Raw genomic sequence first — 56,848 nt, 5'->3', positions numbered from 1 at the left:
TCGCAGGTCTTCCTGCAGGAGGCCATGGAAGCCGGCTGGCAGGGCGACCAGTTCGCCGGCGGCTTCCCGGGCGGCAACCTGACCGCGGCCCCGCTGGCGGCCACCTACCTGAACTACCGCAAGACCACCATCTACGGCGGCTCCAACGAAGTGCAGCGCAACATCGTGGCGCAGACCCTGCTGGGCTGACCCGCCACCAACGAGGCAAGACACCATGGATTTCGATTTCACTTCTGATCAGGAACAGCTGCGCGATGTGGTGCGCCGCTGGGTGGACAAGGACTACGACATCGAGCACCGCCGCGCGCTGGTCAAGGCCGGCGGGCATGCTGGTGCCGATGCGAGCGGTGCGTGGCAATCGCTGGCCGAGCTGGGCCTGCTGGGCCTGGCCGTGACCGGCGAGCACGGCGGCATGGACATGGGCCCCGTGGAGGCCATGGTCGTGATGGAAGAGCTGGGCCGCGGCCTGGTGATCTCGCCCTACGCCGGCGCCGCGCTGATGGGCGCTGGCGTGCTGCGCGACCATGCTCCTTCAGAGCTGCAGGCTGCCTGGCTGCCGCGTGTTGCTGAAGGCACGGCCCGTGTCATCCCGGCGCTGCAGGAGCGCGGTGCGCGTTATCGCTTGAGCCACGTCAGCGCTACCGCGCAGAAGGGTGCCGATGGTGCCTGGCGCGTGAGCGGCGTGAAGAACCTGGTGGCCATCGGCGGTGACGACGGTGTGGCCGAGGCCTATGTGGTGCCAGCCCGCGTGAGCGGTGCCGTGGACGCGCCTGAAGGCATCGCCCTGTTCCTGGTGGAGCGTGGCGCCTCGGGCCTCAAGGCCCAGCCCTATGCGCTGCTCGATGGCTCGCGCGCTGCCGAACTGACCTTCGACAGCGCACCCGCGGCTCTGATCGCCGAGCAAGGCTTCGCCCCGCTGGAGCACATGGTCGACATCGGCATCGCTGCGCTGTGCGCCGAGGGCGTGGGCGCGATGGAAAGCCTGCTGGCGCTGACGGTGGATTACATGAACACCCGCAAGCAGTTCAACGTGCTGATCAGCAGCTTCCAGGCCCTGCGCCACCGCGCATCCGACATGAAGATGCAGTTGGAGCTGGCCCGCTCGATGAGCTATTACGCCACGCTCAAGCTCACGGCCCCGGCCGATGAGCGCCGCCGCGCGCTGGCACAGGCCAAGGTGCAGCTGGGCCAATCCATGCGCTTCGTGGCGCAGCAGGCCGTGCAGCTGCATGGTGGCATCGGCGTGACCGAAGAGTACGCCGCTGGCCACTTCTTCAAGCGCCTGACGGTGATGGAGCTGAGCCTGGGCGACACGATGCACCACCTGGGCGAGGTGTCGGCCCGCATGCAGGACAGCGCGGGCGTGTTCGCCTGATCCTCGCGGTCCGGCGGCCTGAGCGTCAGGCCGCTACCGCGGTTTCGGCGGCCGTCAAGGGCCTGTCGACCATCGCCAGCAACTCCACCGGGTCGTGCGCGCAGAACAGCGTCACCTCCCGGCCATGGTCGCGCTTGAGCTCTCGCAGGCGGCGCTGGTTGGCCAGGCGTTGGGTGCTGTCCATCTGCACCAGCGACTGGAAGATCCGCAGGCCCGCCGGGCAGTGCGGATCTTCGTCCATCTCTCCGCGGAAGAAGTAGGCGTCGCCACAGTGCAGCAGCCAGCCGTCACCGGTGCGCACCGCCACGCCCGTGTGGCCGCGTGTGTGGCCGGTCAGTGGCACCAGCAGCACCTCTTCATCCGTATCGGGCAGGGCACGCACCGCGTCGAAGCCCATCCAGGTGTCGCCGTTCACGTTGTGGGAGGCCCACTGCGGGCCGTGCGCCCATTGCGCCGGGATGTAGCGGCTCTTCTCATGCAGGGTGGGGCGCTCCAGCGCGGCCTGCAGTTCGGGCGCGTGCACGTGCACCTGGGCCAGCGGGAAATCGCCCAGGCCGCCCGCGTGGTCCAGGTCCAGGTGAGTGGGCACCAGGTGCCGCACATCGCCCGGGTCCAGGCCCAGCGCGCGGATCTGATGCAGCGCGGTCTCTTCCATCAGCAGGCGGGGGCGCACCACGGCGTTGAACGCCGCGCCCAGCCGGGCAGGGTTGGCCACATCGCCCGTGCCCAGGCCTGTGTCCACCAGGATCAGGCTGTTGCGCCCCTCGATCAGCAGGCAGTGGCAGCACAGGGTGGCCGGTGCCAGCCACCCCCCTTCCCCATGGATCAGGCGGCGGCCCAGCGGGCACATCGACCCGCAATCGAGGTGGTGGACTTTCAACATGCGCTCCGCGCTGTCAGGGAAAGCCCATCATCGCAGCACAATGGCGTTTTTGCCAGAAAGTCCCAGGCCTGCCCATGCCGCCACGCTCCAGACTGCCCGCCGGGCATGCCCCCCTGTCCCAGATCCTCTTCGCCCAGGGCTTCGGCGCCCGCCGCGAGTGCGATGGCCTCATCCTCAATGGCCTGGTCAAGGTCGACGGCGCGGTGGTGGACGACCCTGATGCCGCCTTCCCGGAAGACCGGCTGGCGCTGGAGATCGAAGGCCAGCCCTGGGTGACGCATGTCAAGGCGCTGGTGATGCTGCACAAGCCGGCCGGCTACGAATGCTCGCTCAAGCCCGGCGCCTGGCCCGGCGTGCACAACCTGCTGCCCGTGGCGCTGCGCCGCCGCGGCCTCCAGCCTGTGGGCCGGCTGGACCAGGACACCACCGGCCTGCTGCTGATGACCGACGACGGCCCCCTGCTGCACAAGCTGACCTCGCCCAAGCACCATGTGCCCAAGGTGTATGAGGTGACCTGCAAGCACCCGGTGAGTGACGGGCAGTTGCAGCAGTTGATGGCGGGGGTTGTGCTGGACGACGACCCATCGCCTGTGAAGGCCGATGCGGCCGAGCGGGTGGACGCGATCGGCGAAACCCACTTGCGCCTGACCCTGGTGCAGGGCAAGTACCACCAGGTCAAGCGCATGGTGGCGGCGGTGAGCAACCGGGTGGAGGCACTGCACCGCAGCAGTGTCGGCCAGCTCGAACTGCCGGCCGATCTGGCCCCGGGGCAGTGGCGCTGGGTGGAGGATCCCGCTGTGGTGTTGCCTCCCAAGCCGTGAGGCTTGGACCTTGGAAGCCTCCCCATGCAAATCGAAAAACGTTGCATAAATTGCAAGTTACAAGGTAAATCGTGATTTTTGTCACGCAGAACCGCTGAAACGGTTTGATGGATGACATCAAGCCCGCTGAGGTCTTGTCGATGATTCGATTGGCGTGTCCTTACACGCCATAACCACATCGCAAGGAGTCATCGTGAGCAGATTCAGTTCTCGTTTCTTCAAGCCCCTGTTGAGGGCACTTGCCTCGGTTTCCGCCTTGTGGCTTGGGGCGTCTGCCTCGGTCCACGCACAAACCACCGTGCAGGTGGCGCAAGGCTGGCTGGCTGGCCAGCAAGCATCGGGGGTGAGGCAGTTCCTCGGCATTCCCTACGGCCAGGCGCCCACGGGCGCCCTGCGCTGGAAAGCACCCCAGCCCGCACCTGCCTGGACCGGCACGCGCAACGCCACGCAGTTCGGCTCGGCCTGCCCGCAGTACCCAGGCTTGTTCGCCGAGGCGTCGGTCAACGAGGACTGTCTCAGCCTGAATGTCTATGCGCCGCCCGCATCGGCCCAAGGGCCGCGCCCGGTGATCGTCTGGGTGCACGGAGGTGCCTTCCAGGTGGGCACGGGCGCCCAGTACGACGCCAGCATCATGGCGCTCAAGACCGACGCCGTGGTCGTCACCATCAACTACCGGCTGGGTGCTTTCGGCTTTCTGACCACTTCCGGCATGGCCGGGGAGGGCCCAGGCGTCAACTTCGGCTTGCAGGACCAGTGGCTGGCGCTGCGCTGGGTCAAGCAGAACATTGCGGCGTTCGGCGGTGATGCCTCGCGGGTGACGCTGGCCGGGCAGTCGTCCGGCGGCACCTCGGGTTGCCTGGCACTGGCCTCGCCCAAGGCGCGCGGCCTTTTCCACCGGGTGATCATGCAGAGCGCCTCGTGCGGCATCGCGTCCAAGCCGCTGGCCACCGCGCGCACTTATGGCGATGCGCTGGCCGACCGCCTGGGCTGCGCCGCGGGCGGGGGGCAGATGGCCTGCCTGCGCGCCAAATCAGTGGAGGACATCCTGGCCGTGTCGCCCCTGTACGAAGACTCGGTCACCAAGTTCGACATCTGGTCGGCCACCGACGACGGCGTGACTCTGCCGATGGCACCGCTCAAGGCCATGGCCCTTGGCCGAGTCAACCGCGTGCCGGTGATGGTGGGTGCCAACCGTGATGAAGGCCGTGGTTTCATCCTGCCCTTGTTCCATCTGGGGTATGGCCGCGAGCTGACACAGGCCGACTACGACAGCGTGGCCGGCTACCTGCTGGGCAGCGCGGCGCCGGTCTACACCAGCCTGTACAGCGCCGCCAACTACGGCAGCGTGGACGTGGCGGCCTCATCGCTGATCACCGACAAGGTGTTCAGCTGCGTGGCCAACCGCATGGCGCACTCGCTGTCGAAGGTGACACCCACCTACGCCTTCGAGTTCGCCGACCGCACGGCACCGCAGTTCGCGCCTGATCCGTTCATCGACTGGCTGGCCTTCCATGGTGGCGATCTGCAGTACGTGTTCCAGTCCACCGTGGCGGGCATCCCGCAGGATCCCCTGAACGCACAGCAGCAGGCCCTGGGCGACCAGATGCTGCGCTACTGGAAGGCGTTCATCGCGACCGGCAACCCGAACAACACGGTGGGCCCGGCCCCGCTGCCAGCCAGCCCCTGGCCGGCCTTCAATGTGCTGAGTTCGCCTTACCAGCGCCTCGAAGCGACGGGCATCAGCACGAAGAGCTTCGGTGTCTTCCAGGCCGAGCACCGTTGCCTGGCATGGTCGCTGGAAGGGCTTTTCTGATCAGCGGCTGATCCGATCGGGCCATGCTTGCGTGGTCTGATCGGGTTCTCGGGCGTGAAACCTGCTTTGAAGATGGCCTGATCCGGATGGCGCTTCGGCGCACACCGGCGGCCCTGGGCAGTATTGGTGTGGGTCTGCCGGCACATGTCCGGCGTTGTCCCTCAGCCATGCCCCAGGAGCCACCATGTCCCTCTGGAACAAGACCGCCGCCCGTCTGCGGGTGCTCACCCTCGTACTCATCGTTGCCACCATCGCCCCGACACTGGCCAGTGCGGGAGGCTTCTTCAAGGACGAGCGATTCTTCGGCCCGCCCACGCCTGCGCCCAAGGTCCTGATCATCTCGATGTTCGCGCCGGAAGGCCAGGTCTGGCTCGACAAGCTCGGCCCGTGGCGCGAGCACAAGGTGCCTGGCCTTTCACCCGACTACCCCGTGGTGCGCTGCAACCGCGCCGAGGTCTGCGTGATGACCACCGGCATGGGCCACACCAACGCCGCCGCGTCCACCATGGCGCTGGTGCTCTCGCGCAGCTTCGATCTGTCGCGCACCTACTTCCTGATCGCGGGCATCGCTGGCATCAACCCCGAGTACGGCACCGTGGGCTCTGTGGCCTGGGCGCGCTACCTGGTCGACTTCGGGATCCAGTGGGAGATCGATGCGCGCGAGATCCCGGCCGAGTGGCCCGGCGGCTACCTGGGCATCAACACCAGGCATCCCAAGGACAAACCGCCGCTGGACTACAAGACCGAGGTCTTCCAGCTCGATGAGGCCCTGCTGCAGAAGGCGTATGCCCTGTCCAGGGGCGTGACGCTGAGCGATGGCGCGCAGGCCCAGGCCGCGCGTGCCAAGTTCCCGGCCGCGCCTGCCAACCAGCCGCCCACCGTGCTTCAGTGCGACACGCTGGCCGGCGACACCTGGTTCTCCGGCACGGCCCTGGGTGAGCGCGCCACCGAGTGGACGAAGATCGTGACGGATGGCAAGGGCGTGTACTGCACCACCCAGCAGGAAGACAACGCCACGTACGAGGCCCTCAAGCGCGGCGCAGCCCTTAAGCTGCTGGACCTCAAGCGCGTGGCTGTGCTGCGCGGTGGTTCGGATTTCGACCGGCCCTATCCCGGGCAGAGCAGTGCCGACAACCTGGTCAACTACGCCGACCAGGGCGGTTTCGTGATCACGCTCAACAACCTGTTCCTGGCTGGCAACCCGCTGGTGCAGGCCATTTCGAAGAACTGGGCGGCTTGGCGCAACGGCGTGCCACGCTGAGTGATGCAAGCTAGATCAGGCGCTGCAGCACCATCCGGTTGCGGCCACCGTGCTTGGCGCGGTAGAGGGCCTGGTCGGCCGCTTCGATCACGGTGCGGCTGTCGCGTGCGGGTGTGGCGATGCAACTGGCCACCCCCACGCTCACGGTGACCACTGGCGATGTCTCCGACGCGCCATGGGGCAGGCGCAGGTTCTCGATCGCCAGCCGCACACGTTCGGCCGCCTGGCTGGCCTGGACTGCGTCTGCCTGCGGCAGCACCGCGATGAACTCCTCGCCCCCGAAGCGCGCGACCACGTCGACAGGGCGGCGAAGGCTGTCCTTGAGTGCCTGGGCCACCTGTTGCAGGCAGGTGTCTCCGGCCTGGTGCCCATAAAAATCGTTGTATTTCTTGAAGTGGTCCACATCGAGCAGGATCACGGCGAATTCGTCACCCTGGTGGGCCGAGCGGCGCCACGCCTGTTCCAAATACTCCTGAACATGGTGCCGGTTGAAGACCCCTGTCAGGCCGTCCACACGAGAGATGCGCTGCAGTTGTTCGTGGGCATTGTCGAGTTGCTGGAGCAGGTGCCGGCGCCGCAGCGACAGCAGGAAGCGTCGGCGTTCATCACGCTCCAGCGCGTAGTTGGCCATCAGGGTGAAGAAGGCCGCGAACAGCAAAAGGGCCGCGATGGCGGGCATCAGCCTGGGTTCTGGCGTGGGGATCATCACGGCACACCACAGGTGCATGGCCATGATGGCGATGGAGGCGGTCACTGCATACCAAAAGCGCAGGCGTTGCACCACATTGCCGTAGGCCAGCACCACCAGAAAGCCCACGTGGTAGTAGGCGCTGCCCACACTCTGGGTGATGGACAGGATGTAGGCCACGCTGGCCGCGGCACTCACGCTGCTGACCAGCACGATGCTCTCGATCACGGCCTGCGGGAACCGGCGCAGCACCAATTCAGACCACAGCGCGCCGAACCCCAGGACCAGCAAGGCCATGGGGGTGAACAATCCCAGGCGCACCTGCACGGCTTGCTGCAACACGTCGGGGGCCACCAGCCAGTCGGCCAGCAAGAAGCCATTGAAGACGAGCAAGGAGAGCATCCCGCTGATCAGCAGGTGGCGCAGACGCTTCTGCGCGCCATGCTGTTGGAACTCGCTCTCCAGCCCCCGGGTGAACCTCATCCAGCGAAAGCCCCTGGTCAGCAACTGCCCGGCCAGGGTGGCCTGGGGGTGCTCCTGGGGATCGGCATGGTCGGGCAGTGACGGAATGCTTTGGGGAGCCTCGGGCATGGGCAGGTCCAGGCGCGCGGTGGTCATGGTGCCTCCGCCACGGCAGGGCATGCCGTCGAGGGCACCACCTGGTTGCGCCCTTGCGATTTGGCCTGGTAGAGGGCCGCATCCGACGCAGCAATCAGTGCGGGAGGCCCCTCATCGCATGTCTGTGGCTGGAAGGATGCCACCCCGATGCTGATGGTGACCTGTGCCGCCGTGGATGAGGCTGCATGGGGCAAGCCCAGTTGTTGAACGCCCGCGCGGACGCGCTCTGCGGCGGCCACGGCCTGAGGCAGGGCCGTGTCGTGCAGCACCGCGACGAACTCCTCACCACCGAAACGGGCCACCAGATCCCCTGGGCGCCTCAGTTGCCTTTTCAGCAAGGCGGCGATCTGCTGCAGGCAGGTGTCTCCCCGGGGGTGGCCATAGTGGTCGTTGTAGGCCTTGAAGTGGTCCACATCCATCATCAGGAGCGCGATCGCCTGGCCGCCTCGTCGTGCACGCTGCCACAGCTGTGCCAGGAACTCGTCGAAGTGGCGGCGGTTGGCCAGATCGGTCAGCGCGTCGAAGCGCGACATGCGCTCAAGCCGGCGATTGGCCTTGCCCAGCGCCTCCAGCAGGTGGTGCTCCTGGCCTTGCATCAACCAGTTGGTGCGGTCTTCATGCTCTAGCCAGTAGCTGCTGTAGAGCGTGAACACGGCTGTTGACACCAGCACCAGCATCAGCGCCGACATGATGTGCCAGTCGGGTTGTGGCATCAGCATGAGGCTGACCACAAAAATGCCCAGCACCATGGCGTCGATCAGCAGGGCTTTCCAGAAGGGCGTGCGGATCACGCTGCCATTGAACAGCACCACCATGACCAGCGCGACGAGGTAGGGGGCGGCCAGCCGGTCATGGCTCTGCAGGCAGAGCACGGCAGTGATGATGGCGGCCAGCACGCTCATGCCAACCACGGTCCATTCTCTGCTGCGGGGGGTGAACCGATCGGTCAGCAGCAGGCCGACCCCGTTGATGGTGGAGAAGAAGAACACGCGCAGCCCCACGGCCAGGGCGAACTGGTCCGGCACGATCATCCAGTCCGTCACCAGCATGAGGTTGAACAGCACCAGCAGCCAGAGGCCGCCTCGCTCCAGGGTGCGACGTCGTTCGGGCGCCTTGTCGCGCTGGTAGGCCGCTTCCAGGGCAGGCGGGAAGCTCAGCCAGGCGTGGCCCTGCGCCAGTGTCTTGTCCAGCGAGGCTTTGAAAGGATCCTCTGCCTCGCCCGTCCCCCAGAACACGGAATCGCCGTCCGACATCGGCGCGGACGGCGTGGTGAGGGGCGCAGCAAAGGGCTTGGACGTTGGAGATTCCACCGACTCAGTATCGGTTGTCTCCGTGTGCGATGTAGGGTTGGGAGGCGTTCAGAGGTGGTCAGTCGGCTTAAAAATTCGCTTCAGGCGACTTTGCGTGAGGAATGTCTCAACCGGCCGGCCGCGCTTGTGCTGGTGTGCGTGGTGCCTTGGCCTCGATCAGCAGGTAGCCGCCCGTGGCCAGCAGCAAGGGCAGGAGGTAATACAGAGCCCGGTACACCAGAACGGCGGCCAGCACCGTCGCCTCCGGCAGGCGTGAGGCCAGCACCGTGACGAAGACCGCCTCCACCACCCCCAAGCCGGCGGGCAAGCGGGCCACCACCCCGGCCACCGCCGCCACCAGCGAGGTGCCCAGCACCACGCCATAGGGCACGGCCCCACGGAACAGCAGGTAGAGCACGACCGAGATGGCCAGCCAGTTGGCGCACGACAGCGCCAGTTGCACGCCGGCCATGCCCAGGCTGGGCAGGTGCACCTTGTGGCCCCGGACCGTGAAGCTGCGGCGTGTGGACCAACCGCACAGTGCCAGATACCCCGCCACCAGCAGCCACAAGGCGGCACCGAGGCCTTGAAGGGCCAGACCGCTCACATGCCAGTCGGCCGGCACAGGCAGCAGGCGGAACAGGAACACCCCGCCCGCCAGCACGCCATAGCCCAGCCAGTTGGTGAAGATGCTCATGGTCAGCACGCGGCCGATCTGTCCACCCCGCAGACCCAGGCGCGCGTACAGCCGGTAGCGGATGCCCAGGCCGCCGACCAACATGCCCAGGTTGAGGTTGAAGGCGTAGCTCACGGCGGTGACGCTCAACACGCGCCACCAGGCGAGCTTGTGACCGATCCAGGCACGGCCGATCAGGTCGTAGCTGGCATACAGCAGGTAGCTCAGGGCTGAGAAGCCTGCTGCGGCGGCCACGACGTCCAGGGGCATGGAGCGCAAGGCCACCAGCACGGCTTGCCAGTCCACGCGGCGTGCGGCCCATGCCAGCAGCCCCACCACCGCGAGGGCGAAGACGATGCCCAGCCATCGGGTCCACCGTTTGGCGGGAGTGCTGTCCTGTTGATCCTCGGACGCTCCATCGTCGTCCAGACCATCTGCAGGCACCGGGTCGGGTCGGTGTGCTGGCACCGCGTGTGGAGCGGCCGCGGCACTGGGCAGAGGGCGGGCCATCATTGCGCTGCTCCACGCGAGGCCAGGCGAGTGGGCGCCAAGCGCCGCCATGACCAGGCGCGCGCGTCCGCATCCGCAGGCGCGCTGGTGATCACTGCTGTTTCTGCTGCGGGCACCACCGATGGGCGGTGAGCGGGTAGCTGAGCCATCCAGCGTGGAAAGTGCCGCACGATGTGAAAGACCAGGGCGCCCACGCCCAGACGCCACCACCAGCGCTGCGCCACCGTGTGCTCTTTGCTCACGTGCACACAGCTGTTGTGCAGCAGCGGCATCAGCTTGTCGCGCAACTGGGCATTGAAGTGCTGGTCACGGATCACCAGGTTGGCTTCGAGGTTCAGCGACAGACTCAGCGGATCCAGGTTGCTGGAGCCGATGGTCGACCATTCGTCGTCTACCAGTGCCACCTTGCCGTGCATGGGCCGGTCGCAGTACTCGTGGATCTGCACGCCCGCGTCGATCAGGCGGCCATAGACCATGCGGGCTGCCCAGGTGGCTGCGGCCACGTCAGGCTGTCCTTGCAGGATCAGGTGCACGCGCACACCGCGTTGGGCAGCACGCTGGAGGCTTTTGAGCAGGCGATAGCCCGGGAAGAAATACGCGTTGGCGATGATCACCTCGCGCTGGGCGCTCTGCAGTGCCATGCGGTAGTGGCGTTCGATGTCGTCGCGGTGCTTCTGATTGTCTCGCGTCACCAGCCGGGCCTGTGCGTGGCCTGCGCTGTCGCAAGGCCTGGGGGCCAGAGCCTGCAGCGGCTTGTCAGGCCACTGCTCCTTGGCGGCCTGGGCGATGGTGCGTTGGGCCTCCAGGCGCAACTGTTCGACAATGGGGCCGCGGGCTTCCACCGAATAATCCTGCTTGGCCTCGGCACCGAAGTCCGCGAGGTGATCGGCCGAGTAATTGATGCCGCCGATGAAACCGACCTCGCCATCGACCACCACGATCTTGCGGTGCAGACGGCGGAACAGCTTGAGGCGGCGTGACAGCTTGGGCGGGGGGTCGAAGACGTGCAGGCGGGCGCCGGCTTCGGTCAGCGTGTTCACGAACTGAGCCGACAAGGTCGGTGAACCGAAACCATCCACGGTCACATCGACGCGGACACCGCGCTGCGCGGCGCGCAGCAGCACGTCGTGCAAGGCCAGCCCTACCTTGTCCTCAAAGAGGATGAAGGTCTCGATCAACACCTCATGCCTGGCGCTTTCGATGGCGGCGAACACAGCGGGGAAGAATTCTTCACCGTTCTCCAGCAGGCGCAACTGGTTGCCGCTGGTCCAGCCCTCGTCCAGACGGCGTGCCAGGTGGTTGCCGCGTACCGCGGGGGTTTTTCGTGGCGCAGAAGCGTCTTTGGTTGGTGGTGTAGTGTTCACAGCGATACCTCCGCGGCCAAGGGGGCGTGGTCAGAAAGATGGGCCCAGGGCGTGCGCGGCAGCACCACGGGATGGTGGACGCGCGCGCCCCGCACGTAGATGCGGTCCAGCCGCAGCAGGGGCCAGCGTGCGGGAAAGGTGCGTGCGGCGCGGCCATGGGCTTGAACGAAGACCTCGCGCAGGCCGGCACACCCGCTGAGCTGGCGGTGTGCGCGTTGTTCCCAGTCGTTGAAATCTCCGGCCACCACGACCGGATCCTGCGGCGGCAAGCCATTGACGAGGCGGCACAGGCCGTCCACCTGCTGGCGCCGCTGCGCCGCACGCAGGCCCAGGTGCACGCAGATGGCGTGCAGTGCCCGCCCACCCGGCAGACTCAGCACGCAGTGCAGCAGGCCGCGCTTTTCTTCGGGGCCAGCGGTGGAGACATCATGGTTGTGATGCTGCGAGATGATGAATTTCGACAGCAGGGCATTGCCGTGGTGGCCTTGGGGATAGACCGCGTTGCGGCCGTAGGCGAAATCGTTCCACAGCGTGTCGGCCAGGAACTCGTAGTGGGGTGTCTGTGGCCAGTTTGGAATGCGCGCCGCATGGAGTTCATGCTCACCCAGCACCTCCTGCAGGAAGACGACGTCGGCGGACACGCTGCGCACAGCCTCGCGCAACTCCGGCAGGACGAACCGGCGGTTGAACACGCCGAAACCCTTGTGCAGGTTGATGGTCAGAATTTTGAGGTTCATACCTCAGATCGGCAATCGGTGTGCCGTATGGGCGAGGCGGAAAGGGCGTGTCAGGTGGCCCCCACGCGCTGTCGGCACTTGCCTTGCCAGGTGGGTGCTGAGCACGAGAAATGCCTTGAAATCGGACAGGCATGCGCTTTGCCGGTGCAATCTTCGACCATTCGCTTTTTCTGGGAGCGCCAACATGACCGACACCTTTGCCACGGCTGATCGATTGCCAGGCGCCGATGACATGGTCGGCAACCAGGGATTGCAGCGTTTCATCGATGCCCAGGCCCCTGTGATCGACGCGGCCCTGGCCGAACTGCGAGCGGGCCACAAACGCGGCCACTGGATGTGGTTCGTGTTCCCGCAGTTGCGCGGGCTGGGCCGAAGCGACATGGCGCGCCGCTATGGCATTGCCGATCTGTCGGAGGCCCGCGCCTATCTCCAGCACCCGGTGCTTGGTGCCCGCCTGCGCGACGCGGCCACCAGCTTGCTCCTGCTGCACGATGACCAATCGGCGCACGACATTCTGGGATCGCCCGATGACCTCAAGTTGCGTTCGAGCATGACCTTGTTCGAGCTGGCCGACGCAGGCAGTCCCGCGCCCACGGTGTTTGCCGAGGTGCTGCGGCGCTTCTACAGCGATGTGCGTGATGACATGACACTGCAGTTGCTGACGAAGCAACGCGGGGCGGGCTGAGATCCTGCATCGCCCACCCGACGCCGTTCGGGTGGCTAGACTGTCGGCATGCCGTCCATTCCTGCCTATCTGTCCTTGGCACTTGCGATCCTCTGCGAGGTGATCGCCACCAGCCTTCTCAAGCAATCGGACACCTTCACCCGCCTGTGGCCCAGTGTATTCACGGTCGTGTTCTATGTGGTGTCCTTTGCGTTTCTGTCGCTCACCCTGCGCACCATGCCCACCGGCATCGCCTATGCAATCTGGTCGGGCGTGGGCATCGTGCTGATTTCGCTGGTCAGCTGGTTGTGGTTCGGTCAACGCCTGGACGTTCCGGCACTGGCAGGCATGGGCTTGATCATTGCGGGGGTGGTCGTGATCAATGTCTTCTCGAGATCCGTGAGTCACTGAGCATCAAACCCGCCCCCCGATCACGGGGGCACCCCCGTGCACGGTCCCTCAGGCAAATTGCCTGCTCTCTACAATTTCCGGACGGGCCAAGGCCTGGGTTGTCACGGCATATCGCAGAGAGGTGAGCATGGCGCGGGTCCGCAGGTGGTTGAAGGCGCTGTGCCTGGGTGGGGTGTTGGCCGTGGGGGGCTGTGGCGGGGGCGGTGACCACACCACCATCAACCTTGTCTACAAGCGATGGCAGGGAACGGAACTGGCCGACCGCGCGATCGCCGTGGTGCCCGGTGGTGGCTATGCGCTGGTGGGAGATGTGCCCGAGGTGGACTGGCTCGCGTTCCAGACGGACAACGGGGACGTGGACGTGTACCAGGCGCGTTACAACAGCGGTGTCTGGCAGGCGGGCGCGACACCGCGTGCAACCGAGGTGCACGGCCTAGTCTTCGGAGACAACGGCTTGATGGCGCGTTCAGGCGACTGGACCGTGTTTGTCGGCCGTGACGAAAAACAGATATGGGCCCAATTCAAGGGGCCGGGCGGTGTGTCTTCAACGTACTGGCCCCTGTCCTCGAATGCCGATCCCTTGGTTCACGCCGTGGTGGATGCCAGTGGCCTAGCCCGGATCTACTGGTCTGAAACCACTGGCTCGGTGGCCGTGGTACGCGCGATGCATTTCAATGGCGTCAACGCCGTCGACGATGGACAGGTCAGCGGCATGTCGATGGATGTGCAGCAGGTGGTGGCCGGGCCCGATGGGCGAGGCTGGCTGTTCTATCGGCATGGTGGTGCTCAGTACGTGCGCACGGTCGATGCGCTTGTCGGCCTGGGCGCCCCCATCCGGCTCGACGAAGCGGTGCATGGCACGGCCGGGCCGGCGCGATGGGCCGCGGCCGAAAGTACCGGGGTGCTCACGACGCTGGCCCTGCAGAACATCGGCACGGCCAGCCCCTGCGTGGGGGTGCGACGCCTGCAGGCTTCTGCCTGGGCATCGACCGAGTGCATCAACACCGACACCGCGCAGGTGGTGGGCGGTCAGGTCGCCGATCTGGCCGTGGAGCCGGGCGGGCGCGCCATGGCAGTCTGGAGTGGAGGTCTGGCCAACCGAACGTTGTATGCAGCGTCACGCCGTGCAGACGGGGGCTGGTCGGCGCCTAGTGCGGTGGCGACGCTGGCCACGGGGGGACGCTTCTTGTCCGTGCAGGCCAGGATTCACACCGATGGCGCGGCCGTGGTGGCCTACCGCCAGGCCTTCACCGCCCAGGAGGCCACGCCCCATGCGGTGGTGCTCGACGCCGTCACGCAGGCGTGGAGCACGCCCGAACGCTTCGATGCGGCAGATGGCGGCGCCTCGGCACGGCTGAGCGTGGCTTTCAACTCGCGGGGTGAGCCCGGGGTGCTGAACTTCGCCAGCGCCGCCAACGGTCGTTACACGGTGCGGTTTGCAACGCGTGTGAGGGGCCAGTGGACGGCGGCAAGCCTGCAGAACGACGCCAATCTCGCAAGGGACAGCCTGGGCATCGAACTGGCCTCCATGCAGCGGCTGATGCCGCTGGGCGATGGCGGCTGGGCCGCCTTCTGGGAGCTGACCTCGAACCTGGTGCCTGGCTATGGCCGCCGGGTGGTGGCCGCTTCTTACCAGTGAAGTCACGGCCTCGGTGGTGAGGCGGGGGCTCACGGCTGAGAGTTGGCAATCCAGGCCGGTTCGCGTTACAACTGCAGCTGTGCACCCTGATCTGCTGGTCGGGCCGGGTGCGCTGCCAGTCCTCGGCATCCAGGGGACGGTTCATTGTCGTCCGCGCCCCCGGGGAGTCCCATGAAGCTGCAACTTCTGCACGTCACCTGCGCGCAATGTGGGCGAGATTCCCACGTCGGCGTCATGCCCGAAGGCATCCACGGTCAGTTTGTGCTGCGCAGCACCGATTCGCTGGACGAGGCCTTCCTGGATACCGCCACGGATCCCACCTACGAGGAGGTCGATGCCTTGCTCAACCGGAGCCGCCGCATGATCGGCAAGGATGACTGGTTTCGCGCGCATGCCTTGCAGCGCACCTATGGGGAGACCGCCTGCGACCCTGACAGCACCGGCAGTTTTTTCCGCATCGGAAAACTGCCCAACTGTCCGCTGTGCGGCCATGCATCTCTGCATTCCTGGAAAGCCTTGAGCCCACCTGCGTTCATAGACCGTGAAATCGCGCCTGTCAGTCACAGGGCGTGGTTGGCCCTGTCCGAGGCACAGAAGGAATTCCGCGTAGACGATGTGCTGGAGGACAACGGTTTCTGAACGACGGGCCTGCGCGAGAGGCTTTGACGGGAACGTCGATTGCTGATGAAAGTCATCGGCAATCCCGCCGATGCTTTCAACAGATCCTGGAGAAGCACCATGACTCAGCAGAACCAAAACCCGAGCAAGCAGAACCAGCAGCAACAGCAGGACAACCCGTCCAAGCAGCAGCAAGGCAGCAACACCGACCGCCAGAACCAGCAGGAGCAGGCCGGTCGCCAGAGCGGCCAGCAAGGCAGCAACCAGAACCAGGGCAGCAACCAGAGCGGCCAGCAAGGCAGCAACCAGCAGCCCGGCAGCAACCAGGGCAAGTCCGATCAGCAGCGTTGATGCGCGGCTGATCGAGGCCTTGGCCTGATTGATCGGGCCTGCCCCGCAAGGGGCAGGCCCTTGTCATGTCTGAAGGGGCTCAGTGGTGCAGGATGCGGGCCAGGAACTGCTGAGCGCGCTCGGACGCGGGGTGATCGAAGAAATCCTGCTTGGGACGGTCTTCCACGATGCGGCCTGCGTCCATGAAGATCACACGGTCTGCCACGCGGCGTGCAAAGCCCATCTCGTGCGTGACACACATCATGGTCATGCCTTCCTGGGCCAGCTCGGTCATCACGTCGAGCACTTCGCCGACCATTTCCGGATCCAATGCTGACGTCGGCTCATCGAAGAGCATCACGATGGGGTCCATGCACAGCGCCCGGGCGATGGCCACACGCTGCTGCTGGCCGCCTGAGAGCTGGCCGGGCGATTTGGCCGCCTGGGCCGTCAGGCCGACACGCTCCAGCAGCTTCATGCCCTTGTCCACTGCTTCTGCCGTGCTTCGCTTGAGCACATGCTTCTGGGCCAGGGTGAGGTTGTCGATGATGCTCAGGTGAGGGAACAGCTCGAAGTGCTGGAACACCATGCCCACCTGGCTGCGCAGCTTGGGCAGGGACGAGCCGGCATCGCCCACCGAAGTGCCGTTGACCAGGATGCGGCCAGCCTGGAAGGGCTCCAGCCCGTTGACGCACTTGATCAGCGTGGACTTGCCCGAGCCGGAGGGGCCGCAGACCACGACCACCTCACCCTTGCTGACCGTGGTGCTGCAGTCGGTCAGCACCTGGAAGGCGCCGTAGTGCTTGGAGATGTGGTCGATCTGGATCATGTGTGGTGAGGTTTCAGCCATTGGCGGGGTCCGGGCGCAGCCGCTGCACCAGGCGCGACAGCGCGAAGCACAGCACGAAGTAGACGGCGCCTGCAAAGAGCAGCAGCTCCACCAGGCGGCCATCGCGGTCGCCCACCTTGTAGGCCGAGCCGAAGAAATCGGCCAGGGCCGATACATACACCAGCGAGGTGTCCTGGAACAGCACGATGGCCTGTGTGAGCAGCAGAGGGACCATGTTGCGCAGGGCCTGAGGCAGGATCACCAGGCGCATGCCCTGCAGGGGCGTGAGGCCCAGCGCCGTGGCCGCGGCCAGCTGGCCCTTGGGCACGCTCTGGATGCCCGCACGGATGATCTCGGCGTAATAGGCCGATTCGAACAAGGCGAAGCCCACCATGGCCGACACCATGCGCACGTCGGTGCCGGGCTGCAGGTTGAACAGGCCCGTGAGCACCTGTGGCACGATCAGGAAGAACCACAGCAGCACCATCACCAGGGGCACGGCGCGGAACAGGTTCACGTAACCCGCGGCCAGCCAGCGCAGCGGTGCGTGGCGCGACAGCCGCATCACGGCCAGCACGGTTCCCCACACCAGGCCCACCGCCAGTGCGATGGCCGTGATCTCCAGCGACACCAGCAGCCCCTGGCCCAGGATGGGCAGGGCGCCGGGGATGGAGGACCAATCGAAGTCGTAAGCCATGTCGTGTCCTTTCAGCCCATGTAGCCCGGCACCTTGGTCTTGCGTTCCAGCAAGCTCATCAGGCCCATCACGACGACGTTGATGACGACGTACATCACGGTCACCGCGATGAACGACTCATAGGGCTGGGCGGTGTAGTCCACCAGCTGGCGCCCTTGCGCGGCCAGCTCCAGCAGGCCGATGGTCGAGCACACGGCCGAGTTCTTGAAGATGTTGAGGAACTCCGAGGTCAGGGGCGGCACGACCAGGCGAAAGGCCATGGGCAGCAGCACCAGCCGGTAGGCCTGCGGCAGTGTGAGCCCCAGCGCCAGGGCCGCACGGGTCTGCCCCACCGGCAGGCTCTGGATGCCCGCACGAACCTGCTCGGCCACCCGCGCGCTGGTGAACAGCCCCAGGCACAGCACGGCCGCGCCGATCTGCTGCCACTCCGGCGGCATTTGCTTGATGGCGTTGCCCCACGAGGCAGGCAACAGTTCCGGCACGATGAAATACCAGATGAACAGCTGCACCAGCAGCGGGATGTTGCGCAGCACCTCGACATAGGCGCTGGCCAGGCGCTGCAGGCCCTTGGAGGGCACGGTGCGCAGCACGCCCACCAGGGCGCCCAGCACCAGGGCGAGCACCCAGGCGCTCAAGGACACCGTCAGTGTCATCTTGAACCCTGCGATCATCCAGCCCCAGTAGGTGCTGTCATCGCCCATCGCGGTGGGCTGCGAGAAGATGGACCAGTTCCATTGGTAGCTCATCAAAGGCTCCTGGGTTTGCTCAGTAGTCCATGAAGATGCGCTGGATGACCTGGGCATCGTTCGTCTTTGTCAGTGCGAGCGCCGCCAGGATGCGGGCCTTCTGGGGATTCAGGTCGTGCGCCACGATCCAGTCGTACTGGTCGTCGGGTTGCTCGGCGTTGCGGATCACGAAGCCGCCGCCCACCACGCGCGAGGATCGGATGATGTGGATCCCTTTGGCGCGCAGTTCCCGCAGGGCCGGCACCACGGCGCTGGACACCGACCCATTGCCCGTGCCGGCATGGATCAGCGCCTTGGCGCCTGACGCCGCGAAGGCCTGGTAGGCCGTGGGCGAGGCGTTGCCGTAACCGTAGGCGATCTCCACCTGCGGCAGGTGGTCGATGTGGTCGATGTCGAACTCGCTGTGGACCGTGTGGCGCTTGACGGGTGCGCGGAACCAGTAGGTCTGGCCTTCGACGGCCATGCCCAGGGCGCCCCAGGGGCTCTTGAACGCCTCGGTGCGCACGTTGATGGACTTGCTCACATCGCGCCCGGTGTGGATCTCGTCGTTCATCACCACCAGCACGCCCTTGCCGCCCGCGGTGGGCGAGGCGGCCGTCGCCACGGCGTTGTAGAGGTTGAGCGCGCCATCGGCCGACAGGGCGGTGCCCGGGCGCATGGAGCCGACCACCACGACGGGCTTGCTGGTGTGCACCGTCAGGTTCAGGAAGTAGGCGGTTTCTTCCAGGGTGTCCGTGCCATGGGTGATGACGATGCCGTCGACATCGGCCTGCTTGCTCAGGGCCGACACGCGCTTGCCCAGTTGCAGCAGTTGCGCATCGGTGAAGCTTTCCGAGGCGATCTGGAACACCTGTTCGCCACGCACCTGGGCCACGTTGGCCAGTTCGGGCACCGAGGCCAGCAGCTTGTCCACCGGCACCTTGGCAGCCTGGTAGGTGGCGCTGTTGGCGGCCGAGGCGCCGGCCCCGGCGATGGTGCCGCCGGTGGCCAGGATCACCACGCGGGCCTTGGCCGCTGGCTGCGCCAGCGAGGCCCCGGGAGCCCTTTGTGCCGACATTTGTGCCAGCGCTTCCTGTGCAGGCGGCAAGCCCATGGCCAGGGCGCTGCCGGCGGCCATCAGCCAACGGTCCAGCGAGTTGCGGCGCGAGCGGCTCATTCGAACGGCTTGTCGTTCGGGGCCTTGAACAGGGCCTGCACTTCGGGCGACATCGGCCAGTTCAGGTTCAGGCCCTTGGGCGGGATGGGCTGCTGGAACCACTTGGCGTAGATCTTGGCGGCCTCGCCCGAGGTCATGGCTTTGGTGAGCGTGGCGTCCACGATCTTCTTGAACGCCGGATCACCCTTGCGCATCATGCAGCTGTAGGCCTCGTCGGACATGGGGGTGCCGACCACGGTCCAGTCATCGGGACGCTTGGCCTTGGCCTTCTCGCCGTAGAGCAGGGCGTCGTCCATCATGAAGGCGACCGCGCGGCTGGTTTCCAGCGTGAGGAAGGATTCGCCGTGGTCCTTGGCCGAGATGATGCGCAGGCCGGCCTTCTTCTCTTCGTTGTAGCGGCGCAGCAGGCGCTCGGAGGTGGTGCCTGCCGTGACGACGACGTTCTTGCCCTTGAGATCGGCGAAGTCCTTGATGCCCGAGTCCTTGCGGGTCATCAGGCGCGTGCCGACCACGAAGATGTTCGTGGAGAAATCCACCTGGCGGGCGCGCTCGGCATTGTTGGTGGTCGAGCCGCATTCGATGTCCACCGTGCCATTGAGCACCAGGGGAATGCGGTTCTGCGAGGTGACCGGCACGAGGCGCACGGCCAGTTTGGGCTTCTTGAGCTCGGCCTTGACGGCCTCGACCACCCTGAGCATCAGCTCGTGGGAATAGCCCACCACCTGCTGCTTGTCGTCGTAGTACGAAAAGGGGATGGAGGATTCCCGGTGGCCCAGGCTGATGGTGCCCGTGTCGGCGATCTTCTTGAGGGTGGGCGAGGCCGTCTGGGCCTGGGCGGCCGTGCCAGCCAGGGCCAGACACATCACGGCGCCGCGCAGGAGGGTGGTGTTCTTGCTCATGTGGGATCCTTGTCTCTCTGATGGGACACAGGACATCCGGACGGCATCCGGATGTCGGGTCTGTGCTTTATCGCACAGGTCGTGCCAGGGGCCTGCGGGGAGGATAATCTCCCCCATGCAAGTATTCCGAGGCGTCCACCACGCCGCCCTGGCCCCCGCCTGCGCCCTGACCATCGGCAACTTCGACGGTGTCCACCGAGGCCACCAGGCCATGCTCGCCCTGCTGCGCAGCGAGGCCCAGCACCGGGGGTTGCCCAGCACCGTGCTCACCTTCGAGCCGCATCCCCGCGACTATTTCGCGGCGTTGGCCGGCAAACCCGAGCTGGCCCCGCCGCGCATCGGCACCCTGCGCGACAAGCTCTATGAGCTGGAGCGCTGCGGCATCGACCAGGTGGTGGTGCTGCCCTTCGACCAGGCCCTGGCCAGCCTGAGCCCGCAGGCCTTCGTGGACCAGGTGCTGGTGCAGGGCCTGCATGCCCGCTATGTGCTGGTGGGCGATGACTTCCGCTTCGGCGCCAGGCGCGCGGGGGATTACGCCCTGCTCGACAGCCTGGGGACCGAGCGGGGTTTCGACGTGGCCCGCATGCTCAGCTACGAGGTGCATGGCGTGCGGGTGTCCTCGTCCGTGGTGCGCGAGGCGCTGGCGGCGGGTGACATGGACCGCGTCGGCCGCCTGCTGGGGCGCCCCTACAGCATCAGCGGGCATGTGGTGCACGGCCGCAAGCTGGGCCGAACGCTCGATTGCCCGACCATGAATGTGCGCTTCGGCCATGAAAAACCCGCCACGCAGGGCATCTTCGCCGTGCGCACCCATGGCCTGGCGCCCGAGCCGCTGGAGGGGGTCGCCAGCCTGGGCGTGCGCCCCACGGTGGAAGAGGCCGGGCGCGTGCTGCTGGAGGTCTATTGCCTGGATTGGCCCCCTGAACTGGGCAGCGAGGGGGGCTACGGTAAAATCGTGCGCGTGGAACTCCTGCACAAACTTCGCGATGAAGCCCGTTATGACGGGCTGGAGGCCTTGCAGGCCGCCATCCACAAGGACATTGCCGACGCCAAGGCCTTTTTCCAGGCCCAGGGCCGCCAGACCACCCGCGACCGAATTTGACGCGGGCTGACCGATCCGCCGGCCTTGCGCCAGCGGACAGCCCGCACCCTGTCGCCCCTGCACGCGCCGAGTCGGTCGGCGATGCCCCCCAGATGCCCCACAGACCCACCACACCAGCGCACGAACGCCGGGTGGGTCTGTTTTGACCGAGATCGACATGAGCCAAGACAAGCCCGCCAAGCCAGACGGCCAGAACCAGAGTGCCTACCGCGCGACGCTGAACATGCCCGACACGCCCTTCCCGATGCGGGGCGACCTGCCCAAGCGCGAGCCGGGGTGGGCCAAGGCCTGGGAAGACCAGGGCATCTACAAGAAGCTGCGCGATGCCCGCTGCGGCGCGCCCAAGTTCGTGCTGCACGACGGCCCGCCCTACGCCAACGGCCAGATCCACATGGGCCACGCCGTCAACAAGATCCTCAAGGACATGATCGTGAAGGCGCGCCAGCTCAAGGGCCTGGACGCCATCTACGTGCCCGGCTGGGATTGCCATGGCCTGCCCATCGAGAACCAGATCGAGAAGACCTTCGGCCGCAACCTCAGCCGTGACGACGTGCAGGCCAAGGCCCGTGCCTATGCCGGCGAGCAGGTCGACCTGCAGCGCACCGATTTCAAGCGCCTGGGCGTGCTGGCCGACTGGGACAAGCCCTACCGCACGATGGATTTCGGCAACGAGGCCGGCGAGATCCGTGCGCTCAAGAAGATCATCGAGCGCGGTTTCGTCTACCGCGGCCTCAAGCCCGTGTACTGGTGCTTCGACTGCGGTTCGTCGCTGGCCGAGTTCGAGATCGAGTACGCAGACAAGAAGTCGCAGACGCTGGACGTGGCCTTCTTGAGCGCGGAGCCGGCCAGGCTGGCCGCGGCCTTCGGCCTGCCTTCGCTGAACGGCAAGGAAGCATTCGCCGTCATCTGGACGACGACCGCCTGGACGATCCCGGCCAACCAGGCCTTGAACGTGCACCCCGAGCTGACCTACGCCCTGGTGGACACGCCCAAGGGCCTGCTGGTGCTGGCCGAAGCCCTGGTCGAGAAGGCCACCGCCCGCTACGGCTTCACGCCCGAGCAGGTCAAGGTGCTGGCCACCACGCCGGGCGCCAAGCTGGAGAACCTCAAGTTCAAGCACCCGCTGGCCCATGTGGACAAGGGCTATGACCGCGAATCGCCCGTCTACCTGGCCGACTACGTCAGCGCCGAAGATGGCACCGGCATCGTGCATTCGGCCCCCGCCTACGGTGTGGACGACTTCAACAGCTGCGTGGCCCATGGCCTGAAGTTCGACGACATCCTCAACCCTGTGCAGGGCCATGGTGTCTACGAGGCCGAGCTGCCCCTGTTCGGCGGCCAGCACATCTGGAAGGCCGCCCCTGTGGTGCTGGAGACGCTGCGCGAGCACGGCCGCCTGCTGGCCTCCAGCGAGATCACCCACAGCTACCCGCACTGCTGGCGCCACAAGAAGCCGGTGATCTTCCGCGCCGCCGCGCAGTGGTTCGTGCGGATGGACGAAGGCCAGGGCGTGTTCACCACGAACAAGGCCGACAAGACCCTGCGCCAGCTGGCGCTGGACGCCATCGACCAGACCAGCTTCTACCCAGAGAACGGTCGCGCCCGCCTGCGCGACATGATCGCCAACCGCCCTGACTGGTGCATCAGCCGCCAGCGCAACTGGGGCGTGCCGCTGCCGTTCTTCCTGCACAAGATCACGGGCGAGCTGCACCCTGACACGCTGGCCTTCATCGACCGCGCCGCTGACCTGGTGCAGCAGGGCGGTGTCGAGGCCTGGTCCAAGCTGGATCCGGCCGAGTGGCTGGGCGATGAAGCTGAAAACTACAGCAAGTCCACTGACATCCTGGACGTGTGGTTCGACTCAGGCTCCACCTTCTTCCACGTGCTCAACCCCGAGCAGGGCAGCCACCCCACGGCCGGCCACGCGCACGGCCCCGAGGCCGATCTCTACCTGGAAGGCCATGACCAGCACCGAGGCTGGTTCCACAGCTCGCTGCTGGTGGCCTGCGCCATCTACGGCCGTGCCCCGTACAAGGGCCTGCTGACCCACGGCTTCACGGTGGACAGCCAGGGCCGCAAGATGAGCAAGTCGCTGGGCAACGGCGTCGACCCGCAAGAGACCAGCAAGAAGCTGGGCGCCGAGATCATCCGCCTGTGGGTGGCCTCCAGCGATTATTCGGGCGACATCGCCGGCGACGACAAGATCCTGGCCCGCGTGGTCGATGGCTACCGCCGCATCCGCAACACCCTGCGCTTCCTGCTGGCCAACACGGTCGATTTCGATCCGGCCGTGGACACGGTGGCCGCTGCCGACCTGTTGGAGATCGACCGCCATGCCCTGGCGCGTGCCGCCGAGCTGCAGGCCGACATCCTGGCCCACTACGAGCGCTACGAGTTCCACCCTGTGGTCGGCAAGCTGCAGGTGTACTGCTCCGAAGACCTGGGCGCGTTCTACCTGGATGTGCTCAAGGACCGCCTCTACACCACCGGCGCCAAGAGCCTGGCGCGCCGCAGCGCGCAGACCGCGCTGTGGCAGATCACCCAGGCCATGCTGCGCTGGATGGCGCCTTTCCTGAGCTTCACGGCCGAAGAGGCCTGGCAGGTGCTGGGGCTGGGCGAGACCATCTTCACCGAAACGTACTGCGATTTCGCGGGCGCCGAGCAGCAGACCGAGCTGCTGGCCAAGTGGGCCCGCGTGCGCGAGATCCGCGAGCTGGTCAACAAGGAGATCGAAACCGTGCGCACCGCCGGCCAGGTCGGCGCCTCGCTGCAGGCCGAGATCGAGTTGACGGCATCAGAGCAAGACCACGCTTTGCTGGCCTCGCTGGGCGATGACCTCAAGTTCGTGCTGATCGTCTCGAAGGTGACGCTGATCGAAGGCGAAGCGCTGGGCGTGAAGGTGACGCCATCGAGCGCCACCAAGTGCGAGCGCTGCTGGCACTACCGCGACGACGTGGGCAGCGACCCGCGCTACGTGGGCGTGTGCGGCCGCTGTGCGCTGAACCTGGGTGGCGCGGGCGAAACCCGCGTGGTGGCCTGATGGCGGCGCGGGGCAAGGCCGGCACCGGCTCTGGATCACTGTGGCCCTGGCTGGGGCTGGCCGCCATCATCATCCTCCTGGACCAGATCACCAAAGTCGTGGTGATCAGGGTCTTCGAGTACGGGGATTCGCGCCACGTCACCAGCTTCTTCAACCTGGTGCGGGTGCACAACGAGGGCGCGGCTTTCTCGTTCCTGGCACAGGCGGGTGGCTGGCAACGCTGGTTCTTCGTCGGCCTGGGTGTCGTGGCCGTGAGCTTCATGGTCTACATGCTCAAGCAGCATGGCGGGCAGCGCCTGTTCTCGCTGGCGCTGGCGCTGATCATGGGCGGGGCCATCGGCAATGTGATTGACCGGTTGATCCACGGCTACGTGGTCGATTTCCTGGATTTCCACTGGCGCTTCCTGGAGCCGGTGTTCCATGGCGGCCACTTTCCGGCCTTCAACATCGCCGATTGCGGCATCAGCATCGGAGCGGTGCTGCTGATCGTGGACGAGCTGCGGCGCGTGCGGCGCGGCAGCTGAAAAAACAAACCAGGGAACCGACAGGCAACATCTCGACACGAACGCGTCTGTTTTACGATGCGGGTGCCTCCGCTCGGGCGTTCTTGCCCGGTGCGGACAGGCATGCAGCGAAGAGGTGGTCTTGATGGTTTCCAGACGATGGGTGTGGACGGGCTTGGCGGTATCGGCCGGGCTGATGGCCTGGTTGAGCACGGCCCTGTCGCCCAAGTTGCAGGCCGCCGACCCGCCCAAGGCGTCCCCCGCGGTACCGGTCCGCGTCATCCAGGCCAGCCTGCAGGACCTGCCCAGCACGCTCAGCGCCGTGGGCCAGGTGCAGGCCTTGCAGCAGGTGCTGGTGCGCCCGCAGATCGAAGGCGTGCTCACCGAGGTGCTGTTCAAGGAAGGCCAGCCCGTCACCCGCGGCCAGGTGCTGGCCCGGCTGGACGACCGCTCCCTGCGCGCCCAGGTGGACCAGGCCCAGGCCGATGTGAATCGCCTGAAGGCCCAACTGCAGATCGCCCAGCTCGACCTGAAGCGCTATGAGGGCCTGGCCGCCCAGGCTGCGGTGTCCACCCAGCAGCTTGACCAGCAGGTGGCCCTGGTGGCCGAACTGCGGGCGCAGGTGCAGTCACAGGAGGCCGCGGCGAACGCGGCGCGCGTGCAGCTGTCCTACGCCACCATCACGTCGCCGGTGGCAGGCCGCGCGGGCTTGCGGCAGGTCGATGTCGGCAACCTGGTGCGCCCCACCGATGCCAACGGCCTGGTCAGCGTCGTGCAGACCCAGCCGGTGGCGGTGATCTTCTCGGTGCCGCAAGGCCGCCTGGGCGAGGTGCGCCAGGCCGTCAAGCAATCGGCCCCCGCCCGCGTGCAGATCGCCGACCAGGAGCAGGGCACCCTCTTGGCCGAAGGCCGCCTGACCACGGTGGACAACCGGGTCGACCCGGCCAGCGGCTCGCTCAAGCTCAAGGCCGAGGTGCCCAACGTAAAGGAAGAGCTCTGGCCCGGCCAGTTCGTGGCCGTCACGCTGCGCACCGGCACGCTGGACCAGGCCCTGGTCGTGCCCACGCAGGCCCTGCAGCGGGGCCTGAAAGACGCCACCTTCGTCTGGCGCGTGCGCGACAACGTGGCCGAGATGGTGCCCGTGAAGGTGCGCTGGCAGGATGACCAGCGCGCCGTGATCGCCTCCGGCATCGCGGCGGGCGACGCCGTGGTGGTCGATGGCCAGTCCCGCCTCAAGCCCAAGGCCACTGTCAAGGTGCTGCCGGCCGCGGCAGCCAAGGGCTGACCGATGAGCATGCCGCCCCCCGTGCCGCCCACTGGCGCTGTCGCCTCCGAGCCTGCCCGCCGCAACGTTTCCGCCTGGTTCATTGCCCACCCCGTGGCCACCACGCTGCTCACGCTGGCGCTGGTGCTGCTGGGCCTGCTGGCGTTTCCGCGCCTGCCGGTGGCCCCGTTGCCGCAGGCCGAGTTCCCCACCATCCAGATCTCGGCGCGCCTGCCGGGCGCCAGCCCCGACACCATGGCCGCCGCCGTGGCCACGCCGCTGGAGGTCGAGCTCAGCGGCATCGCCGGCATCACCGAGATGACCTCGTCCAGCGCGCTGGGCACCACGAACATCACGCTGCAGTTCGTGCTCGACAAGGACATCAACACCGCCGCGCAGGAGGTGCAGTCCGCCATCAATGCCGTGTCCGGGCGCCTGCCCTCGGACATGCCCTCGCTGCCCACCTGGCGCAAGGTCAACCCGGCCGACAGCCCGATCCTGGTGCTGGTGGTGCAGTCCGATGTGCTGTCGATGCCGGAGCTGAGCGACCTGACCGACACGGTGCTGGCCCGCCAGATCAGCCAGATCGAGGGCGTGTCCGATGTGGGCATCACCGGCCAGCGCAAACCGGCCATCCGCATCCAGGCCTCGCCCGCCAAGCTGGCGGCCCATGGCCTGACCCTGGCCGACATCCGCGAGGCGGTGCAAAAGGCCAGCGTCAACCAGCCCAAGGGCTCGCTGGTGGGCGCCGACCGCAACGCCACGCTGGCCACCAACGACCAGCTCTTCAAGCCGGCCGAGTACGCTGACCTGGTCATCACCGACCACGAGGGCGTGCCCGTGCGCGTGGGCGACGTGGCGCGCATCACCGAAGGAGCCGAGAACGACTATGTCGCGGCCTGGCAGAACGGCCGCGAGGGCGTGAACATCATCATCCGCCGCCAGCCCGAAGCCAACATCGTGGCCACGGTGGACCGCATCATGGCCGCGCTGCCGCGCTTGTCCGAGCGCCTGCCCGCCAGCGTCGAGGTGGGCGTGCTCAACGACCGCACGCGCACCATCCGCGCCTCGCTGCACGAGGTCGAGATCACGCTGGCGCTCACGGTGGTGCTGGTGGTGGCCGTGATGGGCTTCTTCCTGCGCCAGATCTCGGCCACGGTGATCGTGACCGCGGTGCTGGGTGTGGCCATGATCGCCACCGTCGCGGCCATGGATGCGCTGGGATTCAGCCTGAACAACCTCACGCTGGTGGCGCTGATCATCGCGGTGGGCTTCGTGGTCGATGACGCCATCGTGGTGGTCGAGAACATCCACCGCCATCTGGAGCATGGCGAATCCATGCGCGAAGCCGCGTTGAAAGGCTCGGCCGAGATCGGCTTCACCGTGGTGTCGATCAGCGTGTCGCTGATCGCGGCCTTCATCCCGCTGCTGTTCATGGACGGGGTGGTGGGCCGCCTGTTCCGCGAGTTCGCGGTCACCGTCACGGTGGCCATCCTGATCTCGGTGGTGGCCTCGCTCACGCTGGCACCCATGATGGCCTCGCGCTGGATGCGCTCGGCGCCTGCCCATCAGGAAGGCGGCCTGGTGCAGCGCCTGATCGACGGCTACGGCCGCAGCCTGGACTGGTCGCTCAGGCACCAGGGCCGCATGCTGCTGGTGTTCTTCGTGACCCTGGGCGTGGCCGTGGCCGGCTACGTGTTCGTGCCCAAGGGCTTCTTCCCGCTGCAGGACACGGCCTTCGTGCTGGGCACGAGCCAAGGGCCGCAGGATGCATCGTTCGACCAGATGGTGGCCAAGCACAAGGCGCTGGAAGCCATCGTGGCCAAGGACCCGGCCGTGCTGAGCTTCGCCCATTCGGTGGGCGCCACCGGCGGCAGCCAGAACATGTCCAGCGGGCGCTTCTGGATCGTGCTGAAGGACCGGGGAGATCGTGACGTGTCGGCCCAGGGCTTCATCGACCGCCTGCGCCCGCAGCTGGCCCAGGTGCCCGGCGTGATGCTCTACATGCGCGCCGCGCAGGACATCAACCTGGGCACGGGCCCGGCGCGCACGCAGTACCAGTACGCCCTGCAGGGCGATGACAACGTGGCATTGGCCGAGTGGGCCGACAAACTGACGGAGCGGCTGTCGTCCATGCCCCAGTTCCGCGATGTCTCGAATGATCTGCAGATGGGCGCGGGTGTGGCCCGCCTGACCATCGACCGCACGGCCGCCTCGCGCTATGGCCTGAGCGTGGACGACATCAACCAGCTGCTCTACAACGCCTACGGCCAGCGCCAGATCAGCGAGATGCAGACCGAGGTGAACCAGTACCAGGTGGTGCTGGAGATCGATCCGGCGATGCGTGGCCGCACCGACAGCCTGGACTGGCTGTTCCTGCGTTCGACCAAGACGCAGCAGATGGTGCCGCTGTCGGCCGTGGCGCGGCTGGAGGCGCCGCAGACCGGCCCGCTGGCCATCAACCACTACGGCATGTCGCCGGCGGTGAACCTGTCGTTCAACCTGGCGCCCGGCGTGGCCCTGGGCGATGCCGTCAAGCTGCTGGACCAAGCGCGTGCCGACCTGCAGATGCCCGACAACCTGCCCGGGCGCTTCCAGGGCGCGGCCCAGGCCTTCCAGCAATCGCTGGCCTCGCAGCCGCTTCTGATCCTGGCGGCGGTGCTGGCGGTCTACATCATCCTGGGCGTGCTGTACGAGAGCTTCGTGCACCCGCTGACCATCCTGTCCACCTTGCCCTCGGCGGGGGTGGGCGCCGTGGCTCTGTTGTGGCTGGGCGGTTTCGACTTCTCGGTGATGGCGCTGATCGGGGTGGTGCTGCTGATCGGCATCGTCAAGAAGAACGGCATCCTGCTGGTGGACTTTGCGGTGCAGGCCCAGCGCGAGCGCGGCCTGAGCCCGCACGAGGCCATCCGCGAGGCCTGTCTGGCGCGCTTTCGCCCGATCATGATGACGACGATCGCCGCGCTGCTGGCCGCCATTCCGCTGATGCTGGGCTTTGGCACGGGTGCTGAACTGCGCCAGCCGCTGGGCTTCGCGGTGGTGGGCGGGCTGCTGGTCAGCCAGGCGCTCACGCTGTATTCCACGCCGGTGGTCTACCTGGCGCTGGACCGCCTGTTCCACCGTCAACGCCAGCCCATTGGCCCTGCAGAAAAAGCGGATTTGAATCCAATGTGAATTCCGTCACGTAACTGAAGGCGGCCCAGGGCGTTTCCAAGCCCGGGTCAGCCCTTCATTCAACGTTTCCAGGAGTTCACCATGAAATTGAGCCACGTGGCCTTGGCCGCCGCCTGCCTGTCATCCCTGCTCGCTTCTCAAATCGCCCGGGCCGAAGCCCTGGTGGCGCTCACCACCGACCAGAAGCTTTTGAGCTTCGACTCGGCCGCGCCCTCGCAGGGCAGCCTGCTGACCATCACCGGCCTGGGCACCGACCGCCTGCGCGCCATCGACCTGCGCCCCAGCACGGGGCAGGTCTATGCGCTGGGCATCAACAACAACCTGTACACGCTCAACACCAGCACGGGCGCGGCCACCTTGGTCGTGGCCCTGTCGGCCGATCCCACGGACACCAGCGACACCTTCACCGGCCTGCGCGGCACGGCTTTCGGCTTCGACTTCAACCCCGTGGCCGATCTGAGCGGCGCGCCTTCGCTGCGCGTGGTCAGCAATGCCAGCGAGAACCTGCGCATCGCCGTGAGCGGCCCGAACGCGGGCAAGGTGATCACCGACAACACGGTGCGTGGCGGCACGCTGACCATCGTGGCCTCGGCCTACACCAACAACGACACCAACCCCGCCACGGGCACGGCGCTCTACGGCATCGATGCCGCCTCTGACAGCCTCTACCAGCAAGGCCTGCCCACCAGTGGCGTGCAGACCCTGATCGGCTCGCTGGGCGTGAACACCAGTGCGGTGGCGGGCTTCGACATCTCGGCTGCAGGCAATGCCTACGCGGCCCTGACCGATGGCGACACGGGTGAGACCGGGCTGTACAGCATCTCGCTGACACCGGGCGGCAACCTGGCCACGTACATCGGCGCCTTCGGTGTGGGCGGCGCGCCTGTCAGCTCCATCATCGGTCTGACGGCGCTGGCGCCCGTGCCCGAGCCCGCCACCTGGGCCATGGTGATCGGTGGCCTGGCCCTGGTGCCGCTGATGCGTCGTCGCCGCCAGGCAGCGGCCTGATGCACGGGGCCGCATGGCGGCCCCTGCTCATGACGAGGCGCTCGGATGTCCGGACATGGGCATCCGATCCGGTGGCCTAATGGCGGCTCCGCCTGATCCGTGGTCCCGCCGTTGAAACCGACACTTGACGCCCGCACGCTGTTCTTCCTGACCCTGCCGCCGATGATGTGGGCCGGCAATGCCGTGGTCGGCCGCCTGGTCGTGGGGCACATGCCTCCGGTGATGGCCAATGCCGTGCGCTGGGCCCTGGTGGCGGTGCTGATGGCCCCCTGGGCCTGGCAGGTGCTGCGCCAGCACGAGGCCTTGCGCCGGCGGGCCGGCTACCTGATGCTGATCGGCGCCCTGGGCGTGGGCAGCTACAACTCGCTGCAGTACATGGCGCTGCGCACCTCTTCACCGCTGAACGTCACCTTGATCGGCGCCAGCATGCCCATGTGGATGATGCTGGTGGGCGTGATCGGCTTTGGCCAGCGGGCCACGCCGCGCCAGCTGGGCGGGGCGCTGTTGTCATGCGCTGGCGTGGTGCTGGTGATGTCGCAAGGCAGTTGGGCGCACCTGCGCGAGGTGCGCCTGGTGCCGGGCGATCTGCTGATGCTGCTGGCAGCATTGACCTGGTCGATCTACAGCTGGCTGCTGGTGCGCAAGCCCGCCAGCATGCAGGGCGAGCCGGCCTGGAACTGGGCCGAGTTCCTGTGGCTGCAGGTGCTGTTCGGCACGCTGTGGGCCACGGCCAGCGCAGGGGTTGAATCCGCCGTGGTGGGGCACAGCCACCCCTGGCCGGCCGATGCGCAGGCCTTGGGCACCCTGGTCTTCGGGCTGCTCTTCATCGCGATCGGCCCGTCGATACTGGCCTATTGGGGCTGGGGGCAGGGCGTGCGGGCGGTGGGCCCCACGGTGGCCGCGTTCTTCAGCAACCTCACGCCGGTGTTCGCCGCCGTGTGGGCCTGGGCCTTGCTGGGCACCGCGCCACAGTGGTATCACCCCTGCGCGCTGGTGCTGATCGGGGCGGGCATCGTGCTGTCGTCGTCGACACCGGCCGCCCGGCCCACATCGACGTCAGAACCGGCCGCGTGACCCGAGCTTGCGGGGCGGGAAGGGCGGCTTGCCTGCCCAGTAGCGCAGCATCAGCCAGCCGCCCAGCATGCCGCCCAGATGGGCGAAATGCGCCACGCCCGATTGCGTGCCGGCCACGCCCTGGTACAGCTCGAAGGCGCCGTAGATCATCACCAGGTACTTGGCCTTGATGGGGATGGGCGGGATCAGCAGCAGGATGGTGCGGTCCGGGAATGTCATGCCGAAGGCCATCAGCAGCGCGAACAGCGCACCGGACGCCCCCACCATCGGGTTGCCCCAGCCGGCCACCATCGAGATGATCAACTGGCAGGCCGCCGCTGCCAGCGCGCCGGCCGCGTAGAACTGCAGGTAACGCTTCGGGCCCCACAGCCGCTCCATCTCGCCGCCGAACATCCACAGGCCCAGCATGTTGAGCAGCAGGTGGGTGATCGAGCCGTGCATGAAGGCATAGCTCACCACCTGCCAGGGCATGAAGTTGGGGCTGGTCACGGGCCACAGCTCCATCCACCAGGTCAGCATGCCCCCCAGGGCAATGTCGATGCAGAACAGCGCGACGTTGATGAGGATGATGGCCTGGGTGATGGGTGGCAGCGGTGGCATCTTCTCGGCAAGGGAGAGTCGGGACAATGGACATCATCATAGAGCCCTTGACGGTGCCGCCGCCCCATGGTGTCATCAAAGCCCGGCGCTGGCCTTGGTACGGTCCTCGCTAGGGGCTGTACATCGATTTGTTGAAAGAAGATCCCGGAGTACCTGCAGAATGCCGCTTGAATTTCCCAACCTGACCGTCGTCACCCACCCGCTGATCCAGCACAAGCTGACCTGGATCCGCGCGGAAGAGACGAACACCGACAGCTTTCGCCAGCTGCTGCGTGAGGTCAGCAAGTTGCTCGCCTACGAGGCCACCCGTGCCTTGCCCACCGAGCGCATCACCATCAAGACGCCGGTGGCGACGATGGAGTCTGCCGTCATCAGCGGCAAGAAGCTGTGCCTGGTGTCCATCCTGCGTGCCGGCAATGGCATGCTCGAAGGCTTCCTGGACATCCTGCCGCTGGCCCGCGTCGGCCACATCGGCCTGTACCGGGATCCGGCCACGCTGGAGCCGGTGGAGTACTACTTCAAGGTGCCCTCGGACATCGCCGACCGCCAGGTGCTGGTGGTCGACCCGATGCTGGCCACCGGCCATTCCGCCGCCGCCGGCATCGCCCGCCTGAAGGCGGCTGGCTGCACCCAGATCACGCTGATTTCACTGCTTTGCTCGCCTGAAGGCGTGCAGCACCTGACCGAAACCCACCCGGACGTGCCCATCTTCACGGCCTCGCTCGACAGCCACCTCAACGAACACGGCTACATCGTGCCGGGCCTGGGAGACGCGGGCGATCGCCTGTACGGAACCCGTTGATGCGGGCCTGCCCGCAAGCTATCTGAAAAATCTGAAAATTGCGGGCAGATTCCGCTGTTCCAGTTGTTTTGGCGCTTGGCGGAACCTTGCACACTCCTTTGTCGGCGGCATGCTGTCCATCTGGCTGCCCCTTTCTCCTGGAGAACAACAATGCAATGGTTCGCCAACCTGCGCCTCAAGCCCAAACTGATCCTGTCCTTCGCCGTCGTGATGGCCTTCTCCGCCATCATGGGCCTGCTGGCTGAGCGAAGACTGACCGGCCTGAACGACGCGATGCACGACATCGCGGACAACTGGATGCCCAGCACCCGCCTGGTCTCCGAGATGAACGCCAAAATGGGGCAGTTGCGCGTGGCCGAGCTGCAGCATGTGCTGTCCACCGACGAGAGCTTCATGCAGCGGTATGAAGGCGCCATGAACGAGGCGCTCAAGGCCATCGACGACAACAAGGCCCAGTACGCCAAGCTCATCAACAGCCCCGAAGAAAAAGCGCAATGGGACGCTTTCAACCAGCAGTGGGACGCCTACCTGGCCGAGCACGCCAAGGTGGTGCAGCTGTCGAAGCAGAACCTCAACGACGAAGCGCGCAATTTGGCCAGCCGTGAAGCCCAGCAGCGCTTCCAGCAGGCCAGCGCCCTGCTCGACACCATCGTCAAGCTCAATGTGAAGGGCGGCGACGCCTCTCGCGACAGTGCTCAGAGCACCTATCAGAACGCCCGCTGGGCCATCGTGCTGTCGGTGCTCATCATCGTGGGCCTGGGCATGGCCGTGGCCCTGTACATCAGCCGCCTGATCGCAGCGCCCGTGCAGGACGCCGTGGGCGTGCTCAAGGCCGTGGCCAGTGGTGACCTCACCCGCTCCGTGCGCCATGATCGCCATGACGAGATCGGCGAGATGCAGCAGGCCCTGGCCCAGATGATGGACAGCCTGTCGACCATGGTGCAGCAGGTGCGCATGGGTGCCGATTCGGTGGCCACCGCCTCCACACAGATCGCCCAGGGCAACACCGACCTGAGCGGCCGCACCGAAGAGCAGGCCTCCAGCCTGGAAGAAACCGCTGCCGCGGTCGAGCAGATGGCCGGCACCGTGCGCACCAACGCCGACAACGCCCAGCAGGCCAACCAACTGGCCAGCGCCGCATCGAGCGTGGCCGCCCGTGGTGGCGAGGTCGTGAACCAGGTCGTGCAGACCATGAATGGCATCCAGTCGTCCAGCCAGAAGATCGCCGACATCATCGGCGTGATCGATGGCATCGCGTTTCAGACCAACATCCTGGCCTTGAACGCCGCGGTGGAAGCCGCTCGTGCCGGTGAGCAGGGCCGTGGCTTCGCCGTGGTGGCCGGCGAGGTGCGTTCGCTGGCCCAGCGCAGCGCCCAGGCAGCCCGCGAGATCAAGACCCTGATCAGCGACAGCGTCGAGAAGGTCAACTCCGGCAGCGAACTGGTCGGCACAGCCGGTGTCACCATGAACGACGTGGTGATGCAGGTGCGCAAGGTCACCGACCTGGTCGGCGAGATCGCGCATGCCAGCACCGAGCAGAGCCAGGGCATCGGCCAGATCAACCAGGCCGTGACGCAGCTCGACCAGATGACGCAGCAGAACGCCGCGCTGGTGGAAGAAAGCATGGCCGCTGCCGAAAGCCTGCGCCAGCAGGCCCAGCGCCTGACCGAAGCCGTGGGCGTGTTCAAGACCCGCCAGGTGCAGGCCGAACAGCACACCCAGCAGATCATCCGCCAGGCCAGGGCGCCGATCGGTGCCGCGCGCCTGGAGCCGCGCCCCGTGACGCCGGCGCCGAAGGTGGCCGCGAAAGCGCAGCTCCGTCCGCCGGCCGTGGGCACGACGGCCAAGGCCCGTGCCGAGGCTTCGCCGCAGTTGCCTTCACCACCGCCAGCCCGCACGGCCAAGGCGGGTGCCNAGAACGCCGCGCTGGTGGAAGAAAGCATGGCCGCTGCCGAAAGCCTGCGCCAGCAGGCCCAGCGCCTGACCGAAGCCGTGGGCGTGTTCAAGACCCGCCAGGTGCAGGCCGAACAGCACACCCAGCAGATCATCCGCCAGGCCAGGGCGCCGATCGGTGCCGCGCGCCTGGAGCCGCGCCCCGTGACGCCGGCGCCGAAGGTGGCCGCGAAAGCGCAGCTCCGTCCGCCGGCCGTGGGCACGACGGCCAAGGCCCGTGCCGAGGCTTCGCCGCAGTTGCCTTCACCACCGCCAGCCCGCACGGCCAAGGCGGGTGCCGACGACGATTGGGAAACCTTCTGATCCAGCCCTGATCCGGCCGCCATGGCCTGATCCCTGCTAGGCTCCTGGCATCCTTTGCCCGGAGCCTTTTTCGTGTTCGAGCTGATCCTTCGCCACTGCACCTTGCCCGATGGGCGCCAGGACCAGGACATCGCCATCGCGCAGGGCCGCATCGATGCCGTCCAGCCGCGGTTGGCTGCCACGGCCGCGCGCGAGATCGATGCCGCAGGCCAGTTGGTCACCGCGCCCTTTGTCGATGCGCACTTCCACATGGACTCGACGCTCAGCTATGGCCAGCCGCGCGTCAACCAGTCGGGCACCTTGCTCGAAGGCATCTCGCTGTGGGGCGAGCTCAAGCCGCTGTTGTCGCAGGAGGCGCTGGTCGAGCGGGCCATGGCCTATTGCGACTGGGCGGCTGCGCGCGGCCTGCTGGCCATCCGCTCGCACGTCGATGTGTGCGATCACCGTCTGCTGGCCGTCGAGGCGCTGCTGCACGTCAAGGCCAGGGTCAAGCCCTACATCGATCTGCAGCTGGTGGCCTTCCCGCAGGACGGCATCCTGCGCAGCCCTGGTGCACTCGACAACCTGCGCCGCGCGCTCGACATGGGCGTCGATGTGGTCGGCGGCATCCCCCACTTCGAGCGCACCATGGCCGATGGCGCCGAATCCGTGAGGGTGCTGTGCGAACTGGCGGCCGAGCGCGGCCTGCGCGTCGACATGCACTGCGACGAGACCGACGATCCGATGTCGCGCCACATCGAGACCCTGGCCTTCCATGCGCAGCGCCTGGGCCTGCAGGGCAGGGTGGCCGGCTCGCACCTCACGTCCATGCACAGCATGGACAACTACTACGTCAGCAAGCTGTTGCCGCTGATCAAGGAATCAGGTGTAGCCGCCATCGCCAACCCCTTGATCAACATCACGCTGCAGGGCCGGCACGACACCTACCCCAAGCGCCGCGGCATGACCCGCGTGCCCGAGATGCTGGCGCAGGGCATCGATGTGGCCTTCGGCCACGACTGCGTGATGGACCCCTGGTATGGCCTGGGCAGTGGCGACATGCTGGAGGTGGCCCACATGGGCCTGCACGTGGCGCAGATGACGGGCCAGCAGGCCATGCGCCAGTGCTTCGAAGCCATCACGACCACGCCGGCGCGCATCCTGGGGCTCGAAGGCCATGGGGTCGATGTCGGCTGCAAGGCCGATCTGGTGCTGCTGCAGGCGCGCGATCCGGTCGAGGCGATCCGGCTGCGCGCCACGCGCCTGGCCGTGATCCGTGGCGGGCAGGTCATCGCGACCGCGCCGCCGCAGATCAGCCAGCTGCAGTTGCCGGGGCGGCCGGGCGCCGTGTCATTCCAGGCGGGCTGAACGGCGCGCGGTGTTGGGCCGCCGCGGCGCCACTCAGGCCGACAAGTTCAGGTTGGCGTCGTTGGTCTGGGTGGTGGACCCGGCGCTTGCCACCGACAGGTACTCCGCGCTGCCCATCTGCTGCAGGCGCGAGAACAGCGTCTTCATCTTCTCTTCGAACGCGCTGACATCGTCGGCGCTCAGGTCGCCGCTGCTGTCGATGTCCATGGTCATGTTCGACCAGTTCGTCATGCTTGTTCCTTCGTCTCTCTGCGTCCATGTGGACACCCGCACCCACCATGGGAGCCGATGGTGATTCTCGGTCCGTTGTGTATACGGCGTGTGTCGTGTTTGTATCGGCTCCTGCGCATGGCTTCACACGGTGCTTCACGCGGATTTCGCCAGGTGCATCAGGTGTGGCAAAGGCCACCAATTCAGCCCATTCAGAAGCAGGAGCCGCGCCTAAGCTTGATCCCTGATGCGGCGTGGGCCGCGCAGGAGCGGTTGATGAATGGGGCGACGTCGGTGTGGTGGCTGGACCAACGGCCTGGATGCGATGTCCAGGATCGGCAGGCCATGCTCGACTACTTGCGCAACTTCAACCTGGCGCCACGCCCTGTGCACGATCTGGCGTCGCTCGACCTGCCGATGATGCGCCGCGCCGGCCTCGACGGCGTGCTGCTGCTCTTCGCGTTCGATGCCGACCAGCCCGAACTGCACTACTGCCTGCGACAGGCGCGCCAGCATGGTCTGCCCGCCATCGCGTTGCTGCCTGCCGTGTCCGCCATCGAACGTGCCGACCTGCTTGAGCGCGGTGCCGACGACTGCATGAGCGAGCCCATCGAACGCCGCGAACTGGCCGCTCGCATCCATGCCTTGCGGCGCCGCCGCGTCATCCAGCAGCAGCCCTCCCAACACAGACCGGATCGCCCCCTGGCAGCCGACAACATCCGTTTCGGCCACTGGCAGCTCGATACCCGCCGCCAGAGCCTGAGCAGCCCGGAGGCCGATGTGGTGCTGTCCAACGCCGAATACCGCCTGCTGCTCACCTTCCTCAACCAGCCGCACCAGGTCTTCACGCGCGACCGCCTGATGGACGAGGCGCGCGGGCGCGGTGTCGACGCCTTCGAGCGCAGCATCGACCTGCTGGTCTCGCGCCTGCGCCACAAACTGGGCGACGATCCACGCCAGCCGGCGCTGATCCAGACGGTGCGTGGCAAGGGCTACCTGTTCGCCGCTGCGCCTGCCTGAGGCCAGACCCGGCAGGTGGTCGGCAGGCAGGGCGCCGCCCCTGTGCTAACATTTCCGTCTTTCCAGACCAGTGCCCTGGTGGTGAAATTGGTAGACGCGCCGGATTCAAAATCCGGTTCCGCAAGGAGTGCCGGTTCGAGTCCGGCCCGGGGCACCAGCCACACATGCGTGGCCTCCGCCATGGCGGACAACAAGGTGGGCTTTCGGCCCTGAACGCCTTGCGCGGCTCTTGGCCGCTGCCCCGCACCGGGTTTCAACGCCTGACACAATAGCGGGATGATGAATTACCCAACGCTCGAAGACGTCATCGGCAAGACGCCCCTGGTGCGCCTGCAGCGCCTGCCCGGGGCCGACAACGCCGAGCGCGGCAATGTGCTGCTCGCCAAGCTGGAAGGCAACAACCCGGCCGGCTCCGTCAAGGACCGCCCCGCCGCCAGCATGATCCGCCGCGCCGAAGAGCGCGGCGACATCAAGCCCGGCGACACCCTCATCGAAGCCACCTCCGGCAACACCGGCATCGCCCTGGCCATGGCCGCCGCCATCCGCGGCTACCGCATGGTGCTGATCATGCCGGAAGATCTCAGTATCGAGCGCGCCCAGACCATGAAGGCCTTCGGCGCCGAGCTGATCCTCACGCCCAAGAGCGGCGGCATGGAGTACGCGCGGGATCTGTCCGACCAGATGGTGCGCGAAGGCAAGGGCGTGGTGCTCGACCAGTTCGCCAACCCCGACAACCCGCGCATCCATTACGAGACCACCGGCCCCGAGATCTGGACGGACACTGGTGGCGAGGTGACCCATTTCGTCAGCGCCATGGGCACCACCGGCACCATCACCGGCACATCCCGCTACCTGAAAGAGCGCAACCCGGCGGTGCGCATCGTGGGCGCCCAGCCGTCAGAGGGCTCGCGCATCCCAGGCATCCGCAAGTGGCCCGAGGCCTACCTGCCCAAGATCTACGACCCGAGCACGGTGGATGAGCTGATCCTGGTCGGGCAGGCGGATGCCGAAGACATGGCCCGCCGCCTGGCGCGCGAAGAAGGGCTGTTCTGCGGCATTTCTGCAGCCGGCGCCTGCTGGGCCGCCTTGCAGCTGGCCCGCACGCTCAGCAACGCGACCATCGTCTTCGTGGTGTGCGACCGGGGTGACCGCTACCTGTCCACCGGCGTGTTCCCGGCCTGAGGCCGCCGCTACAATCAGCCCCAAGAAGCAAGGGACACCACATGGACGCTCAAACGGAACTCGACACCCGGGGCCTGACCTGCCCGCTGCCCATCCTCAAGGCCAAGAAGGCCCTGTCAGGCATGCAGAGCGGCGAGTTGCTGCGCGTGATCGCGACCGATCCGGGATCCGTGCGTGATTTCCAGGCCTTTGCCCGCCAGACCGGCAATGACCTGGTCGACCAGCAGGCCAGCCAGATCGGTGGGCAGGACGAGTTCATCCACGTGCTGCGCCGCCGCTGAGCCGCCTCAGCCCGCCGCCGCGATGCACGTGAAAAAAAGAGGCCCCTCGGGGCCTCTTTGCATGTCTATATATAGAGTGGGTTCAGATCAGCCCGCCCTGGACGTTGTCCGACGGGGGCGTCAGCCCGAAATGACGGAACGCCTGCGCCGTGGCGATGCGCCCACGCGGCGTGCGTTGCAAAAAGCCCTGCTGGATCAGATAGGGCTCGATCACGTCCTCGATGGTGTCCCGCTCTTCGCCGATGGCGGCGGCCACGTTGTCCAGGCCCACCGGGCCGCCATCGAAACGGTGGATGATCGCGTCCAGCAGCTTGCGGTCCATCACGTCGAAGCCCAGCGGGTCGACATCCAGCATGGCCAGGGCCAGGTCGGCCATCTCGCGCGTGATGCGCCCCGAGCCTTTCACCTCGGCATAGTCCCGAACGCGGCGCAACAAGCGATTGGCAATCCGAGGCGTACCCCGTGACCTGCGGGCCACCTCCAGCGCGCCCTCGGCGTCGATCGGGGCGCCCAGCAGGCCCGCCGAGCGCGTGACGATGCGCGTCAGCTCTTCGGATGTGTAGAACTCCAGCCGGGCGACGATGCCGAAACGGTCGCGCAACGGGTTGGTGAGCATGCCGGCGCGGGTGGTGGCGCCCACCAGCGTGAAGGGCTGCAGATCCAGCTTGATGGAGCGCGCGGCCGGCCCCTCACCGATCATGATGTCGATCTGGTAATCCTCCAGGGCAGGGTAGAGGATCTCTTCGACCACCGGGCTCAGGCGGTGGATCTCATCAATGAAGAGCACATCGTTGCGCTCCAGGTTGGTCAGAATGGCGGCCAGGTCCTTGGGCTTCTCCAGAACCGGTCCGGAGGTCTGCCGAAGGTTCACGCCCAGTTCATTGGCCACGATGTGGCTGAGCGTGGTTTTGCCCAGCCCGGGCGGGCCGAACAGCAGCACGTGGTCCAGCGCCTCGGAGCGATTTTTGGCCGCCCTGATGAAGATCTCTAGCTGCTCGCGTGCCTTGGTCTGCCCGACGTAAGTGTCCAGATCCTTGGGGCGCAGGGCCCTTTCCAGCACATCTTCCTGTGGAGAAGCCACGCTTCCACCGATCACGCGCTCTACCTCCGCCGGGGCTCGGGCAGGACTTGAGCGCCGGGGCGACAGGTCATCGGTCTGGATACTCATACAGTGATTATCACAGGTCTTATCCTGTTGTCAGAAGGCAACAATAATCCAGGAGGACCATAGCATCCGGCAGGGTTGTCACAAAAGAAATCGCGAAAGCCTGTTGCAATCCACCTCTGTCAGCAGCCGGTTCCAGGCGGTTCATAGGACAGGTTTGTGATTTTTCCGGACTTCGGTATGCGCAAACCTTCTTTGGACACCCGTCGGGGGCCTGCTGATACTCACGTCAGACGCCGAGGGCTCGCGGCCCGAAGCGCACTGAACTTGCAATGATTTTGGAGAAATTCAATGAAAAAGACCGTTCTGGCTCTGGCTGCTCTGGCTGCCGTGTCGACTTCCGCTTTGGCTCAATCGTCCGTGACCATCTACGGCGTGGTGGATGCTTCGCTGGAAAACATCAAGGGCACGGATTCCGTGACCCGCGTCTCTTCCGACAACCTGGCCACTTCGCGTGTGGGCTTCCGTGGCATTGAAGACCTGGGCGGCGGCCTGAAGGGTAAGTTCACCCTCGAAGCCGGTCTGAAGACCGACACCGGTGCTCAAGACTCGGCTTTCTGGGGTCGCTCGGCATGGTTGGGTCTGGAAGGTGGTTTCGGTGAAGTGCGCATCGGCCGTCAGGATTCCCTGATTGGTTCCATCGCTGGCAACACCAACGTCCTGGGCGCCCAGCCTTACGACGACCTGAAGATCGCTGGCACCTTCTCTGGTGACACCTATCGTCGCGTCAACAACGGCATCACTTACTTCCTGCCGAAGTTTGTGGACGGCCTGTCGCTGGCTGCTCAGTACGCCACGCGCGCCAACGGTGAAGAAGTCGCCGACAACGACGATGGCAAGGCTTGGGGCCTGAGCGCTCAATACCTGGCTGGTCCGTTTGCGATCGGCGCTGCCTACATCAACGTTGATCGTCAAACCGTGCCCGCCACGCCGGGCGTTGGTGCCAGCACTGACGAAGGCTACCTGCTGTTTGCGTCTTATGACTTTGGTGCGGCCAAGCTGACCGGTTACTACGAATCGGATGACAGCGAGATCGTCAAGGCAGCCAACCAGGCTACATACGACAAGCGCAACGTGTACGGCATCAAGGTGGGCGTGCCCATCGGTGCGAACTTCAACCTTAGCGCTGGCGTTTCCAAGGTGGACGGCGTGAACTTCACCAACGACCGTGAAGCCACCATCGTGGCCGTCAAGGGCGTCTACACCCTGTCCAAGCGTACTGCCGTGTACGGCCTGTTCACGAACGTGGACAACGACAGCCCCGCCGGTACGGCGGGCCTGAACGTGGCCAGCGTGAACGGTGCTGGCACGGGTGCTGTTCCCGTCGCTGGCGACAAGGCTGGCCGTGGCTTCGCCATCGGCGTGCGCCACTCGTTCTGATCGAAACAAGAAACAATCGTTTCTCGTTTGAAAAGGGGCCTTCTGGCCCCTTTTCTTATTTCTATGTCCGTTTCAAACATTTGAATTGTTGTGTTGTTGCGACATCGGGTGGAAACCCGGGATGGGTGTGAAACGGGGTGAGGCAACAATTTGTCCGTCCCCCATTCAAGGGGGTTGTTCACAGGAGCCCTCATGAAAAAAACCGCACTGACCAAGGCCGCGCTGCTGGCCTTGGCAACTTTCGGCGCCAGCGCTGCTTTCGCACAATCCAGCCTGACCATTTACGGCAACATCGACATTGGTGTGGACAACGTTCGCAAAGGTCAGGGCGATGCGACTGGCTTTGCGGTGAATCCGGCGCTCCCGCCTGCTGTTGGTAATGCCTTGGCAGCTGGGTTCACCACCAAGAGCAACGTGACGCGTCTGTCATCGAGTATTTCTTCGGTCAATGCCCTGGGCTTCCGCGGTGTTGAAGACCTGGGCGGCGGCTATAAGGGCAACTTCGTGCTGGAAGGCCAGTTCCAGCTCGACGTCGGCGCGCAGAGCGGTCAGGACAACCGCATGTGGGGTCGTCAAGCCTATGTGGGCCTGACCACGCCGGGCGGTGAAGTTCGCCTGGGCCGCCAGTACGCCCCCATGTTCTTCACCTTCGCTTTCACCACCATCGAAGCCTTGGGTGGTGCTGACATCCAGGGTTCGGGCCTGATCGTGAACAACCTGCAGGTTCGCCAGGACAACCAGATCAGCTACTGGCTGAAGACCGGTGGCCTGACGGCAGCTTTGTCCTACGCGACCAACGCTGGCGTAGACCGTACAGTTTCGTCTTCTCGTTTGGCCAACGGCTCTTACACATCGACCAGCGGCCAGATCCTGGGCGGGAACACTGCCGGCAACGAGGTGGCTGACTCCGGCAACCGTGGCCAGTCGCTCGGCTTGTTCGTGAACTACGCGTTCGACCCTGGCTTCCTGATCAACGGTTCGTACCACTCCAACAAGTTCGGCAATGCTCAACTGATCACGGGTCCGATCATTTGGGCTGACTTGGACAAGTATGAAGCCTATGCGCTCGGCGCCAAGTACACGATCCCTGGTGCAGGCACGATCCTGTCGGGTATCTTCCACCATGGCAAGTTCACCAATGACGACGGCAACAACGCAGGCCCGAAGATCAATACGTGGGCTCTGGGCGTGAAGCATCCGATTGGCAACTTCGCGGTTGGTGCGCAGTTCGCACAGTCGAAGTTCAGCAACTTCACAGAAGGCAAGGACACCTCGCTGATGCTGATCGGCGACTACAACTTCTCCAAGCGCACCAAGCTGTATATCCGAGCTGGTTACGCAAAGGATGATCCGGGTAACTTGGCATCAAGTGGTCGCGGTCCCGCCCAGGGTGGTGGCTTGGTCGGCGGCGGCCCGCTGCCCCTGCTGACCGGTTTCGGTTCGCTGGAAACGCCGTTCTTCTCGGGCGGCGGTGCCAACGTCGACGCTACCACCAAGGTGGTAGCTATCGGTATCCGTCACCAGTTCTGATCCCTTCTCTGATCAGTCCAACAAAACCGCCCCTCGGGGCGGTTTTTTTCATGGGCGTCCGGTGGCGGGTGGGGAGCAGGCTCCGAGCCCTCGTTCAGCCACGGGGCCCCGACTCCGGGCTCACGTCGCTTGCAGCAAACGCTCCTGCTTGAACAGATCGCTCACAGCTTCCCGCTCGCGGATCACCCACACCTGTGAGCCATCCACCATCACCTCGGCCGCACGCCCACGCGTGTTGTAGTTGCTGGCCATGGTCATGCCATAGGCGCCAGCCGACAACACGGCCAGCACATCGCCCGGCTGCGTACTCAGCGCGCGATCCCGCCCCAGCCAGTCGCCCGATTCGCACACTGGTCCCACCACATCCCATAACACGGCGGGTTCGGTGCGCTGCTGCACGTTCACGATGCCCATGTAGGCCTCGTACAGCGCCGGGCGCATCAGGTCGTTCATGGCGGCGTCCACCACGCAGAAGTTCTTGTGCTCGCCTGGCTTGAGGAACATCACCTCGGTCAGCAGCACGCCGGCGTTGCCCACCAGCGAGCGGCCCGGCTCGAACATCACCTCGCGATGGCCGTGGCCGCGTGCATCGATCTTGGCCAGCAACAGGCCGATCAGCACCTCGGCCGAGGGGGGTGTTTCGTCGGTGTAGGTGATGCCCAGGCCGCCGCCCAGGTCCAGGTGGTGGATGCGCACGCCAGCGGCTTCGATGGCCTCCACCAGGTCCAGCACCCGGTCCAGCGCATCGAGGTAGGGCGCGGTGTCGGTGATCTGCGAGCCGATGTGGCAGTCGATGCCCACCACCTCGATGCCGGGCAGCGAGGCGGCGCGCAAGTAGGTCTGCACGGCCAGTTCATGCGCGATGCCGAACTTGTTGCCTTTCAAGCCAGTGGAGATGTAGGGGTGCGTGCCGGCGTCCACGTCGGGGTTCACGCGCAGGCTGATGCGCGCTGTGAGTTTCAGGCCTGTAGCCACCTCGGACAGCACCTCCAGTTCGGCTGTGCTTTCCACGTTGAAGCACTTCACGCCGGCCTGCAGGGCCTCGGCCATCTCGGCCCGGGTCTTGCCCACACCCGAGAACACCACCTTGGCCGGATCGCCACCGGCGGCCAGCACGCGGGCCAGTTCACCCGATGAGACGATGTCGAACCCGCAACCGGCCTGGGCGAAGGTCTGCAGCACCGCGATGTTGGAATTGGCCTTGACGGCGTAGCACACCAGGTGCTGGCGGCCTTTCAGGGCGCGCTGGTAAGGCGCGAGGGCGGCCAGCATGGCCTGTCGCGAGTACACGTAGAGCGGGCTGCCGTGCGTGCGGGCCAGGGCCTGCAGAGACACGTCTTCCAGGTACAGGTCGGGGCCGCGGTAGGCCAGAAAAGGGGAGCCGGGCAGTGCGGTGGTCATGGCTGTGCGGAGGATGGATGGGTCGTGGCCGAAGAGGCTGCGGGTGTGGCTGTGGCCGGTTGCGTGGCGGATTTGGCTGCCGAGCTGCCGTGCCGTGAAGACGCAGGCGGATTGTCCGGCAGGTAGAGCCCACCCTTCTGGCCGCATGCCGCCAGCCCTGACAACAGGGCACTGACGGTCAACAATGTGGCCACCTGGCCTGTCCGACGTGCTGCCCCCTTCATCCCCCATGGGGCCGAGCGGGGTTCTCCGTGAGCGGGTGACGCAGAGGTCACTACAATTTTCGGCTGGCTGTTCATCATTCCAATTCTAAGGATTGCTTCCCATGTCCGAGACCACCACGCCGTCGGGATACCCTGATGCGCTCTACGACCAGGCGGCGAGCACGGCCCTGTCGCGCATCGAAGCCCGGATCGACCAATGGCTGGAGGACGACTTGATCGACATCGACAGCGCCCGTTCCGGCGGCATGATCACCTTGAGCATGCCCAATCGCACCCAGCTGATCATCAACACCCAGCCGCCGTTGCACGAATTGTGGCTGGCCGCCCGCAGCGGCGGCTACCACTTCCGCTTCGGCGGAGAGTCCGGGGGTGAGGGTGTCTGGCAGGACACCCGCACGGGCGAAGACTTTTTCCAGGCCTTGTCGCGTTGCGCATCTGAACAATCGGGCCAGGCCCTGCAGTTCTGAACGCTGCAGAGGCCGGGCGCCTGCAGATCAGGGTGGGGTGTGAGCGCCGCCCGCAGTGGATCCGCCGGTGCCGAACAGGTCCATGATGCTGCGTTTTTCGTCTTCGTTGGCAGGTGCAGGGGCATGCGGGTCTTCCCCGCTGAGCTCGCGCACGCCGGTTCCGGGCGTGTATTCCTCGTAATACCACTCACCGCCGATGTTGACCACGCCCTCCGGCACGGCGGGCTCTTCCACCGGCGTGCCCTTCAGGCTGGTGCGCATGTAGTCGATCCACACCGGCAGGGCCAGGCCGCCACCCGTTTCGCGGTCGCCCAGCTTGCGTGGCTGGTCGTAGCCGATCCACACCACGGCCACCGTGCGTACCGTGTAGCCGGCGAACCAGGCGTCCATGGAGTCGTTGGTGGTGCCGGTCTTGCCATACAGATCCGGGCGGCCCAACTGGGCCTGCGCCTTGGCGGCCGTGCCTGAACGGGTCACTTCCTGCAGCAGGCTGGACATCAGGAACGCGTTGCGGGCGTCGATGGCACGCATGGATTCGTCGAGCACGGCGGCCTTGTTCTGCGCCAGCACGCGGTCGCGCGAATCGGTGACGCGCGTCACCAGCATGGGGTTGACGCGGTAGCCGCCATTGGCGAACACCGCGAAGGCGTCGGCCATCTGCATGGGCGTGACGGAGCCGGCGCCCAGGGCCATCGTCAGGTAGGCCGGGTGCTTGGCCGATTCGAAGCCGAAACGGGTGACCCACTCCTGGCCGTACTGCGCGCCAATGGAACGCAGCACGCGGATCGAGATCATGTTCTTGGATTTGGCCAAGCCGCGGCGCAAGGTCATGGGCCCTTCGAACTTGCCGTCGTAGTTCTTGGGCTCCCAGGGCTGGCTGCCCGTCACGCCGGAGTCGAAGAACAGCGGACCGTCATTGACCATGGTGCTGGGCGTGAAGCCCTTCTCCAGCGCGGCCGAGTAGATGAAAGGCTTGAAGCTGGAGCCGGGCTGGCGCCAGGCCTGCGTCACGTGATTGAACTTGTTGCGGTCGAAGTCGAAGCCTCCTGCCATGGATTTGACAGCGCCGGTGTGGGTGTCCAGGGACACCAGGGCCCCTTCGACGGTGGGCAATTGGGTGATCTGCCAGCGATCCTTGGTCTGCACCACGCGCACCACGGCCCCGCGGCGGATCTGCTGCTTGGGTTGGGCTTTCTCGGACAGGGCCTGGGCCACGAACTTCAGGCTGTCGCCCTGGATGTCGATGGATTCGCCGGTCTGCAGCAGGGCCACGACGCGTTTGGGCTCGGCCGACAGCACCACGGCCGCCTTGATGTCGTCGCTGTCCGGGTGGTCTTCAAGGGCCTCGGCCACGCGCACATCGATGTGCTTGGGGTCGGAGGGCAGGTCGATGAAGGCCTCGGGGCCGCGCCAGGGCTGACGGCGATCGTAATCCAGCAGACCCTTGCGCAAGGCGCGCGTGGCGGCGATCTGCTCGTTCATCTTGACCGTGGTGTAGACCTTCAGGCCACGGGTATAGGCGTCGGCGCCGTACTGCTCATACATCAGCGAGCGTGCCGCTTCAGCCACGTATTCGGCCTCAGGGGCGATCGGCACCTTCACGTGGTAGTGGAGCTCTTCGTCCCGTGCTTCCTCATACTGTTCCTGCGTGATGAAGCCGTTCTCCAGCATGCGCTGAAGGATGTACTGCTGGCGCACGACCGCCCGCTTGGGATTGCGCAGGGGGTTGTAGGCTGAGGGGGCCTTGGGCAGGCCGGCCAGCATTGCGGCTTCGGCCAGCGTCACGTCCTTCAGCGGTTTGCCGAAGTAGGTCTCGCATGCGGCGGCGAACCCGTAGGCGCGTTGCCCCAGGTAGATCTGGTTCATGTAGAGCTCGAGGATCTGGTCCTTGCTCAGCAGGCCTTCGATCTTGAGCGCCAGCAGGATCTCGTAGATCTTGCGCGAGAAGGTTTTCTCGGTGGACAGGTAGAAATTGCGTGCCACCTGCATCGTGATGGTCGACGCCCCCTGGCTGCGCGACTCGCCGAAGTTGGCCAAGCCGGCTCGCAGCACCCCGATGTAGTCGACACCCCCGTGGCGGTAGAAGCGGGCGTCCTCGATGGCGAGCACAGACTCTTTCATCACCTTGGGCATCTGGGCGATCGGCTGGAAATTGCGCTTTTCCTCGCCGAATTCCCCAATCAGCGTGGCATCCGCCGAGTAGACCCTCAGGGGCATCTTGGGGCGGTAGTCCATCAAGCCGTTCAATGGCGGCAGGTTGGGGTAGATCACCGCCAGTCCGATACCGACCACCATGGTCATGGCCAAGGCGCCAGCCACGCCCAGCCCAACCAGCCAGACCACGGGCCGGACCAGCCACTGGATCCACCAGACATCGGCACTGAAGACCCGACTACGGGACGGCGAAGGGGGACGGGTATCAGGGGCGCTCATCAATCAGGGGATCCAAAGAGGAGCCTGATTATAAGAAAGCCATCCATCCCTTGATGGCCTCTGAAGGCCCCTTCAAGGGGGAAGCTGAACCGCTTGCACACCCTCCCGTTTACGTTTGAAACCGCTTGTAATACGTGTGGAACGCGCAACGACTAGGTGAAAAGCCGGGCCTCTTTGGGTTTCATACACAAAAACTTTGCTGCTAGCATTGAAGTGGTTTATTAACTTCCCAGCGCTCCGACTGGGCGCATGGAGGAATTTGTGAGCTTTTTAGACACGCTGCTGGGCCGCAAGCACCCGCCCATGGTCGGGCTTGACGTCAGCTCGTCCAGCGTCAAGCTCGTCGAACTCAGCCAGAACGCAGCCGGAGAACTGACGCTTGAGCGTTTCGCGTCAGAGCCTCTGGAAAAAGGCTGGATTGCTGACGGACAGATCGAGAAGTTCGACGAAGTGGCAGAGGCCGTCCGCAAGGTTGTGACCAAAAGTGGCACCCGGACCAAGTTCGTCGCCATGGCCATGCCCCAATCGGCGGTGATCACCAAGAAGATCATGCTGCCGGCTGGCCTGCGCGAAGAAGAAATGGAAATGCAGGTCGAAGCCGAAGCCAATCAGTACATCCCATTCTCGCTGGACGAAGTTAGCCTTGATTTCTGTGTGGTCGGGCCTGCGCCGCAATCCGCTGGCGACGTCGAGGTGCTGATCGCCGCTTCGCGCAAGGACCGCGTCCAGGACCGCCAAGGTCTGGCCGAGGCTGCCGGCCTCAAGCCGGCCATCCTCGACATCGAGTCGTACGCGTCACGCCTGGCCATGCAGCGTCTGATCTCGGCCCTGCCCGGTGGCGGCAAGGACGCCCTGGTGGCCTTGTTCGAGATCGGTGCCGAAAATACCAGCCTCAAGGTGCTGCGAGACGAAGAGCTCCTGTATGACCGCGACCAGGCCTTTGGCGGTGCGCAACTCACCCAGCTCATCTCGCGCCAGTACGGTTTCTCGTTCGAAGAGGCCGAATCCAAGAAGCTTTCCGGTGATCTGCCGGAAGATTTTCAATCTTCTCTGCTGGCGCCTTTCGTGGACAGCCTGTCCCAGGAAATCGGCCGGGCGCTGCAGTATTTCTTCACCAGCACACCACACCACAAGGTGCACTACGTGATGCTGGCGGGTGGCACGGCGTCATTGCCGGGCCTCAAGGAGCGGGTGACGGAACTGACGGGCTTTGCCTCCATGGTCGTCAACCCCTTCGATGGCATGAAACTGGGATCTGCCGTGCGTGAAAGCAAGTTGCGTCGCGAGGCGCCGTCCTACCTGACGGCCTGCGGGCTGGCCATGCGGAGGTTCCTCGCATGATCCTGATCAACCTGCTTCCTCATCGTGAGGAAAAACGCATTCAGCGCAAGCAGCGCTTTTTTGCAGCCCTGGGCATGTCTGCGCTGATCGGGCTGGTGCTGGTGGCGCTGTGGTACGGCATCCAGCAGCAGATGATCGGCTCGCAGCAGGCCCGCAATGAATTCCTGAAGTCAGAGATCGCCAAGCTTGACGAAGAAATCAAGGATGTGTCTGCGCTGAGGGCCGAGATCGATGCCCTCAAGGCACGTCAGAAGGCCGTGGAAGATCTGCAGACCGATCGGAACATGCCAGTGCACATTCTCAATGAGCTGGCAAGGCAGACACCCGAAGGGATCTACCTCAAATCCATCAAGCAGGATGGCCAGTTCGTCACCGTCTCGGGCGTGGCCCAGACCAACGAGCGTGTATCGGCTTTCCTGCGCAACACGGGCAACAACTCGCCTTGGCTGGAGCGCCCCGAGCTTCAGGAAATCAAGGCGGCGATCGTGACTTTGCCCGACACCAAGGACCCGAAGCGCCTGTTCGAGTTCTCGATGCGGGTGGGTCTCAAGCGCCCCCAGGATGCCAATGCGGCAGCGGGCGGTGCTTCTGCGCCGGCCCATGGTGCTTCTGCGCCTTCTCCAGTCTGAGCGCGGAGTCATCATGGCCAAGTCAAACATGAACATCGACCTGAACGCCTGGTTTGCCGACGCGCAGGATCAGTTTCGCGGACTCAATCTCAATGAACCGGGGCAGTGGCCCATCCTGCCCAAGATTGCAGCAGGTGTGTTTTTTGGCGCCCTCGTGCTTTTGCTCGGTTGGGTTTTGCTGCTGTCAGCCCAGGCTGACGAACTCCAGGCCGAGCGGGACAAGGAGCCTCAGCTCAAGCAGGAGTACCAGAGCAAGCTGGTCCAGGCCGTGAATCTGGTCGAGTTGCGCAAGCAGCGGGTGCAGGTACAAGAGTACGTCACTCAACTCGAGAAACAACTGCCCGGCAAGGCTGAAATGGATGCCCTGTTGTCGGACATCAACCAGGCAGGCCTGGGGCGTGGGCTTGATTTTGAACTCTTCAAGCCAGGCCAGGTGGTCGTGAAGGATTACTACGCTGAACTGCCGATCTCCATCAAGGTGTCCGGCCGCTACCACGACATGGGCTCGTTCGCCGCAGACATCGCCAACCTGTCCCGCATCGTGACCTTGCACGATCTCAACATCAGTGCGGCACAGGCTTCCGCTACCGCGAAGGGCGCCAGCGGCGGCGGCCCGCTCCTGATGGAGGCCACGGCTCGGACCTATCGCTATCTTGACCAGGCCGAACTGGATCAGCAGGCGGCCGAGAAGGCCAAGAAGAAGGGCGCGAAATCATGATGTCCCGAGGAATCACAGGCGGGATGCTCCTGGGTGTCGTGGTGTTCCTGTCAGGCTGCTCAGCCCAGCAGGAAGAGCTGCAGGCCTGGATGGCACAGGAGCGGGCCCAGACCCGTCCCAATGTCCAGCCTCTTTCGGCCCCACAGAAATTCGACCCGCAGGCTTATCAGACGGGCGAAACCGTGGAGCCTTTCAGTGCGCAGAAGCTGATCGTGGTGCTCAAGCAGGATCGGTCTCAGCCGAACTCCGCCGTGGCGTCCGAACTGAGCCGACGCAAGGAACCGTTGGAAGCCTTCCCCCTGGACAGCATGTCCATGGTGGGCAGCGTGAACCGCAGGGGCGTCCAGTACGCCTTGCTGAAGGTCGACAACCTTCTCTATCAGGTCAAGGTGGGTGACTACCTGGGGCAGAACTTTGGAAAGATCATGAAGGTCACCGAGACGGAAATCGAGCTGCGCGAAATTGTGCAGGACGCATCTGGCGAATGGATCGAGCGGCCTGCCGCCTTGCAGCTTCAGGAGGGGGCGTAATCATCATGACCAAATTCTTCAAGACTCTCGGAGGGGGCGCCGTGTTCATGGTGGCGTCCTGTGCGATGGCAGCCCCGTCCATCCAGTCCATCACCGCGACACAACAGGCGGGCGTTGACGTCGTCCGCATCGATTTGACGGAGCCCCTGCCTTCCTTGCCGACAGGTTTTGTGGTGCAAGCACCTCCGCGGATCGCCATCGACCTGCCGGGCGTGAGCAATGCCCTGGGGCGCAACACTGTCGACATCAACCAAGGCAATTTGCGCACGGCGAATGTCGCCCAGGCTGGCGAACGTACCCGCCTGGTGCTCAACCTCAGGCAGCCTTCGTCCTACAGGGCAAGCCTGCAAGGCAAGGCTTTGCTGCTGACCCTGGACGCAGGCACCGGCTCTTCAGCGAGCAATGCAGCTGCCGGGGCCGAGCCGGTGGGCGTGGCTGCCGCTGTCAAGGCGACCGGCGGCGAGCAACAGACCGTGCATTTCGCCGAAAGCCGCAATGCCGTGCCCTTGCCCCTGAAGGACATCGATTTCCGGCGTGGCAATGATGGTGCCGGACGTGTGGTGGTCGAACTGCCCAACAACCAGGTTGGCGTCGACATCAAGCAGCAGGGTCAGAACCTGGTGGTCGAGTTCATGCGGGCTACCTTGCCAGACCGCATGCGCCGCCGGTTCGACACGACCGATTTCGGAACGCCGGTGCAGGCCATGACCGCAACGCAGGTTGGTGAGCGTGTTCGTCTGGTGGTGGAACCCCGGGGCGAATGGGAGCATTCGGCTTACCAAAGCGACAACCAGTTCGTGCTGGAAGTGCGCCGTCAGAAGGTCGAGCCCAACAAGCTGACGCGCGGCCCGGGCTACTCGGGTGAAAAGCTGTCGCTCAATTTCCAGAACATCGAAGTTCGTGCGTTGCTGCAGGTCATCGCTGATTTCACCAACTTCAACGTGGTGACGAGCGACACCGTCAGCGGCACCGTCACCTTGCGCCTGAAGGATGTGCCCTGGGATCAGGCACTCGACATCATCATGCAGGCCAAGGGCCTGGGCGTGCGCAAGAACGGCAACGTGCTGTGGATCGCCCCCAAGGACGAGATCAACGCCAAGGAAAAGATGGATCTGGAGGCCAAGGTTGAAGTGGCCAAGCTGGAACCTCTGCGCACGCAGGCGTTCCAGTTGAACTATGTGAAGGCCGAGGACATCGCGAAGGGGCTCACCGGCCAGTCCACGTCTGGCGGCGGCAGCGGTTCGACTTCCACAAAGATGTTGTCCCAGCGCGGCAGCGTGTTGTTCGAGACACGCACCAACCAGCTGTTCGTCAGTGACATCCCGTCGAAGCTGGAAGAAATCCAGCAACTGATCACCAAGGTCGACATCCCGGTTCGCCAGGTGCTGATCGAGGCACGCATCGTCGAGGCCGACGACAAGTTCGGCCGCACGCTGGGCGTTCGACTGGGTGCAGTCGACATGCGTGGCTTCCAGGGGGGTACACCCGGCTATGGCGTGGGCGGGGACAACCGCATCGCGATTGGCGGCAACTACCAGGCCGTGGGCCAGCAGACATTGCAGGTGACGGGTGCAACCGGTGCGACGACCTACCCGAACAGCAACTTCGTCAACCTGCCTGCCAACGCGATCGACTCCGTGAACCCGACGACCTTCGCGGTGTCCTTGTTCAGCGCGGGTGCCAATCGGTTCCTGAACCTTGAACTGTCGGCCCTTGAGGCTGATGGCCGTGGCCGCATTGTCTCCAGCCCTCGGGTGATCACGGCTGACCAGGTCAAGGCCTTGATCGAGCAAGGTACCGAATTGCCGTATCTGGTGTCTTCGTCCAGCGGCGCTACGTCGATCGCCTTCCGCAAGGCGAACCTGAAGCTGGAAGTGACACCTCAGATCACGCCTGAAGGCGGCATCATCCTGGATGTGGACGTCAACAAGGACAGCGTCGGACTGCTGACCACGGCCGGTTACGCCATCGACACCAAGCACGTGCAGACGCAGGTGCTGGTTGAAAATGGCGGCACGGTGGTGATCGGCGGCATCTTTGTCCAGACAGACCGCAAGGATGAGAACAAGGTGCCTCTGCTGGGTGACTTGCCGGTGGTGGGGCATCTGTTCAAGAACACAACGCTGACGTCCAACAAGTCTGAGCTGTTGATCTTCTTGACGCCGAAGGTTGTGAGCGAGCGTTCTGCGCTCCGTTGATGGTTTAGGGATTGATTCAAATGAATATCTTGAAATATCGGGCCACGGCCTTGGTTTTGTCTTGTGCGGCCTTGCTCAATGCATGTGGTGGCGGTGGCGGGGGAGGGGATCCGTTGTATGGCGGTGGCAATGGGGGCGGTGCAGAAACTCCCACCGCGACCGTCAGCCAACTTCGCATGACGCTTAGCAATACAGTCGTGGCCAATGGCGACATGCCTAATGTCGTGGCAACCGTGACGACGTTGAATTCGAACAGCCAAGCCGTCAGCGGAGCCAGCATTGATTATCGAGTTGAAGATCAATCCGCTGCTGCTGACGATGGCGGAGCTTTCATCTTGTCGGCGGTAGGTACCTCCAATGAGACTGGGCAGGGCACAGCAACGGTGAACTTGGGGTCAGACAAGTCCAATCGAGTGATCACGATCACGGCGTTAGCCGGTGGGAAGAGCATCAGCAAGACGATCACTTTGCGGGGTACGGCAATCGCCGCCACACTCGATGCACTGGTTGACCCTTTGACCTCAAAGACGATTGAGTTTGCAGTCACCGACAGCAATGGCTCGCCCATCCGGGACACGCCAATCTTGATTGAAGCCAGTGGCCTTGGAAGTCGTTCGGCCACGACTGATAACAGCGGTACTTATTCCTACACCTACACGGTGCCAAATTCGCCAGGCAACACGTTGGTGTTCAACGTGAGTGCAGCGGGAGTGACCAAGCAATACGGGGTCGAGATCAAAGCACCGGCGCAGGTTCTGCCTGCCCCCGACTTGACCAATGGACTTACGTCGGCGCTTCAGGCCAATCCCAATGTGGTCGCCGTGAACAGCACAGGTTCTACGGCGAACAAGCTGCAGGTAGTTGCTACCTTCGAAGATACCTCTGGGCGTCCTATCCCTAACATGCGCGTGATCTTCAAGCTTGAAGGCACCAATGCCTCTGCCGTAGGCGGGGCATTCTCAGGTGGCCCAATCACTGGTACGAGCGTGCAGACAAGCGATGCTGACGGAAAGGTTCAGACGTTCTACATTCCGGGAACACGATCTTCGCCCAACAACGCTATCAGCATCAGAGCTTGCTACGGAGCAAGCGATGCGCAAGCCCAGGCGTGCACCTCAAGCTCGACCAGTGGCTTGCTGAGTCAACCCATCACGATCGCTGATGAGGCTGTCTCTGTGACCATCGGCACCGACGGTTTGCTGATTAATGAAGAAGCAACGTTGAGTTATGCACAACAATTCGTGATCAAGGTAGTGAACTCTGCTGGCCAACCCAAGGCGGGCCTTACGGTGAGTGCGCAAATCAACACAGTCAACTATGTGAAGGGCTTCTTTGAATGGGATGAGGATGAGTCGGAGTGGGTGATCAATTCGGATAAGAGCCTTGGAGCAGCCTATGTATGCAACAAGGAGGACCTGGATGATGATGACCGGCTCGATCTGGGCGAAGATCTGGACCACGATACACGCCTTGAACCCATCCGTGCTGATGTGAGTCTCACTGCACCCAATGGTTGGGTCACAAATGCTGAGGGGGTCGTGTTGATCAAGATGTCCTATCCAAAGAACGTTGCAAGCTGGATGAAGGTCAACATTGTGGCTACTTCTCTGGTTGGTGGTAGCGAGGGTAGAGCCTCTCGTCAACAGTATCTGAGGGCACTGAAAGACGATCTTGAAGAGGAAGCTCCTCCAGCCTTCGAATACAGCCCATATGGCAGCGTGGTTGTGCCTGTGACGATTCCATCTGGCGGCCGTTTGATGCCTGATGGAGTGACTGTTCCGGCTGGCTCATTGGCGCCTTGCAACAACCCGGATTGATGATTGCATTGATCGGCCTACCCGGCGGTGGCAAATCCACCGTCGGGCGGCAATTGGCCAAGCGCCTGAACGCACGGTTCGTTGATTCCGACGCCGTGCTCGAAGAACGGATCGGCATGCCGATCCGTTCCTACTTTGAGCAGCATGGAGAGGCAGCCTTCCGTGACGAGGAAGAAGCCGTCATCGATGTGTTGACAGCTTCAGACGCAGACAAGGCCCTCGTCATCGCCACGGGCGGTGGCGCGGTGCTGCGCGAGCGCAATCGGGAGCACTTGAAGTCTCGGTGCACGGTGATCTACCTGCGCTCGTCTCCCGACGAGCTGTACCGGCGCCTGCGGCATGACACCCAGCGGCCATTGCTGCAGGTGGCCGATCCGATGGCCAAGTTGCGCGAGTTGTACGACCAACGCCACCCGCTGTACGAGCAGACCGCGCACTATGTCGTGGACACAGGGCGGCCTTCTGTTGGCTCGCTGGTGAACATGATCATCATGCAACTGGAGATGGCGGGTTTGATACCGCCATCGTCCAATCCTGCCGATGCGCCAGCACGGCGCACCGACTGACTGAGTCGTGTCAGCCCTGACCCAGGCGGATCAGTTGCTGCCGCACGCGGTCTAGCGCGGTGCTGAAGTCGGCCATGCGCTGCTTTTCCTGATCCACCACCGCGGCCGGTGCCCGGGCCACGAAGCTCTCGTTGCCCAGCTTGGCCTGCGCCTTGATGATCTCGCCTTCCAGGCGCTTGACCTCTTTGCCCAGGCGTTCCTGCTCAGCCGCCACGTCGATCTCGACATGCAGGGCCAGGCGGGCTTCGCCCTGCACGGCCACAGGGGCGGCTGCGGTGGCGGTGGCAAACGCAGCGTCATCGAGCACCTGCACATCGCCCAGCTTGGCCAGGGCCTTCAGGATCGGCGCGGCCTGTGTCACGAAGGCCGCATCACCCGTGGTCAGCAGGGGCACGCGTTCGGCGGGCGATAGGTTCATCTCGCCACGCAGGTTGCGCACCGTGCCCACCAGGGCCTTGAGCTTGGCCACCCATGCATCTGACTCCGCACACACGCGGCCCAGATCGGGGCGGGGGTAGTCGGCCAGCACCAGGAAGGCTTCCTGATCTGCCGCCTTGCGGCCAGCCACAGGCGCCACGGTCTGCCACAGCTCTTCGGTGATGAAGGGGGTGATCGGGTGCAGCAGGCGCAGCACGGTTTCCAGCACGCGGATCAGGGTGCGGCGGGTGGCGCGCTGTTGCGCCTCTGAACCGGTCTGGATCTGCACCTTGGCGATCTCCAGGTACCAGTCGCAGTACTCGTCCCAGACGAACTGGTAGATGGCGTTGGCCACGTTGTCCAGGCGGAACTCGGCGAAGCCTTGCTCCACCGCGGCCTCGACGCGCTGCAGTTCGCTCACGATCCACTTGTCGGCCGGGCTGAAATCCAGGTAGCCACCCAGGGCGCAGACGCCGGGCTCATGGGCCTTCAGGCCGCAATCCTGGCCTTCGCAGTTCATCAGCACGAAGCGCGTGGCGTTCCAGAGCTTGTTGCAGAAGTTGCGGTAGCCCTCGCAGCGTTTGCTGTCGAAGTTGATGCTGCGGCCCAGGCTGGCCAGCGCGGCGAAGGTGAAGCGCAGGGCGTCGGCGCCGTAACCAGGGATGCCTTCGGGGAACTCCTTCTCGGTGTTCTTGCGCACCTTGGGTGCTGTCTCCGGTTTGCGCAGGCCGGTGGTGCGCTTCTCAAGCAGCGGGGCCAGCTCGATGCCGTCGATCAGGTCGACCGGGTCCAGCACATTGCCTTCGGATTTGGACATCTTCTGGCCCTGCGCATCGCGCACCAGGCCGTGGATGTACACGTGCTTGAAGGGCACCTTGCCGGTGAAGTGCTTGGTCATCATGATCATCCGGGCGACCCAGAAGAAGATGATGTCGTAGCCGGTGACCAGCACGCTGGAGGGCAGGAAGAGGTCTTGCTCGATGGTCTTTTCGGGCCAGCCCAGCGTGGAGAAGGGCACCAGAGCCGATGAATACCAGGTGTCCAGCACGTCTTCGTCACGGGTCAGATCACCGGTGTAGCCGGCGGCCGAGGCTTTGGCGCGGGCTTCGTCTTCCGTCGTGGCCACGAAGAGCTCGCCGCCCGTG

51 protein-coding genes and 1 tRNA gene (2 of these 52 only partly in view) are annotated in these 56,848 nt (G+C 65.1%); 34 read left to right on the top strand and 18 right to left on the bottom strand.

What is annotated here, in order from left to right; translation table 11 throughout:
- Positions 1-189: the 3' end of an acyl-CoA dehydrogenase family protein gene (locus EIP75_RS07155; protein WP_125242531.1), read on the top strand. It extends 1,008 nt beyond the left edge of the window; 189 of the gene's 1,197 nt are visible here — the last part of the coding sequence; its start codon lies beyond the left edge, outside the window; its stop codon occupies positions 187-189.
- A 25-nt stretch (positions 190-214) separates the two neighbouring features.
- On the top strand, positions 215-1,375 hold the full coding sequence (locus tag EIP75_RS07150) for an acyl-CoA dehydrogenase family protein (RefSeq protein WP_125242530.1): 1,161 nt from the start codon (positions 215-217) through the stop codon (positions 1,373-1,375).
- A gap of 25 nt (positions 1,376-1,400) precedes the next feature.
- Here the strand turns inward: EIP75_RS07150 and EIP75_RS07145 are convergent, their stop codons facing one another.
- Positions 1,401-2,258, bottom strand: a complete 858-nt coding sequence (locus EIP75_RS07145) for an MBL fold metallo-hydrolase (RefSeq protein WP_233584723.1) — start codon at positions 2,256-2,258, stop codon at positions 1,401-1,403.
- A 74-nt stretch (positions 2,259-2,332) separates the two neighbouring features.
- Here EIP75_RS07145 and EIP75_RS07140 point away from each other — a divergent pair, with 74 nt between their 5' ends.
- The 3 genes from EIP75_RS07140 to EIP75_RS07130 all read left to right on the top strand — a co-directional run bounded on the left by EIP75_RS07140 (position 2,333) and on the right by EIP75_RS07130 (position 6,153).
- Complete coding sequence (locus EIP75_RS07140; protein WP_125242529.1) at positions 2,333-3,079, top strand: pseudouridine synthase; 747 nt, start codon at positions 2,333-2,335, stop codon at positions 3,077-3,079.
- Positions 3,080-3,272: 193 nt separating this feature from the next.
- Positions 3,273-4,892, top strand: a complete 1,620-nt coding sequence (locus EIP75_RS07135) for a carboxylesterase/lipase family protein (protein ID WP_158622764.1) — start codon at positions 3,273-3,275, stop codon at positions 4,890-4,892.
- Between the two features lie 184 nt (positions 4,893-5,076).
- Positions 5,077-6,153, top strand: a complete 1,077-nt coding sequence (locus tag EIP75_RS07130) for a purine-nucleoside phosphorylase (protein ID WP_125242527.1) — start codon at positions 5,077-5,079, stop codon at positions 6,151-6,153.
- A gap of 10 nt (positions 6,154-6,163) precedes the next feature.
- Here the strand turns inward: EIP75_RS07130 and EIP75_RS07125 are convergent, their stop codons facing one another.
- From EIP75_RS07125 to EIP75_RS07105, 5 genes are all read right to left on the bottom strand, one after another.
- Entirely contained in the window at positions 6,164-7,459 is a 1,296-nt protein-coding gene (locus EIP75_RS07125) for a GGDEF domain-containing protein (protein WP_158622763.1), read from the bottom strand.
- On the bottom strand, positions 7,456-8,769 hold the full coding sequence (locus EIP75_RS07120) for a GGDEF domain-containing protein (protein WP_125242525.1): 1,314 nt from the start codon (positions 8,767-8,769) through the stop codon (positions 7,456-7,458). The genes EIP75_RS07125 and EIP75_RS07120 overlap by 4 nt, the downstream gene beginning before the upstream one ends.
- A gap of 106 nt (positions 8,770-8,875) precedes the next feature.
- Positions 8,876-9,937: a lysylphosphatidylglycerol synthase transmembrane domain-containing protein gene (locus EIP75_RS07115; protein WP_233584722.1), complete on the bottom strand. Its 1,062-nt coding sequence runs from the start codon at positions 9,935-9,937 to the stop codon at positions 8,876-8,878.
- Positions 9,934-11,298: a cardiolipin synthase ClsB gene (clsB, locus tag EIP75_RS07110; protein WP_233584721.1), complete on the bottom strand. Its 1,365-nt coding sequence runs from the start codon at positions 11,296-11,298 to the stop codon at positions 9,934-9,936. The genes EIP75_RS07115 and clsB overlap by 4 nt, the downstream gene beginning before the upstream one ends.
- A complete protein-coding gene (locus EIP75_RS07105; RefSeq protein WP_125242524.1) occupies positions 11,295-12,035 on the bottom strand; it encodes an endonuclease/exonuclease/phosphatase family protein in 741 nt (246 codons plus the stop codon). Before EIP75_RS07105 ends, clsB begins: the two co-directional genes overlap by 4 nt.
- Before the next feature lie 232 nt (positions 12,036-12,267).
- On the opposite strand from EIP75_RS07105, the gene EIP75_RS07100 reads away from it, so the two are divergent.
- From EIP75_RS07100 to EIP75_RS07080, 5 genes are all read left to right on the top strand, one after another.
- Entirely contained in the window at positions 12,268-12,720 is a 453-nt protein-coding gene (locus EIP75_RS07100; protein ID WP_125242587.1) for a DUF1810 domain-containing protein, read from the top strand.
- 48 nt (positions 12,721-12,768) lie between these two features.
- A complete protein-coding gene (locus EIP75_RS07095; RefSeq protein ID WP_125242523.1) occupies positions 12,769-13,110 on the top strand; it encodes an SMR family transporter in 342 nt (113 codons plus the stop codon).
- 127 nt (positions 13,111-13,237) lie between these two features.
- A complete protein-coding gene (locus EIP75_RS07090; protein ID WP_125242522.1) occupies positions 13,238-14,749 on the top strand; it encodes a hypothetical protein in 1,512 nt (503 codons plus the stop codon).
- 171 nt (positions 14,750-14,920) lie between these two features.
- On the top strand, positions 14,921-15,388 hold the full coding sequence (locus tag EIP75_RS07085; protein ID WP_125242521.1) for a hypothetical protein: 468 nt from the start codon (positions 14,921-14,923) through the stop codon (positions 15,386-15,388).
- Between the two features lie 99 nt (positions 15,389-15,487).
- Positions 15,488-15,718, top strand: coding sequence for a hypothetical protein (locus tag EIP75_RS07080; RefSeq protein WP_125242520.1), 231 nt, complete (start codon positions 15,488-15,490; stop codon positions 15,716-15,718).
- A 79-nt stretch (positions 15,719-15,797) separates the two neighbouring features.
- On the opposite strand, the gene EIP75_RS07075 is transcribed toward EIP75_RS07080, so the two are convergent.
- From EIP75_RS07075 to EIP75_RS07055, 5 genes are read right to left on the bottom strand one after another with little or no spacing between them, the layout of a single operon-like run.
- Positions 15,798-16,526 (bottom strand): amino acid ABC transporter ATP-binding protein, encoded by a 729-nt coding sequence (locus tag EIP75_RS07075; RefSeq protein ID WP_125242586.1) that lies wholly within the window; start codon positions 16,524-16,526, stop codon positions 15,798-15,800.
- 13 nt (positions 16,527-16,539) lie between these two features.
- Entirely contained in the window at positions 16,540-17,223 is a 684-nt protein-coding gene (gene gltK, locus EIP75_RS07070) for a glutamate/aspartate ABC transporter permease GltK (RefSeq protein ID WP_125242519.1), read from the bottom strand.
- A gap of 11 nt (positions 17,224-17,234) precedes the next feature.
- The gene (locus tag EIP75_RS07065) at positions 17,235-17,969 is read right to left on the bottom strand and encodes an amino acid ABC transporter permease (RefSeq protein WP_125242518.1); all 735 of its coding nucleotides are present in this window, start codon (positions 17,967-17,969) and stop codon (positions 17,235-17,237) included.
- 19 nt (positions 17,970-17,988) lie between these two features.
- Positions 17,989-19,062 carry an asparaginase gene (locus EIP75_RS07060; RefSeq protein WP_125242585.1) on the bottom strand — a complete coding sequence of 358 codons (1,074 nt, stop codon included), beginning with the start codon at positions 19,060-19,062 and terminating at the stop codon, positions 17,989-17,991.
- Between the two features lie 59 nt (positions 19,063-19,121).
- Positions 19,122-20,024, bottom strand: a complete 903-nt coding sequence (locus EIP75_RS07055; RefSeq protein ID WP_199758516.1) for a glutamate/aspartate ABC transporter substrate-binding protein — start codon at positions 20,022-20,024, stop codon at positions 19,122-19,124.
- 115 nt (positions 20,025-20,139) lie between these two features.
- Here EIP75_RS07055 and EIP75_RS07050 point away from each other — a divergent pair, with 115 nt between their 5' ends.
- The 7 genes from EIP75_RS07050 to EIP75_RS07020 all read left to right on the top strand — a co-directional run bounded on the left by EIP75_RS07050 (position 20,140) and on the right by EIP75_RS07020 (position 31,189).
- Positions 20,140-21,126 (top strand): bifunctional riboflavin kinase/FAD synthetase, encoded by a 987-nt coding sequence (locus tag EIP75_RS07050; protein ID WP_125242517.1) that lies wholly within the window; start codon positions 20,140-20,142, stop codon positions 21,124-21,126.
- A 157-nt stretch (positions 21,127-21,283) separates the two neighbouring features.
- Complete coding sequence (gene ileS, locus EIP75_RS07045; RefSeq protein WP_125242516.1) at positions 21,284-24,166, top strand: isoleucine--tRNA ligase; 2,883 nt, start codon at positions 21,284-21,286, stop codon at positions 24,164-24,166.
- Positions 24,166-24,690: a signal peptidase II gene (gene lspA / locus EIP75_RS07040; RefSeq protein WP_125242515.1), complete on the top strand. Its 525-nt coding sequence runs from the start codon at positions 24,166-24,168 to the stop codon at positions 24,688-24,690. The genes ileS and lspA overlap by 1 nt, the downstream gene beginning before the upstream one ends.
- A 124-nt stretch (positions 24,691-24,814) precedes the next feature.
- Positions 24,815-25,954, top strand: coding sequence for an efflux RND transporter periplasmic adaptor subunit (locus EIP75_RS07035; protein ID WP_125242514.1), 1,140 nt, complete (start codon positions 24,815-24,817; stop codon positions 25,952-25,954).
- Positions 25,955-25,957: 3 nt separating this feature from the next.
- Entirely contained in the window at positions 25,958-29,107 is a 3,150-nt protein-coding gene (locus EIP75_RS07030; RefSeq protein WP_274379803.1) for a multidrug efflux RND transporter permease subunit, read from the top strand.
- Between the two features lie 81 nt (positions 29,108-29,188).
- A complete protein-coding gene (locus EIP75_RS07025) occupies positions 29,189-30,115 on the top strand; it encodes a DUF4394 domain-containing protein (protein ID WP_125242582.1) in 927 nt (308 codons plus the stop codon).
- A 111-nt stretch (positions 30,116-30,226) separates the two neighbouring features.
- The gene (locus EIP75_RS07020; protein WP_233584720.1) at positions 30,227-31,189 is read left to right on the top strand and encodes a DMT family transporter; all 963 of its coding nucleotides are present in this window, start codon (positions 30,227-30,229) and stop codon (positions 31,187-31,189) included.
- On the opposite strand, the gene EIP75_RS07015 is transcribed toward EIP75_RS07020, so the two are convergent.
- Positions 31,172-31,816, bottom strand: coding sequence for a rhomboid family intramembrane serine protease (locus EIP75_RS07015; RefSeq protein ID WP_233584719.1), 645 nt, complete (start codon positions 31,814-31,816; stop codon positions 31,172-31,174). The genes EIP75_RS07020 and EIP75_RS07015 overlap by 18 nt on opposite strands.
- A 133-nt stretch (positions 31,817-31,949) precedes the next feature.
- Here EIP75_RS07015 and upp point away from each other — a divergent pair, with 133 nt between their 5' ends.
- The 3 genes from upp to EIP75_RS07000 all read left to right on the top strand — a co-directional run bounded on the left by upp (position 31,950) and on the right by EIP75_RS07000 (position 36,194).
- Entirely contained in the window at positions 31,950-32,591 is a 642-nt protein-coding gene (gene upp / locus EIP75_RS07010) for a uracil phosphoribosyltransferase (RefSeq protein WP_125242513.1), read from the top strand.
- A gap of 150 nt (positions 32,592-32,741) precedes the next feature.
- Positions 32,742-34,847, top strand: coding sequence for a methyl-accepting chemotaxis protein (locus tag EIP75_RS24835; RefSeq protein ID WP_125242512.1), 2,106 nt, complete (start codon positions 32,742-32,744; stop codon positions 34,845-34,847).
- A 72-nt stretch (positions 34,848-34,919) separates the two neighbouring features.
- On the top strand, positions 34,920-36,194 hold the full coding sequence (locus EIP75_RS07000; RefSeq protein WP_125242511.1) for an amidohydrolase family protein: 1,275 nt from the start codon (positions 34,920-34,922) through the stop codon (positions 36,192-36,194).
- 33 nt (positions 36,195-36,227) lie between these two features.
- On the opposite strand, the gene EIP75_RS06995 is transcribed toward EIP75_RS07000, so the two are convergent.
- Positions 36,228-36,425: a hypothetical protein gene (locus EIP75_RS06995; RefSeq protein WP_125242510.1), complete on the bottom strand. Its 198-nt coding sequence runs from the start codon at positions 36,423-36,425 to the stop codon at positions 36,228-36,230.
- Between the two features lie 255 nt (positions 36,426-36,680).
- On the opposite strand from EIP75_RS06995, the gene EIP75_RS06990 reads away from it, so the two are divergent.
- The 4 genes from EIP75_RS06990 (at position 36,681) to EIP75_RS06975 (ending at position 38,887) form a co-directional block, all read left to right on the top strand.
- A complete protein-coding gene (locus EIP75_RS06990) occupies positions 36,681-37,424 on the top strand; it encodes a response regulator transcription factor (RefSeq protein ID WP_158622762.1) in 744 nt (247 codons plus the stop codon).
- 72 nt (positions 37,425-37,496) lie between these two features.
- A tRNA-Leu gene (locus EIP75_RS06985) sits at positions 37,497-37,581 on the top strand.
- A gap of 119 nt (positions 37,582-37,700) precedes the next feature.
- Positions 37,701-38,606, top strand: a complete 906-nt coding sequence (cysM, locus tag EIP75_RS06980) for a cysteine synthase CysM (protein WP_199758515.1) — start codon at positions 37,701-37,703, stop codon at positions 38,604-38,606.
- A 41-nt stretch (positions 38,607-38,647) separates the two neighbouring features.
- Entirely contained in the window at positions 38,648-38,887 is a 240-nt protein-coding gene (locus EIP75_RS06975) for a sulfurtransferase TusA family protein (RefSeq protein WP_125242508.1), read from the top strand.
- Positions 38,888-38,969: 82 nt separating this feature from the next.
- Here EIP75_RS06975 and ruvB read toward each other — a convergent pair whose 3' ends face one another.
- Positions 38,970-40,055, bottom strand: a complete 1,086-nt coding sequence (ruvB, locus tag EIP75_RS06970) for a Holliday junction branch migration DNA helicase RuvB (RefSeq protein ID WP_125242507.1) — start codon at positions 40,053-40,055, stop codon at positions 38,970-38,972.
- Positions 40,056-40,343: 288 nt separating this feature from the next.
- Between ruvB and EIP75_RS06965 the strand changes: the two genes are divergently transcribed.
- Entirely contained in the window at positions 40,344-41,432 is a 1,089-nt protein-coding gene (locus tag EIP75_RS06965) for a porin (protein WP_125242506.1), read from the top strand.
- A gap of 192 nt (positions 41,433-41,624) precedes the next feature.
- A complete protein-coding gene (locus EIP75_RS06960) occupies positions 41,625-42,962 on the top strand; it encodes a porin (protein WP_125242505.1) in 1,338 nt (445 codons plus the stop codon).
- 120 nt (positions 42,963-43,082) lie between these two features.
- Here EIP75_RS06960 and lysA read toward each other — a convergent pair whose 3' ends face one another.
- Together lysA and lptM are read right to left on the bottom strand one after the other, a co-directional pair.
- The gene (lysA, locus tag EIP75_RS06955; protein WP_125242504.1) at positions 43,083-44,363 is read right to left on the bottom strand and encodes a diaminopimelate decarboxylase; all 1,281 of its coding nucleotides are present in this window, start codon (positions 44,361-44,363) and stop codon (positions 43,083-43,085) included.
- Positions 44,360-44,587 (bottom strand): LPS translocon maturation chaperone LptM, encoded by a 228-nt coding sequence (gene lptM, locus EIP75_RS25010; RefSeq protein WP_125242503.1) that lies wholly within the window; start codon positions 44,585-44,587, stop codon positions 44,360-44,362. The genes lysA and lptM overlap by 4 nt, the downstream gene beginning before the upstream one ends.
- A gap of 101 nt (positions 44,588-44,688) precedes the next feature.
- On the opposite strand from lptM, the gene cyaY reads away from it, so the two are divergent.
- Entirely contained in the window at positions 44,689-45,054 is a 366-nt protein-coding gene (cyaY, locus tag EIP75_RS06945; RefSeq protein WP_125242502.1) for an iron donor protein CyaY, read from the top strand.
- A 27-nt stretch (positions 45,055-45,081) separates the two neighbouring features.
- On the opposite strand, the gene EIP75_RS06940 is transcribed toward cyaY, so the two are convergent.
- Positions 45,082-47,487 (bottom strand): penicillin-binding protein 1A, encoded by a 2,406-nt coding sequence (locus EIP75_RS06940; RefSeq protein WP_125242501.1) that lies wholly within the window; start codon positions 47,485-47,487, stop codon positions 45,082-45,084.
- Positions 47,488-47,790: 303 nt separating this feature from the next.
- Here EIP75_RS06940 and EIP75_RS06935 point away from each other — a divergent pair, with 303 nt between their 5' ends.
- From EIP75_RS06935 to EIP75_RS06905, 7 genes are read left to right on the top strand one after another with little or no spacing between them, the layout of a single operon-like run.
- Entirely contained in the window at positions 47,791-48,828 is a 1,038-nt protein-coding gene (locus tag EIP75_RS06935) for a pilus assembly protein PilM (protein ID WP_420797150.1), read from the top strand.
- Positions 48,825-49,457 carry a PilN domain-containing protein gene (locus EIP75_RS06930; protein ID WP_125242499.1) on the top strand — a complete coding sequence of 211 codons (633 nt, stop codon included), beginning with the start codon at positions 48,825-48,827 and terminating at the stop codon, positions 49,455-49,457. The genes EIP75_RS06935 and EIP75_RS06930 overlap by 4 nt, the downstream gene beginning before the upstream one ends.
- A 13-nt stretch (positions 49,458-49,470) precedes the next feature.
- Entirely contained in the window at positions 49,471-50,175 is a 705-nt protein-coding gene (locus EIP75_RS06925; RefSeq protein WP_125242578.1) for a type IV pilus inner membrane component PilO, read from the top strand.
- A 23-nt stretch (positions 50,176-50,198) separates the two neighbouring features.
- The gene (locus tag EIP75_RS06920; protein WP_125242498.1) at positions 50,199-50,705 is read left to right on the top strand and encodes a pilus assembly protein PilP; all 507 of its coding nucleotides are present in this window, start codon (positions 50,199-50,201) and stop codon (positions 50,703-50,705) included.
- Positions 50,706-50,710: 5 nt separating this feature from the next.
- Complete coding sequence (locus EIP75_RS06915) at positions 50,711-52,903, top strand: type IV pilus secretin PilQ (protein WP_199758512.1); 2,193 nt, start codon at positions 50,711-50,713, stop codon at positions 52,901-52,903.
- Positions 52,904-52,923: 20 nt separating this feature from the next.
- Complete coding sequence (locus tag EIP75_RS06910) at positions 52,924-54,720, top strand: hypothetical protein (protein WP_125242496.1); 1,797 nt, start codon at positions 52,924-52,926, stop codon at positions 54,718-54,720.
- Positions 54,717-55,286 carry a shikimate kinase gene (locus EIP75_RS06905; RefSeq protein ID WP_125242495.1) on the top strand — a complete coding sequence of 190 codons (570 nt, stop codon included), beginning with the start codon at positions 54,717-54,719 and terminating at the stop codon, positions 55,284-55,286. The genes EIP75_RS06910 and EIP75_RS06905 overlap by 4 nt, the downstream gene beginning before the upstream one ends.
- Positions 55,287-55,296: 10 nt before the next feature.
- Here EIP75_RS06905 and EIP75_RS06900 read toward each other — a convergent pair whose 3' ends face one another.
- Positions 55,297-56,848 carry the 3' portion of a valine--tRNA ligase gene (locus EIP75_RS06900; RefSeq protein ID WP_125242494.1) on the bottom strand. The gene runs 1,286 nt beyond the window's last position, so only the last 1,552 of its 2,838 coding nucleotides appear in the window; its start codon lies beyond the right edge, outside the window; it ends in the stop codon at positions 55,297-55,299.

The organism is Aquabacterium soli (assembly GCF_003933735.1).
Lineage (GTDB): Bacteria > Pseudomonadota > Gammaproteobacteria > Burkholderiales > Burkholderiaceae_C > Aquabacterium > Aquabacterium soli.
Note: the sequence above shows the minus strand (reverse complement) of the source record. Positions and strands in the feature narration are given on the sequence as shown.

Excerpts from the sequence above, each read along its gene's own strand:
- EIP75_RS07150 (WP_125242530.1), top strand. The coding sequence starts at position 215 with ATGGATTTCGATTTCACTTCTGATCAGGAACAGCTGCGCGATGTGGTG.
- EIP75_RS07145 (WP_233584723.1), bottom strand. The coding sequence starts at position 2,258 with ATGTTGAAAGTCCACCACCTCGATTGCGGGTCGATGTGCCCGCTGGGC.
- EIP75_RS07140 (WP_125242529.1), top strand. The coding sequence starts at position 2,333 with ATGCCGCCACGCTCCAGACTGCCCGCCGGGCATGCCCCCCTGTCCCAG.
- EIP75_RS07130 (WP_125242527.1), top strand. The coding sequence starts at position 5,077 with ATGTCCCTCTGGAACAAGACCGCCGCCCGTCTGCGGGTGCTCACCCTC.
- EIP75_RS07125 (WP_158622763.1), bottom strand. The coding sequence starts at position 7,459 with ATGACCACCGCGCGCCTGGACCTGCCCATGCCCGAGGCTCCCCAAAGC.
- EIP75_RS07115 (WP_233584722.1), bottom strand. The coding sequence starts at position 9,937 with ATGATGGCCCGCCCTCTGCCCAGTGCCGCGGCCGCTCCACACGCGGTG.
- EIP75_RS07105 (WP_125242524.1), bottom strand. The coding sequence starts at position 12,035 with ATGAACCTCAAAATTCTGACCATCAACCTGCACAAGGGTTTCGGCGTG.
- EIP75_RS07100 (WP_125242587.1), top strand. The coding sequence starts at position 12,268 with ATGGTCGGCAACCAGGGATTGCAGCGTTTCATCGATGCCCAGGCCCCT.
- EIP75_RS07095 (WP_125242523.1), top strand. The coding sequence starts at position 12,769 with ATGCCGTCCATTCCTGCCTATCTGTCCTTGGCACTTGCGATCCTCTGC.
- EIP75_RS07090 (WP_125242522.1), top strand. The coding sequence starts at position 13,238 with ATGGCGCGGGTCCGCAGGTGGTTGAAGGCGCTGTGCCTGGGTGGGGTG.
- EIP75_RS07085 (WP_125242521.1), top strand. The coding sequence starts at position 14,921 with ATGAAGCTGCAACTTCTGCACGTCACCTGCGCGCAATGTGGGCGAGAT.
- EIP75_RS07080 (WP_125242520.1), top strand. The coding sequence starts at position 15,488 with ATGACTCAGCAGAACCAAAACCCGAGCAAGCAGAACCAGCAGCAACAG.
- EIP75_RS07075 (WP_125242586.1), bottom strand. The coding sequence starts at position 16,526 with ATGATCCAGATCGACCACATCTCCAAGCACTACGGCGCCTTCCAGGTG.
- gltK (WP_125242519.1), bottom strand. The coding sequence starts at position 17,223 with ATGGCTTACGACTTCGATTGGTCCTCCATCCCCGGCGCCCTGCCCATC.
- EIP75_RS07065 (WP_125242518.1), bottom strand. The coding sequence starts at position 17,969 with ATGAGCTACCAATGGAACTGGTCCATCTTCTCGCAGCCCACCGCGATG.
- EIP75_RS07060 (WP_125242585.1), bottom strand. The coding sequence starts at position 19,062 with ATGGGCTTGCCGCCTGCACAGGAAGCGCTGGCACAAATGTCGGCACAA.
- EIP75_RS07055 (WP_199758516.1), bottom strand. The coding sequence starts at position 20,024 with ATGAGCAAGAACACCACCCTCCTGCGCGGCGCCGTGATGTGTCTGGCC.
- EIP75_RS07050 (WP_125242517.1), top strand. The coding sequence starts at position 20,140 with ATGCAAGTATTCCGAGGCGTCCACCACGCCGCCCTGGCCCCCGCCTGC.
- ileS (WP_125242516.1), top strand. The coding sequence starts at position 21,284 with ATGAGCCAAGACAAGCCCGCCAAGCCAGACGGCCAGAACCAGAGTGCC.
- lspA (WP_125242515.1), top strand. The coding sequence starts at position 24,166 with ATGGCGGCGCGGGGCAAGGCCGGCACCGGCTCTGGATCACTGTGGCCC.
- EIP75_RS07035 (WP_125242514.1), top strand. The coding sequence starts at position 24,815 with ATGGTTTCCAGACGATGGGTGTGGACGGGCTTGGCGGTATCGGCCGGG.
- EIP75_RS07030 (WP_274379803.1), top strand. The coding sequence starts at position 25,958 with ATGAGCATGCCGCCCCCCGTGCCGCCCACTGGCGCTGTCGCCTCCGAG.
- EIP75_RS07025 (WP_125242582.1), top strand. The coding sequence starts at position 29,189 with ATGAAATTGAGCCACGTGGCCTTGGCCGCCGCCTGCCTGTCATCCCTG.
- upp (WP_125242513.1), top strand. The coding sequence starts at position 31,950 with ATGCCGCTTGAATTTCCCAACCTGACCGTCGTCACCCACCCGCTGATC.
- EIP75_RS06995 (WP_125242510.1), bottom strand. The coding sequence starts at position 36,425 with ATGACGAACTGGTCGAACATGACCATGGACATCGACAGCAGCGGCGAC.
- EIP75_RS06990 (WP_158622762.1), top strand. The coding sequence starts at position 36,681 with ATGAATGGGGCGACGTCGGTGTGGTGGCTGGACCAACGGCCTGGATGC.
- cysM (WP_199758515.1), top strand. The coding sequence starts at position 37,701 with ATGATGAATTACCCAACGCTCGAAGACGTCATCGGCAAGACGCCCCTG.
- EIP75_RS06975 (WP_125242508.1), top strand. The coding sequence starts at position 38,648 with ATGGACGCTCAAACGGAACTCGACACCCGGGGCCTGACCTGCCCGCTG.
- ruvB (WP_125242507.1), bottom strand. The coding sequence starts at position 40,055 with ATGAGTATCCAGACCGATGACCTGTCGCCCCGGCGCTCAAGTCCTGCC.
- EIP75_RS06965 (WP_125242506.1), top strand. The coding sequence starts at position 40,344 with ATGAAAAAGACCGTTCTGGCTCTGGCTGCTCTGGCTGCCGTGTCGACT.
- EIP75_RS06960 (WP_125242505.1), top strand. The coding sequence starts at position 41,625 with ATGAAAAAAACCGCACTGACCAAGGCCGCGCTGCTGGCCTTGGCAACT.
- lysA (WP_125242504.1), bottom strand. The coding sequence starts at position 44,363 with ATGACCACCGCACTGCCCGGCTCCCCTTTTCTGGCCTACCGCGGCCCC.
- lptM (WP_125242503.1), bottom strand. The coding sequence starts at position 44,587 with ATGAAGGGGGCAGCACGTCGGACAGGCCAGGTGGCCACATTGTTGACC.
- cyaY (WP_125242502.1), top strand. The coding sequence starts at position 44,689 with ATGTCCGAGACCACCACGCCGTCGGGATACCCTGATGCGCTCTACGAC.
- EIP75_RS06940 (WP_125242501.1), bottom strand. The coding sequence starts at position 47,487 with ATGAGCGCCCCTGATACCCGTCCCCCTTCGCCGTCCCGTAGTCGGGTC.
- EIP75_RS06935 (WP_420797150.1), top strand. The coding sequence starts at position 47,791 with ATGGTCGGGCTTGACGTCAGCTCGTCCAGCGTCAAGCTCGTCGAACTC.
- EIP75_RS06930 (WP_125242499.1), top strand. The coding sequence starts at position 48,825 with ATGATCCTGATCAACCTGCTTCCTCATCGTGAGGAAAAACGCATTCAG.
- EIP75_RS06925 (WP_125242578.1), top strand. The coding sequence starts at position 49,471 with ATGGCCAAGTCAAACATGAACATCGACCTGAACGCCTGGTTTGCCGAC.
- EIP75_RS06920 (WP_125242498.1), top strand. The coding sequence starts at position 50,199 with ATGCTCCTGGGTGTCGTGGTGTTCCTGTCAGGCTGCTCAGCCCAGCAG.
- EIP75_RS06915 (WP_199758512.1), top strand. The coding sequence starts at position 50,711 with ATGACCAAATTCTTCAAGACTCTCGGAGGGGGCGCCGTGTTCATGGTG.
- EIP75_RS06910 (WP_125242496.1), top strand. The coding sequence starts at position 52,924 with ATGAATATCTTGAAATATCGGGCCACGGCCTTGGTTTTGTCTTGTGCG.